This window comes from Algibacter pectinivorans, assembly GCF_900112595.1.
GTDB lineage: Bacteria > Bacteroidota > Bacteroidia > Flavobacteriales > Flavobacteriaceae > Algibacter_B > Algibacter_B pectinivorans.
In genome coordinates this window covers 346,027-403,697 of the sequence record NZ_FOMI01000003.1, presented here as the reverse complement: position 1 = coordinate 403,697, position 57,671 = coordinate 346,027, and the positions used below count along the sequence as shown (strand labels likewise).

Annotated in this window: 51 protein-coding genes (2 of these 51 only partly in view); 20 read left to right on the top strand and 31 right to left on the bottom strand. The window is 32.9% G+C overall.

Going from position 1 to position 57,671, the window contains the following annotated elements; genetic code table 11:
- Positions 1-430, top strand: partial view of a nucleotidyl transferase family protein gene (locus tag BMY96_RS06750; RefSeq protein WP_092850725.1) — the 3' portion only. The gene continues 1,046 nt to the left of window position 1, outside the view; only the last 430 of its 1,476 coding nucleotides appear in the window; its start codon lies off the left edge, out of view; it ends in the stop codon at positions 428-430.
- 66 nt (positions 431-496) lie between these two features.
- Here the strand turns inward: BMY96_RS06750 and bcp are convergent, their stop codons facing one another.
- Entirely contained in the window at positions 497-952 is a 456-nt protein-coding gene (gene bcp / locus BMY96_RS06745; protein ID WP_092850722.1) for a thioredoxin-dependent thiol peroxidase, read from the bottom strand.
- A 35-nt stretch (positions 953-987) separates the two neighbouring features.
- On the opposite strand from bcp, the gene BMY96_RS06740 reads away from it, so the two are divergent.
- Complete coding sequence (locus tag BMY96_RS06740) at positions 988-1,647, top strand: endonuclease III domain-containing protein (RefSeq protein ID WP_092850719.1); 660 nt, start codon at positions 988-990, stop codon at positions 1,645-1,647.
- A gap of 37 nt (positions 1,648-1,684) precedes the next feature.
- Here BMY96_RS06740 and BMY96_RS15975 read toward each other — a convergent pair whose 3' ends face one another.
- Positions 1,685-1,831: a hypothetical protein gene (locus BMY96_RS15975; protein WP_175473530.1), complete on the bottom strand. Its 147-nt coding sequence runs from the start codon at positions 1,829-1,831 to the stop codon at positions 1,685-1,687.
- A gap of 58 nt (positions 1,832-1,889) precedes the next feature.
- On the bottom strand, positions 1,890-2,474 hold the full coding sequence (locus tag BMY96_RS06735; protein ID WP_092850716.1) for an RNA polymerase sigma factor: 585 nt from the start codon (positions 2,472-2,474) through the stop codon (positions 1,890-1,892).
- A gap of 233 nt (positions 2,475-2,707) precedes the next feature.
- Here BMY96_RS06735 and uvrA point away from each other — a divergent pair, with 233 nt between their 5' ends.
- The 3 genes from uvrA to BMY96_RS06720 all read left to right on the top strand — a co-directional run bounded on the left by uvrA (position 2,708) and on the right by BMY96_RS06720 (position 8,135).
- The gene (gene uvrA / locus BMY96_RS06730; RefSeq protein WP_092850713.1) at positions 2,708-5,491 is read left to right on the top strand and encodes an excinuclease ABC subunit UvrA; all 2,784 of its coding nucleotides are present in this window, start codon (positions 2,708-2,710) and stop codon (positions 5,489-5,491) included.
- Positions 5,492-5,870: 379 nt separating this feature from the next.
- A complete protein-coding gene (locus tag BMY96_RS06725) occupies positions 5,871-6,434 on the top strand; it encodes a hypothetical protein (protein WP_139205225.1) in 564 nt (187 codons plus the stop codon).
- Between the two features lie 492 nt (positions 6,435-6,926).
- Positions 6,927-8,135 (top strand): hypothetical protein, encoded by a 1,209-nt coding sequence (locus tag BMY96_RS06720; protein ID WP_092850706.1) that lies wholly within the window; start codon positions 6,927-6,929, stop codon positions 8,133-8,135.
- A 173-nt stretch (positions 8,136-8,308) separates the two neighbouring features.
- On the opposite strand, the gene BMY96_RS06715 is transcribed toward BMY96_RS06720, so the two are convergent.
- From BMY96_RS06715 to BMY96_RS06700, 4 genes are all read right to left on the bottom strand, one after another.
- A complete protein-coding gene (locus tag BMY96_RS06715; RefSeq protein WP_092850703.1) occupies positions 8,309-9,769 on the bottom strand; it encodes an MATE family efflux transporter in 1,461 nt (486 codons plus the stop codon).
- Entirely contained in the window at positions 9,769-11,067 is a 1,299-nt protein-coding gene (locus BMY96_RS06710; protein WP_092850701.1) for a glycosyltransferase family 4 protein, read from the bottom strand. The genes BMY96_RS06715 and BMY96_RS06710 overlap by 1 nt, the downstream gene beginning before the upstream one ends.
- Complete coding sequence (locus BMY96_RS06705) at positions 11,039-13,465, bottom strand: YfhO family protein (RefSeq protein WP_092850699.1); 2,427 nt, start codon at positions 13,463-13,465, stop codon at positions 11,039-11,041. Before BMY96_RS06705 ends, BMY96_RS06710 begins: the two co-directional genes overlap by 29 nt.
- A 119-nt stretch (positions 13,466-13,584) precedes the next feature.
- Positions 13,585-13,848 (bottom strand): DUF4834 family protein, encoded by a 264-nt coding sequence (locus BMY96_RS06700; RefSeq protein WP_092850696.1) that lies wholly within the window; start codon positions 13,846-13,848, stop codon positions 13,585-13,587.
- A gap of 143 nt (positions 13,849-13,991) precedes the next feature.
- Here BMY96_RS06700 and BMY96_RS06695 point away from each other — a divergent pair, with 143 nt between their 5' ends.
- Positions 13,992-15,011 (top strand): transporter, encoded by a 1,020-nt coding sequence (locus BMY96_RS06695; RefSeq protein ID WP_092850694.1) that lies wholly within the window; start codon positions 13,992-13,994, stop codon positions 15,009-15,011.
- A 26-nt stretch (positions 15,012-15,037) separates the two neighbouring features.
- Positions 15,038-16,159 carry a GTP cyclohydrolase gene (locus BMY96_RS06690; protein ID WP_092850692.1) on the top strand — a complete coding sequence of 374 codons (1,122 nt, stop codon included), beginning with the start codon at positions 15,038-15,040 and terminating at the stop codon, positions 16,157-16,159.
- A 54-nt stretch (positions 16,160-16,213) separates the two neighbouring features.
- Here BMY96_RS06690 and capB read toward each other — a convergent pair whose 3' ends face one another.
- The 3 genes from capB to BMY96_RS06675 form a co-directional block, all read right to left on the bottom strand.
- A complete protein-coding gene (gene capB, locus BMY96_RS06685) occupies positions 16,214-17,473 on the bottom strand; it encodes a cysteate-C-fatty acyltransferase (protein ID WP_092850689.1) in 1,260 nt (419 codons plus the stop codon).
- Positions 17,474-17,717: 244 nt separating this feature from the next.
- Positions 17,718-18,758 carry a cysteate synthase gene (gene capA, locus BMY96_RS06680; RefSeq protein WP_092850687.1) on the bottom strand — a complete coding sequence of 347 codons (1,041 nt, stop codon included), beginning with the start codon at positions 18,756-18,758 and terminating at the stop codon, positions 17,718-17,720.
- A 73-nt stretch (positions 18,759-18,831) separates the two neighbouring features.
- The gene (locus tag BMY96_RS06675; protein WP_092850684.1) at positions 18,832-20,892 is read right to left on the bottom strand and encodes a S9 family peptidase; all 2,061 of its coding nucleotides are present in this window, start codon (positions 20,890-20,892) and stop codon (positions 18,832-18,834) included.
- 86 nt (positions 20,893-20,978) lie between these two features.
- Between BMY96_RS06675 and BMY96_RS06670 the strand changes: the two genes are divergently transcribed.
- Together BMY96_RS06670 and BMY96_RS06665 are read left to right on the top strand one after the other, a co-directional pair.
- Complete coding sequence (locus BMY96_RS06670) at positions 20,979-21,302, top strand: YbaB/EbfC family nucleoid-associated protein (RefSeq protein WP_092850681.1); 324 nt, start codon at positions 20,979-20,981, stop codon at positions 21,300-21,302.
- 246 nt (positions 21,303-21,548) lie between these two features.
- A complete protein-coding gene (locus BMY96_RS06665) occupies positions 21,549-22,799 on the top strand; it encodes a hypothetical protein (RefSeq protein ID WP_092850678.1) in 1,251 nt (416 codons plus the stop codon).
- 231 nt (positions 22,800-23,030) lie between these two features.
- On the opposite strand, the gene BMY96_RS06660 is transcribed toward BMY96_RS06665, so the two are convergent.
- The 4 genes from BMY96_RS06660 to BMY96_RS06645 form a co-directional block, all read right to left on the bottom strand.
- On the bottom strand, positions 23,031-24,047 hold the full coding sequence (locus tag BMY96_RS06660) for a threonine aldolase family protein (RefSeq protein ID WP_092850675.1): 1,017 nt from the start codon (positions 24,045-24,047) through the stop codon (positions 23,031-23,033).
- Positions 24,048-24,131: 84 nt separating this feature from the next.
- On the bottom strand, positions 24,132-25,286 hold the full coding sequence (locus BMY96_RS06655) for a GNAT family N-acetyltransferase (RefSeq protein WP_217639588.1): 1,155 nt from the start codon (positions 25,284-25,286) through the stop codon (positions 24,132-24,134).
- Between the two features lie 83 nt (positions 25,287-25,369).
- Entirely contained in the window at positions 25,370-26,278 is a 909-nt protein-coding gene (locus BMY96_RS06650; protein WP_092850669.1) for a GNAT family N-acetyltransferase, read from the bottom strand.
- Between the two features lie 15 nt (positions 26,279-26,293).
- Positions 26,294-27,457, bottom strand: a complete 1,164-nt coding sequence (locus tag BMY96_RS06645) for a GNAT family N-acetyltransferase (RefSeq protein ID WP_092850667.1) — start codon at positions 27,455-27,457, stop codon at positions 26,294-26,296.
- Between the two features lie 269 nt (positions 27,458-27,726).
- Between BMY96_RS06645 and prfB the strand changes: the two genes are divergently transcribed.
- From prfB to BMY96_RS06625, 4 genes are all read left to right on the top strand, one after another.
- Positions 27,727-28,837 (top strand): peptide chain release factor 2 gene (gene prfB, locus BMY96_RS06640; protein ID WP_139205224.1). Its coding sequence is split into 2 segments (ribosomal slippage): positions 27,727-27,789 and positions 27,791-28,837, totalling 1,110 coding nucleotides; the frame shifts between segments, so codons are not numbered across the junction.
- Positions 28,834-29,451: an HAD family hydrolase gene (locus BMY96_RS06635; RefSeq protein ID WP_092850662.1), complete on the top strand. Its 618-nt coding sequence runs from the start codon at positions 28,834-28,836 to the stop codon at positions 29,449-29,451. The genes prfB and BMY96_RS06635 overlap by 4 nt, the downstream gene beginning before the upstream one ends.
- Positions 29,451-29,792 carry an arsenate reductase (glutaredoxin) gene (gene arsC / locus BMY96_RS06630; protein WP_092850660.1) on the top strand — a complete coding sequence of 114 codons (342 nt, stop codon included), beginning with the start codon at positions 29,451-29,453 and terminating at the stop codon, positions 29,790-29,792. Before BMY96_RS06635 ends, arsC begins: the two co-directional genes overlap by 1 nt.
- Positions 29,793-29,881: 89 nt before the next feature.
- On the top strand, positions 29,882-32,404 hold the full coding sequence (locus tag BMY96_RS06625) for a TonB-dependent receptor (protein ID WP_092850657.1): 2,523 nt from the start codon (positions 29,882-29,884) through the stop codon (positions 32,402-32,404).
- A gap of 72 nt (positions 32,405-32,476) precedes the next feature.
- On the opposite strand, the gene BMY96_RS15970 is transcribed toward BMY96_RS06625, so the two are convergent.
- Positions 32,477-32,650 (bottom strand): hypothetical protein, encoded by a 174-nt coding sequence (locus BMY96_RS15970; RefSeq protein ID WP_175473529.1) that lies wholly within the window; start codon positions 32,648-32,650, stop codon positions 32,477-32,479.
- A 93-nt stretch (positions 32,651-32,743) separates the two neighbouring features.
- Positions 32,744-33,385, bottom strand: coding sequence for a peroxiredoxin (locus tag BMY96_RS06620; RefSeq protein WP_092850655.1), 642 nt, complete (start codon positions 33,383-33,385; stop codon positions 32,744-32,746).
- Between the two features lie 170 nt (positions 33,386-33,555).
- Here BMY96_RS06620 and fumC point away from each other — a divergent pair, with 170 nt between their 5' ends.
- Entirely contained in the window at positions 33,556-34,953 is a 1,398-nt protein-coding gene (gene fumC / locus BMY96_RS06615; RefSeq protein WP_092850653.1) for a class II fumarate hydratase, read from the top strand.
- 182 nt (positions 34,954-35,135) lie between these two features.
- On the opposite strand, the gene BMY96_RS06610 is transcribed toward fumC, so the two are convergent.
- Positions 35,136-36,014 carry a DUF8428 domain-containing protein gene (locus tag BMY96_RS06610; RefSeq protein ID WP_092850650.1) on the bottom strand — a complete coding sequence of 293 codons (879 nt, stop codon included), beginning with the start codon at positions 36,012-36,014 and terminating at the stop codon, positions 35,136-35,138.
- Between the two features lie 515 nt (positions 36,015-36,529).
- On the opposite strand from BMY96_RS06610, the gene BMY96_RS06605 reads away from it, so the two are divergent.
- Positions 36,530-36,991, top strand: coding sequence for a GNAT family N-acetyltransferase (locus tag BMY96_RS06605; RefSeq protein WP_092850648.1), 462 nt, complete (start codon positions 36,530-36,532; stop codon positions 36,989-36,991).
- Here the strand turns inward: BMY96_RS06605 and BMY96_RS06600 are convergent, their stop codons facing one another.
- The 10 genes from BMY96_RS06600 to BMY96_RS06555 form a co-directional block, all read right to left on the bottom strand.
- Entirely contained in the window at positions 36,992-39,154 is a 2,163-nt protein-coding gene (locus BMY96_RS06600) for a S9 family peptidase (RefSeq protein WP_092850645.1), read from the bottom strand.
- Positions 39,155-39,228: 74 nt separating this feature from the next.
- Positions 39,229-40,017: a hypothetical protein gene (locus BMY96_RS06595; protein WP_092850643.1), complete on the bottom strand. Its 789-nt coding sequence runs from the start codon at positions 40,015-40,017 to the stop codon at positions 39,229-39,231.
- A 1-nt stretch (position 40,018) separates the two neighbouring features.
- Positions 40,019-41,710, bottom strand: coding sequence for an energy-coupling factor transporter transmembrane component T family protein (locus tag BMY96_RS06590; protein WP_092850640.1), 1,692 nt, complete (start codon positions 41,708-41,710; stop codon positions 40,019-40,021).
- Between the two features lie 134 nt (positions 41,711-41,844).
- Complete coding sequence (locus tag BMY96_RS06585) at positions 41,845-42,369, bottom strand: hypothetical protein (protein WP_092850638.1); 525 nt, start codon at positions 42,367-42,369, stop codon at positions 41,845-41,847.
- Positions 42,370-42,548: 179 nt separating this feature from the next.
- Positions 42,549-43,784, bottom strand: coding sequence for a DUF6638 family protein (locus tag BMY96_RS06580; RefSeq protein ID WP_092850635.1), 1,236 nt, complete (start codon positions 43,782-43,784; stop codon positions 42,549-42,551).
- Positions 43,785-44,369: an NUDIX domain-containing protein gene (locus BMY96_RS06575; protein WP_092850633.1), complete on the bottom strand. Its 585-nt coding sequence runs from the start codon at positions 44,367-44,369 to the stop codon at positions 43,785-43,787.
- Entirely contained in the window at positions 44,359-46,320 is a 1,962-nt protein-coding gene (locus tag BMY96_RS06570; protein WP_092850631.1) for an AAA family ATPase, read from the bottom strand. The genes BMY96_RS06575 and BMY96_RS06570 overlap by 11 nt, the downstream gene beginning before the upstream one ends.
- Positions 46,321-46,448: 128 nt before the next feature.
- The gene (locus BMY96_RS06565) at positions 46,449-46,811 is read right to left on the bottom strand and encodes a four helix bundle protein (RefSeq protein WP_092850629.1); all 363 of its coding nucleotides are present in this window, start codon (positions 46,809-46,811) and stop codon (positions 46,449-46,451) included.
- Positions 46,812-46,822: 11 nt separating this feature from the next.
- Positions 46,823-47,896, bottom strand: coding sequence for a hypothetical protein (locus BMY96_RS06560; RefSeq protein WP_092850627.1), 1,074 nt, complete (start codon positions 47,894-47,896; stop codon positions 46,823-46,825).
- A gap of 192 nt (positions 47,897-48,088) precedes the next feature.
- On the bottom strand, positions 48,089-49,441 hold the full coding sequence (locus tag BMY96_RS06555) for a coiled-coil domain-containing protein (RefSeq protein WP_092850625.1): 1,353 nt from the start codon (positions 49,439-49,441) through the stop codon (positions 48,089-48,091).
- A gap of 232 nt (positions 49,442-49,673) precedes the next feature.
- On the opposite strand from BMY96_RS06555, the gene BMY96_RS06550 reads away from it, so the two are divergent.
- The 4 genes from BMY96_RS06550 (at position 49,674) to BMY96_RS06540 (ending at position 53,309) form a co-directional block, all read left to right on the top strand.
- Positions 49,674-49,913 carry a hypothetical protein gene (locus tag BMY96_RS06550; protein ID WP_092850622.1) on the top strand — a complete coding sequence of 80 codons (240 nt, stop codon included), beginning with the start codon at positions 49,674-49,676 and terminating at the stop codon, positions 49,911-49,913.
- Positions 49,914-49,926: 13 nt separating this feature from the next.
- Entirely contained in the window at positions 49,927-50,133 is a 207-nt protein-coding gene (locus BMY96_RS15855; protein ID WP_139205223.1) for a hypothetical protein, read from the top strand.
- 153 nt (positions 50,134-50,286) lie between these two features.
- A complete protein-coding gene (locus tag BMY96_RS06545) occupies positions 50,287-51,942 on the top strand; it encodes an acetolactate synthase large subunit (protein WP_092850620.1) in 1,656 nt (551 codons plus the stop codon).
- Positions 51,942-53,309 carry an NAD-dependent succinate-semialdehyde dehydrogenase gene (locus BMY96_RS06540; RefSeq protein WP_092850618.1) on the top strand — a complete coding sequence of 456 codons (1,368 nt, stop codon included), beginning with the start codon at positions 51,942-51,944 and terminating at the stop codon, positions 53,307-53,309. The genes BMY96_RS06545 and BMY96_RS06540 overlap by 1 nt, the downstream gene beginning before the upstream one ends.
- Positions 53,310-53,376: 67 nt before the next feature.
- On the opposite strand, the gene ettA is transcribed toward BMY96_RS06540, so the two are convergent.
- Entirely contained in the window at positions 53,377-55,068 is a 1,692-nt protein-coding gene (ettA, locus tag BMY96_RS06535; RefSeq protein ID WP_092850615.1) for an energy-dependent translational throttle protein EttA, read from the bottom strand.
- A 36-nt stretch (positions 55,069-55,104) separates the two neighbouring features.
- Complete coding sequence (locus tag BMY96_RS06530) at positions 55,105-55,281, bottom strand: CAL67264 family membrane protein (protein ID WP_241678341.1); 177 nt, start codon at positions 55,279-55,281, stop codon at positions 55,105-55,107.
- A gap of 272 nt (positions 55,282-55,553) precedes the next feature.
- Between BMY96_RS06530 and BMY96_RS06525 the strand changes: the two genes are divergently transcribed.
- Positions 55,554-56,726: an MFS transporter gene (locus tag BMY96_RS06525; RefSeq protein ID WP_092850610.1), complete on the top strand. Its 1,173-nt coding sequence runs from the start codon at positions 55,554-55,556 to the stop codon at positions 56,724-56,726.
- Between the two features lie 64 nt (positions 56,727-56,790).
- On the opposite strand, the gene BMY96_RS06520 is transcribed toward BMY96_RS06525, so the two are convergent.
- Both BMY96_RS06520 and BMY96_RS06515 read right to left on the bottom strand, forming a co-directional pair.
- The gene (locus BMY96_RS06520) at positions 56,791-57,510 is read right to left on the bottom strand and encodes a pirin family protein (RefSeq protein WP_092850608.1); all 720 of its coding nucleotides are present in this window, start codon (positions 57,508-57,510) and stop codon (positions 56,791-56,793) included.
- Positions 57,511-57,526: 16 nt separating this feature from the next.
- Positions 57,527-57,671: the 3' end of a MarR family winged helix-turn-helix transcriptional regulator gene (locus BMY96_RS06515; RefSeq protein ID WP_092850605.1), read on the bottom strand. 293 nt of this gene lie beyond the right edge of the window; 145 of the gene's 438 nt are visible here — the last part of the coding sequence; its start codon lies beyond the right edge, outside the window — the gene reads right to left on this strand; it ends in the stop codon at positions 57,527-57,529.

The following is a 57,671-nucleotide window of genomic DNA, read 5'->3' as shown; positions in this document are numbered from 1 at the left end:
GGGATTAGCTATGGGCGTTAGTAATTTAGTAGATATTTTCGACGAAAAATATTATCGTCATATGAGTGGTGGTATTCTAGAAGCCTTTGGAAAATTATTCTTTAAAGATTTAAAAGTTTACCTATACCCAATGAAGGACTCTGAAACTGGAGAGCTTATTACTAGCGAAAATTTAAAGGTATATCCACGAATGAAGGAATTATACAAATTCTTTAAATACAACGGAAAAGTTGTAGATATTGAGGATTATGATGAAAGTATTATGAATATATTCTCAAGGGAAATACTAAGAAAAATTTCGCGTGGGGAAAAAGGTTGGGAAGAAATGGTACCAGAAGGAACTGCAGAGTTAATTAAGGACTACAGGTTATTTGGATATACCCGAAGACCACTAACCTTAAGCAGAAACATTACTAGAAAGAAAAAGTAAAACAAAAAAAAATAAAAAACGGCTATTTTGAATGAATAGCCGTTTTTTTTTATACACACTGGTAAATTAATTTTCTAAAATTTGCGCCGCATGATCTTTGGTTTTTACTTTTTGAATAACACGATCTACAACACCTTGCTCGTTTATTAAAAAAGTCATTCTATGAATACCGTCATACTCTCTACCCATAAACTTTTTAGGCCCCCAAACACCAAAGGCATTAATAACCGTTTTATCCTCATCGGCTAATAACGGAAAAGGAAACTCATGTTTATTTTTAAAATTTGATTGTCTCTTTGCAGAATCTGCACTAACACCTAACAACTCATAACCTTGCGCTTTAAGTTCGGTGTAATTATCTCTTAAATTACACGCCTCCACAGTGCAGCCTGGTGTACTTGCCTTAGGATAAAAAAACACAACTAGTTTTTTGCCTTTATAATCGCTTAATGAAATATCATTTCCTTGCTCATCTTTAGCTGTAAAATTAGGAACAGCATCGCCTTGTTTTAGTGTATTCATAGTCTTAACTTTGATTTTTATCAAAAATACAACTTATGACTAAACAAGAAAAGGTAAACTTTGTTATAAATACGCTTTATAAGCTTTACCCAGAAATACCAATTCCGTTAGACCATAAAGACCCATACACCCTATTAATAGCTGTTTTACTCTCTGCACAATGTACAGATGTTCGCGTAAACCAAATAACCCCTTTACTATTTGAACGTGCCGACAATCCTTTTGATATGATTAAAATGTCGGTAGAAGAAATTAAAGACATTATTAGACCTTGTGGCCTATCGCCAATGAAAAGTAAAGGCATTTACGGCTTATCAAAAATATTAATTGAAAAACATAATGGCGAAGTGCCACAAAGTTTTGAATATTTAGAAGAACTACCTGCCGTTGGCCACAAAACAGCAAGTGTTGTTATGTCTCAAGCCTTTGGTGTTCCTGCATTTCCTGTTGATACTCACATACACAGATTAATGTACCGATGGAATTTAACCAACGGGAAAAGTGTAGCTCAAACCGAAAAAGATGCAAAACGTTTATTTCCTGAGGAATTGTGGAATGACTTACATCTTCAAATTATTTGGTATGGTCGTGAATATTCGCCCGCTCGAGGTTGGGATTTAGAGAAGGATATTATTACTAAAACTATTGGAAGACAATCGGTTTTGAATGATTATTATAAATCAAAAAAGCCCTAATTCTTAGAATCAGGGCTTTTATTTTATTTATTTCTATTTAATTCAGAAGTGTTTCAAACCTCATGTTATTATAATCTTTAACATTTAAAGCTTTTGAGTAATTAAGAAGAAAATTAACCGTTTCCTCCTTTGGCTCGCGCTTTTCAATGTTTTTTAAAGAATTTTCAGAGTAAATTTTTTCCATTATATCTATTTAAAAGGTTAATTCAAATAGAAAACGAAACAAGATTTACTTTATTGCATTAATTCGTTAAAACTATATTGTGCTTATCAATTATTTTGCGCAAATTAATAAGCGCATAACGCATCCTTCCTAAAGCAGTATTAATACTAACACCTGTTCTTTCAGAAATTTCTTTAAAACTCATATCGTTATAAATACGCATCATTAACACCTCTTTTTGGTCGTCTGGAAGCTCATCTACCAAACGTCTTACATCATGTTCTACTTGCTCTTTAATAATTGTTTTTTCAGCATTCAAGCTACTATCGCTTAAAACAGAAAAAATATTAAAATCGCCCGCATTATCAAATTTAGGCATTCTATTATTTTTTCTAAAAAAGTCAATTACCAAATTATGCGAAATACGCATTACCCAAGGTAAAAACTTACCTTCCTCGTTATACGAACCACGTTTTAACGTGCGTATAACTTTAATAAAAGTATCCTGAAAAATATCTTCAGCAACATCTCTATCGTATACTTTAGAGTAAATAAAACTGTAAATTCTTTGTTTGTGCCGTTTAATTAAAATTTCTAGCGCGCTTTCATCTCCTTTAATGTAGTTGCTTACTAGAATCGCGTCCGTAATAAGTTCTTGTTGCATAATGTTTACTTTTAATGCACGAAGTAAAACCTCGTTGCTTGGGGGTTATTAAGTTTAAAAGTAATTTTATGCTATAGACACGTGTTTATTAAGTTATTATGAGTCAAATATAACAACAATCGTTCCTAAAAAACAATAAATCATAATTTTTTTTAACTATTTATTCGATAAACGGTTATTTTTTATGCTCGCCCACTTGTATTATCTTTACAAATTATTTCGATAAACATCCTATGAACACTAATATTTCCGAAGTTAACCCAAAAGAAAACATCATTATAAAAGGTGCAAAACTGCACAACCTTAAAAATATCGATGTTGTTATTCCAAGAAACAAATTAGTGGTTATAACGGGCTTATCGGGCTCCGGAAAATCAAGTTTAGCTTTCGATACGCTATATGCCGAAGGTCAACGACGCTATGTAGAAAGCTTATCGAGTTATGCGCGTCAGTTTTTAGGGCGATTAAACAAACCAAAAGTAGATTATATAAAAGGTATTGCTCCTGCTATTGCTATAGAGCAAAAAGTAAATTCTACAAACCCACGATCTACAGTAGGTACAACAACCGAAATTTACGATTACCTAAAGCTGCTATTTGCTAGAATCGGAAAAACCTACTCGCCCATTTCTGGTTTAGAAGTAAAAAAAGACACGGTCACAGATGTTCTTGATTATATAAAAACATTTCCCGAGCGAGAAAAACTACTGCTCCTTGCTCCTATTTATTTGGAAGAAGGACGAACCATTGAGGACAAATTAAAAACATTAAATCAGCAAGGTTACGCACGTATAAAAGTTAACAACGATGTTTTAAGAATAGACGAAGCTCAGTCTATAACCAAAAAAGACACTATATTATTAGTTGTAGATAGAGTGATCACCAAAAACGAAGAAGACTTTTACAACCGATTAGCAGACGCCGTACAAACTGCTTTTTTTGAAGGTAAAGGCGAATGTATCATCGAAACCTTAAGCGATAACAAACAACGCCCTTTTAGTAATAAATTTGAATTAGATGGTATTAATTTTTTAGAACCTAATGTGCATTTGTTCAGTTTCAACAATCCTTATGGCGCCTGCCCAAAATGCGAAGGCTATGGCGACATTATTGGTATTGACGAAGATTTAGTGATCCCTAACACAGGGCTCTCTGTTTACGAAAGCGCCATTTTCCCGTGGCGAGGAGAAAGCATGAGTTGGTATAAAGACCAATTGGTAAACAACTCGCATAAATTCGATTTTCCTATCCATAAACCTTATTTTGAGCTAACCGATGCCCAAAAACAATTAATCTGGACAGGAAACAAATATTTCGAAGGTTTAAATTCCTTTTTTGCCGAGTTAGAATCTAAAGCTTATAAAATTCAAAACCGGGTAATGTTATCGCGTTACCGCGGTAAAACCAAATGTAAAACCTGTAATGGTAAGCGTTTGCGTATTGAAGCCAACTATGTAAAAATTGCCGGTGCCACACTTACCGATTTGGTAGAAATGCCATTAAATAAGCTAACCACCTTCTTTAAAGCGCTAGAACTTACCGATCACGACGCTCATATAGCCAATAGATTATTAAAAGAAATAAACAACAGACTATCCTTTTTAGCTAATGTAGGTTTAGATTATTTAACGCTAAACAGAAAATCGAACACCCTTTCCGGTGGCGAAAGTCAGCGTATAAACCTAGCAACATCGTTAGGAAGTAGTTTAGTGGGCTCTATGTATATTTTAGACGAACCCAGTATTGGCCTGCACCCTAAAGATACCGAACGCCTTATTTCTGTTTTAAAATCCTTACGCGATTTAGGCAACACAGTAATTGTGGTCGAGCATGATGAAGATATCATGAAAGCTGCAGAATACATTATCGATATTGGTCCCGAAGCAGGAACCTTTGGCGGCCATGTAGTTGCCGATGGCACTTATACCGATATTTTAGCATCACAATCCTTAACAGCCAAATACTTAAACGAAAAGCTAAAAATAGAAGTTCCAAAAACACGCAGAACATCAAAATACCATGTCGATATTATTGGAGCTCGCGAAAACAACCTCAAAAATATCAATGTTAGCTTTCCTTTAGGCATACTAACCGTAATTACAGGAGTTTCAGGTAGCGGCAAAAGTACCTTAGTTAAAAAAATATTGTTCCCAGCGCTTCAAAAGAAACTTACCGATTTTGGAGACAAACCAGGACAATTTACCGAGCTAAAAGGAAATTTTAGCAATATAAATCACATTGAATTTGTAGATCAAAATCCAATTGGGCGCTCATCAAGATCCAATCCGGTAACCTATATAAAAGCATACGATGATATTCGTGCGCTGTTTTCAAAACAGAAATTAAGCACCATACGAAACTACCAAGCAAAGCACTTTTCGTTTAACGTAGATGGCGGACGTTGTGAGACTTGCAAGGGTGAAGGTCAAGTAACCATTGAAATGCAATTCATGGCCGATGTGCATCTAGAATGCGAAACCTGCAAAGGCAAACGCTTTAAAAAAGAAGTCCTAGAAGTTACATTTGCCGATAAAAACATAGACGATATATTAAACGCAACAATCGACGATGCCATTGCTTTTTTCGAAGCTACCGAACAAACCAAAATTAAAAACAAACTCCAACCACTACAAGATGTTGGCTTGGGTTATGTTACTTTAGGACAAAGCTCGTCTACCCTATCAGGTGGCGAAGCACAACGTATTAAATTGGCATCATTTTTAGGTAAAGGAAACAATAAAGAAAAAGCACTATTTATATTCGACGAACCCACAACCGGACTTCATTTTCACGACATTCAAAAGCTACTAAAATCTTTTAATGCTTTAATAGCCAAAGGCCACTCTATTATTGTTGTCGAGCATAATATCGATTTAATTAAATGTGCCGATCATATTATCGACCTTGGTCCAACGGGCGGCGAAAAAGGCGGAAATCTAGTGGCAACAGGCACTCCAGAGGAGATATCTAACATAAAAGCATCTCAAATTGGTAAATATTTAAAAGAAAAACTTTAATTCACTTTTAATTATTTGGGCGTTACCACAAGGGTCGGGCTTTCACAAGTCGCTCTCTTCGAGGAGCTCCAACAATTGCTCAATCCCTAACGCACCTATTTGCAACATTTTGGTTTAACACCACAAACTAGTCCATTTTACTTATTTCTTTTTTTTAAAGAGGTGTTTCAATAAAATAACTCCCTCTTAAAAAAGAAACGTCTCTTTTTTAGCACAAATAACAACTCTCTAAAAACCAATAAAATAACAACAACAAGACTGTTAAAACCAAGTTAATTCAACAATCTAACCATTTTTTTGGCACGCAAATTGAAAACCACTAAACAACAAAGCGAAAGCCGAAAAGCTAAAGAGTAGGCACAATGAAATCCTTATGATTATGAAAAGAGTAATACTAGTATTTGCAAGTTTGTTGATAGGATTAACAACTGCATCAGCAACCGAAAGTAACACACACAAACCAAACATAAAGCTAGAAAAAAGAAAAAGCAAGCACCTATCTCAACCTATTACGTTTAAAGAAAACGGTGTGGAGTTTTTAATTTTCTCAGATGGTAGTTTCGATTTTAATGCAAAACACACAAAACACTTTAACCCATTACCATATAACAGTAACACCTATAGAAACACAAGTTATAGAGGCCCAAATGCCAATGTACTATATACACGTTTCTCTAATAAAGGTCTAACAATTACCCACGACAGATTTGGAAAAATTAAACGCATTGGCCATGTAAACATAAATTACGATTGTTACGGACGTATTACCCGCGCTGGAACCGTTAACATGAGCTACAGCCCAAATAAGCATGCTGTTTTAACCAAAGTTGGCGGTTTAAAAGTTGTCTATAATCGCAAAGGACAAATTGTTAAAACCCGAGGACAAGTAAAATATTACGTAAAAACAAGGCATAATAAAAAGTATAAAAGATATTTTTTTTGAGATTAGTTAGTTTAGTTAAAGGTGAAAACCTCGAAGTTGTATAGCTTCGAGGTTTTTTATTTATAATATTTAACCTATACACACTTACCTACCACAAAAAGATTCAGCTGGTAACTAATTACAGTCTTTTTAAATATTATTAATGCATTTACTCTTGGTTTTAACAGCAAACCTAACAATCAACCCATAGCTTCCTCAAAATAAAGCTGCATGTATTAAATCAAATTTCTTCTTGTTTAAAAAACTCTTTAAATATCCTTATTCTTTTCAAGTTTCAGAATTGATAATAAATAAAGTCTTTTGCAATCTAACCAACACACAATACAAATAGTAAATACTCTATATTTTTTAGTCAACAGCAATCTAAAACACTTCCAAATCAACATATAATTAAATTATTTATTCAATGTTTACAAGGCCTAAATCCCTATGTTCGTTTTTTGGCACGATGGTTGTAATTACTAAAACAGTAACCCATAAAAAATTATAGTAATGAAAAAGTTTATATTCTTATTAGCAGGTTTAGTCCTTACAGGATTTACTGTTAACGCAACCACAACCAACACCGAAACAAACGCAAATGAAGCCGCAACATATTATGGAGGTTATGGAAACTCTTTTATATTTAATGTAGATGGCGTAGAGTTTTCTGTTTTTAGAGATGGACAATTCGATTTCAATTTACTTAGAAACACCTCTAATTTTGGAGTAAGTATTAACACAAGAAACGTAAACGTTAGTTTTAATACTGGTTACGATTACAACGCTTACGTGCAATATGATGAATACGGAGCAATAATTCAAATAGAAAATATTCCTATTTACTATGATTACTATGGCCGTATTAGTCAAGCAGGAAATGTAAACATCTATTATAACAACTTTGGTTATATAAACCGTATTGGTGGCTTAAATGTATATTACAGAAACAATGTGTTTTCTCACTACTCTGGGTTTATCAATATTTACAACAGAGGCTATGTTTTTAGACCATGGCACAGGTATTACAGCATCCCAGCTAGAGACTACTGTGTAGTATACAACAGACCTTACAGACAATTTTACAACCCTGTACGTTACACGTATCATAGAGCGTTTCAAAACAATTACAGACCAAGAACGGCTATTGCAACTAGAAGAGGAAATACAATTTCTAGAAACAGAAGTTACGCAACCGTAAATAGAAGCAAAAGAAATGTTACACAAGTTAATAGACATGCAAACTATAAAAGAACTGTAGCTAACAACAACTCAAACACAAGACGCGCAAATAGCACAGTAAATAGAAGCACTAGAACTAATGGTAAAGCAAATAAGCAAGTTACTAGACGCGATAATAGAACTGATAATAACATTTCAAGAACAACAACTAATAGAAATAACACGAAAATAGTTAACAGAAGAACTACCGGAAACACTAATAATATTGGTAATAGAACAAGTACTAGAAACAATACGGTAACACGTAATAAAAAAACTACTACAGTTCAAAAACCAAAAGCAACAAATACACGTACATATAATAGAAACAATAATAAAACTAGAAGTACGCAAGTAGCTCAACGTACTGTAAGTAAACCAAGAACAACTCAAAAACGCACAGTTTCGAAGTCTACGCAAAACAGAACACAAAGAGCAACACAAAGCAGAAATAGCTCTAGCAACAATACAAGATCGACATCGACAAGACGAAGATCATAACAATTTTGGTTGGTTAGTACGAAAATCCCTACGCAAGGTTTGCCTCAAAGCAGCATCGTAGGGTTTTTCTTTTTAAGAATAGTTTAATTTATTATACAAAATAGAATAAGAATATTTTATTTTAAGCGCAGCGCATTACAACTGTTTTTCGTTGCCTCCAAAATAACAATCTATTATTTCAACTTTATAAGCTTTTTAATAACCCTTGAAATATCATCTGACAAGTTAAACCGATAAATTACAATAGTATAAAGCACTGTTATTAAAATCGATTTTAAACCAATATTAACTATTGGATGAAAAGAAAACTCCCAGAAATAAAATAACAAAGCAGAGGTCAATAAAAGCAGTCCTATCTTAAAGGTTGCCATCGTAAACGGAAACAGTTTAAATTTTCTATACACAAAATACAACTTTATGGTATTGTATAAAAAAACAGCGATAAACGTAGCTATAGCCGCTCCATTTATACCACACATTGGAATTAACACTATGTTTAATAAAACCATTATTGCTATTATAACAACACCAATAATTAAAACAAACCTATAATAATCACTATTAAAAAGAATAGCATTATTACTACCTAGTAGGGAATCATAAAGCTTGGAAACACTAATTAAAAGCACGACATACAAGCCTACACTATACTCTGTATCTATTAGAAGATATAGTTGATTTATGTTTAATATAATTAGTAAAAAAATTAAACCTCCCACTACAAACAGACTTAAAGAACTACGTTTGTACAAATCCTCCAAGGAGTTAAAATCTCTATCATTTAAATACTTTGCCGACATTGGAGACAGTAACTGATGCATTGCACGCTGCGGAACCGCAATAACTGTCGAAATAAAAATTGCTACATTATAATAAGCAATATTGCGCATAGGGTTTAGGTACTGACCCATCATAACTTTATCGATATCTAAAAGTTGAGTAGCTATTAGGCCTGCAACAATAATTAAAGCAGAATACTTTAAAATACTGTTTAACCCACTTACTTTACCAAACGTAATTACAGGGAGTTTTATACTAAAAGCATAAACGCTCATAACCAACATGCGCAAAACATAAATTACTACGAGGCCAGCCATAAATTGCTCTAAACTAATAATTTTGAAATGCAAAGCAAAAAGCAACAACATACTACAAACTCTATGAAAAACCTCTTTCATGAAATTTCCAAAAACGGTTTGCATTTGCACTTTTGCCCAGGCAAAAAACACTTCAAAGTAAGCCAAAGCAATGGCTATAATAAACGTATGCCATAAATAACCTTTTATTATTTCGTTTTTACTCGACAAAAAAGCGGCAATCGTATCATAACTAAAATAAACAATGCAAATTAAAGGCAGTATAATACAAAATGGCAAAACAAGCATAAGAGTTAAAAAGCTATTAAGCGCCACTCTTGTTTTAAATGTTGAATAAAATTTAACCAAAGTATTGTGCATACCAAAGGACATTAACGGCATAATAACATAGGCTAGCGAAAGCATATAGCCTACCATTCCATAATAATCGTCTGTTAAAAATTCTGTATAAAGAAATAATGTGTTTATAGCGCCTATAAAAAAACCCAAATAGGTTGAAACAATATTTTTAAAAGACTGTATAGCAACGACACCCATTATATTAGTTTAGCTAGTGATTTAGTAAGTGCTTTTCTATGGTACTTTTGCAAACCAACAGGACTAACTTGTAAGTTTTCATTTAAAAAAGCTTTATAATACTCTAAGATAATTCTTTTTAACGAGTCGTAATCATAATAAGTAAAGTAGTGTCCTGTATTGGTTTCTTTAATGATTTTCTTAACATCGGAATTTTTTGGACCTATAGCAACTATGGGTCTATTTGAAACCATATACTCAAATAACTTACCAGGAACAATGCATTTTGTATCCTCTGAATCTATTTCTATAAGCAACAAAACCTGAGACTGCTTTTGATACTTAACAGCTTCTTGATGCGATACATAACCCACAACATTAACATAATCACTTAAACTATGTTTTTTAATAGAAGCTAAGACTTCTTCACTTACAAATCCAACAAAATTAAGCTGAAGACTTTTGGCAAAGTTTAAATTTTCAGTAACTAAATCGTGTAGTACTTGCCAAAATATTTCTGGATTTCGCTTAGATAACAAAGAGCCTATATGAGCTAATGTAAATTTAGTATCCATGCTAAAATTTACATGAGCCTCGTTATCATACCCATTGGTAATAACTTCAATAGGCTTATTGGTTAAGGCTTGAAATTCTTTTTTAGTAGTAAAACTTGTAACTATAATTTGATCGGTTGTATTTAACACTTGTTTCTCCAAAGCTTTATGTTTAACTGCAGAACCAGTCATTAACTTTAATTGCTTATGGTAACCAATAGTAGTCCATGGATCTCTAAAATCTGCTAACCACTTTACCCCCAACTTTTCTTTTAATTTTAAACCAATAAGATGGACACTGTGTGGTGGCCCTGTAGTAATAATAGTTTCAATCCTTTCTTTTTTAATATAACCTTCAAGAAAGGACACCGAAGGCTTTACCCAGCCTACTCTAGCATCTGGTATAAAAAAGTTACCACGCACAAAAAGCATCATCTTTTCGATTAAAGATTGCTCTTTCTCGTTTGAGATAATCCCTTTACTAATGGTTCTAGAAGACTTTTTAGAAAAAATCCCCGCCCATTTATAAGGTTCTTTTATTGGATGTTTAATGATTGTTAGAGTATCTGATACTTCTAGCTCTAAACTTTTATCAAGTATAGGGTAATTAGGGTTTTCTGGAATAAAAAGAATAGGATTTACATCGCAATCTGGTAAATACTTAACAAATTTTAACCAGCGCTGTACACCCGGACCACCCGCAGGAGGCCAATAATAGGTTATTATTAGCGCTTTTTTAGACACTTCTATTCTTTTTGAACTCATAGTACAAACCTCCAAGCAGCAATAAACCAAGCAATATTGAACTTGCTAACGTTATTTTACTTCCTGTTTTCACCACATCTGGATCAAACTTAAACTCAATAGTATGTGTTCCTTTTGGTATTTGCATACCACGTAAAATATAGTTTACCCGAATATGATTCGTTTCTTTTCCGTCGATATACGTTTTCCATCCTTCGGGATAATAAATCTCTGAAAAGACTGCAAATCCATCGTTTGAGTTATTGGTTTCGTATTTTAAGTAGTTAGACTTAACATCTGTTAAATCTATACCTACTAAAGAATCTACAACATAGTTGTTTTTTATATTGCCTTCAAATAAATCCGGCTTCATATAAACTGCCTTGTTTTTAGAATCTAAACTATCTAAGGCCTTAATTTCGCTGTTAGCAGAATTTACTTCTTTTAAAGCACTTACAAACCAAGCGTTACCATTAGCGCTTTCGTTCTTATAAGGGAACGCTGCGCCTTCTTCATCTTGCGCTACAATATACTTTGCATTTAGCATATTAAGCACATTCATATTGTTTCTAGAAATATAAAAGTCGAATACTTCGCGATAACGTCTTAATTCGGCTGCATTATAGCCATTTAGAGAATTATGAAAATAGGATGGCTTTGAAGGTCCTGAAACCAAATCGTATACCCTAAAGTGCGATGTATCTTTTAAAATATACTGATCCACTTCTGTAGCTTGAAATGGTTTATTCATTTGAACACCCGAAACAAAATCATCGTTATTAACATAGCGTCTATCCACACCAACCAAATCAAAAAGGATTAATACCCCAAAAGCTACGACTACCCATTTTTCCTTTAACTTATCCTTTAAAAATAAAAATATAGCAGCTGCCGATAGTAACACCAAAACTAAAGTTCTAAAAGTATCTGCTGTAAACATCGATTTTCTATCTGTTTTTAAAGCATCAACAAAATCTTGCCCGTAATTTTGACGATAAAAACCATCGTTAGTTCCAACAAAATCAAACAAAGACGATTTAAACAACAAAAACACCAAAGCCAAACCTGCGGTAATACCTATCGAATATTTTAGAGCTTTAAGCTTAACGTCTTTACTTTCATAATCATTAAAAAGCCTCACTAACCCAAAAATGGCTAATGCAGGTATACACAACTCTAAAATAACTTGAATAGAACTAACCGCACGGAATTTATTATATAGCGGTACAAAATCAATAAATAAGTCTGTTAAAAAACCTAAATTCTTTCCGTAGGACAATAATAAAGACAGTAATGTACCACCAACGAGCCACCATTTTAATCTGCCTTTCACCAAAAACAAGGCAAAAACAAATAAAAATAAAACGACTGCACCTATGTATGCAGGCGCTTCAACAATAGGTTGGTCTCCCCAATACGTTGGTGCACGACTCGCTTCTTGCGCTGCTTGAGTTGTCGTTGCTCCTAATTTTCTAAAAGCCTCGTAGGTTGCAGAATCTTTTCCCACATCTTCGGAGTTTCCTCCACCTGTAAAACGCGGAATAAATAAATTAAAAGTCTCTACAATGCCATAACTAAACTGAGTTATATAGTCTCGATCTAAACCATTTGTAATGTCTTTAGGTGAACCATCTGGATTAATTGTTAGTTCACTTTTACCACGTTTACTCTCTTTAACATATTCGTTAGTAGCTAAAAAGTTAGTAGCATTTAAAGCAACAGACAAAATAACAGCTGCAACTAAAACACCAATGGATTTAAAGTAATGCGGCAACATTTGTTTTTTATAAGCGTCTACCAAATATGCAATACCTAATATGATAACTAGAAACATAAGATAGTACGTCATTTGAAAATGATTAGACACTAACTCTAGCCCCATAGCTATGGTTGTTAGTAAAAAACCAAGAATGTATCGTTTTTGAAACACCAACAGAATGCCGCTTAAAACCAAGGGCATGTAAGCAATAGCATGCGCCTTACTATTATGGCCTACTCCTAAAATTATAATTAAATACGTAGAAAAACCAAAGGCTAGTGCACCTAAAGCAGCCAATTTAAAATCTACTTTTAACACTAGTAAAAACACATAAAAACTTAACAAATACAGAAATAAATAATCTGCTGGACGAGGTAAAAACCGTAAGGCTAAATCTAACTTTTTAATGTAGTTATGCGGATATTTTGCACCCAGTTGATATGTTGGCATACCTCCAAACGCACTATTGGTCCAATACGTCTCTTCACCAGTTTCAGCTTTAAAGTCTTTTTGCTGCTTGCTCATGCCAATATATTGCACAATATCATTTTGATAAATAGCTTTCCCTTGTAAAACAGGACTAAAATAGGCTAATGAAATTACTATAAAACCTAATAAAACTAATACGTGGGGTAATAATTTTTTAATTGATAATGGCATGAATTGTATTTAAGAAAATGATTCTGAAAAATAGTTATAATTTTTCAGAATTAAGTATAATAAGATTACTAAACTTTAAGAACATAATTCCTAATAAAGGAAACAATAAAAAGAGAGCACTACTCTATTTCCTCATAATCCACATATTCTCCAACATTTTTGTTAGATGTTTTTGTTTCTGGTATTTTATCGATAGTAATTTCGCCTTCCTTTTTTTCAGTCTGTTGACTTTGTCTTTTTTGAAATTGACCAAACTGGCCTCCAAAACGTTCTTCGGCTTTTTTAGCTGCGAATTTAAGCAGTAAAGGCGCGAAAATCCTAGAAATAATTTTAATTCCGTAATATACTAAGGCTATTATAAGAATGGTTTTTAATAAACCCATTTTTTTACTTTTATGATTTAATTTAACAAAAATACAATTCTATCCGTTTAAAAAAGGCTCAAGAATGATAAAAAAAGCATAAAATATCTATATTTGAAAACCTTTAATACATTTTATTAAAGAAACAATTAAACCTTAGTATTATGACCCCAATAAAATCTAAATTGTTTTTTCTACTATGCCTAATAACCACTCAGGCATTTTGCCAATATACCGATGTAATAAACTCCAATAGACCAGGAGTATCCAGAAGTGCTTTTTCTGTAGGAACCAACGTAGCTCAACTAGAAATAGGACCTTATAGTATAAAAGAAGAAAGAACACCAGCAGCAGCCTATGAAGTTTCTGGTTTTGGAGTAGATTTTGCCGCTAGGTATGGGTTGTTATTTGAAGAATTAGAATTAAATATTGAAGGCACCTACCAAAATGACACAAAAACTTTTGCCTCTAATTTTAGCACCGATGAAGATCGAGGAAATTTTAAGTTTTTAGCCATAGGTGCTAAATATCTTTTATATGATCCTTACAAAAACACTGAAGAAGACAAACCAAACCTTTACAGCTGGAGAGCCAACAGACAATTTAAATGGAAATCTTTAATTCCTGCTGTATCTGTTTATTTAGGAGCAAATTACGACACCAACCCCAATCCATATACCTACGCTGGCATTGAAGGTTTTAGCCCTAAAATAATGATTGCAACTCAAAATAATTTTTCTGGAGGATGGGTATTTGTAATGAATTTAATAAAAGACAGGATAGGAACAGAACAATCTGATTTTCAATACATATTAACATTAACGCACTCCTTTAGCCCAAAATGGGTTATTTTTGGAGAAACCCAAGGCATACATAGTGATTTTTATGCCGATAACCTTTTTAGATTTGGTGGCGCCTACTTACTGTCTAAAAACTTTCAATTAGACACGGCAGTAACTTTTAATACTAAAGATACACCATCGGTATTTGGCGTTAATTTTGGAGCGTCGTACCGCTTAGATTTCCATAAGGATAAAGAGATTGACAATGTTAATTCTGCAGATGAGCAAGACGGGTTCCAATTACCAAAAGCAAAAGGGAAAAACAAGAACAAAAATAAAGACGTAGAAAATCCAGAAAACAATAACAAACGCAAAAAGAAAGACGTAGATTTTGATGATTAAACCTCATTAATAGCTAACCAACAAATATGATAACACTTAAAGAAGTAAAAAGCAAAAAGGACTTAAAAGCTTTTGTAAAGTTCCCTTTTAAGCTTTATAAAGACTCTAAATACTGGGTTCCTCCAATTATTAGCCAAGAAATAAAAACCTTTGACAAAAAAGAAAACCCTGTTTTTAACGATGCCGAAGCGCAATTATTTTTAGCCTACAAAAACGGAGAAATAGTAGGTCGAATTGCAGCAATAGTTAATTGGCTAGAAATTAAAGAGCAAAACATAAAAAAAATGCGCTTTGGGTGGTTTGATTTTATTGACGATCCAGAAGTTTCAAAAGCACTTTTAAGTGAAGTAGAAAAAATAGGAAAAAGCTATAACCTAGAGTTTACCGAAGGACCAGTAGGTTTTTCTAATTTAGATAAAGTTGGAGTAATGACAGAAGGTTTTGATTCTATAGCTCCAATGGTAACCTGGTACAACCATGCCTATTACGCAAAGCATTATCGCGATGCCGGTTACGAGATTGAAAAATCATACTCCGAAAGCAAATTCCCTTTTACTAATGTAAAGCCTGAGTTTTTTAAAAAAGCCCAAGATTTAATTAAACGACGCTACCAGCTAAAAGCTTTAAATTTAACAACCACAGAAGAGGTTATGCCTTATGCTGATAAAATGTTCGATTTATTTAATGAAAGCTACGCATCCTTATCTTCTTTTGTTGCAATTAACGAGGTGCAAAAAGCCTATTTCAAAAAGAAATTTATAAGTTTTATAAATCCTGAATACATCAAATTTATTGTAGATAAAGATGATAAAATGATTGGTTTTGCTATTGTTATGCCCGCTTTTGCAAAGGCTTTACAGAAAATGAAGGGTAAATTATTCCCTTTTGGATTCAGGCATATTTTGAAAGCTAAAAAACATAGTAAAGATGTTATTTTTTACTTAATAGGCATCCATCCAGATTACCAAAACAAAGGAGTTCATGCCGTGATATTTAATGAATATTATGACACCTTTAAAGCGAAAGGTATTGAAACCTGTTACAGAACTCCAGAATTAGAAGATAATGAAGCCATCCATAAAATATGGAAACACTTTTCGCCGGAAGTTTATAAACGACGAAAAACATTTAGAAAAAATCTAACGTAAAAAAAACGCCGATTCAAATTTGAATCGGCGTTTTTTTTAATATTTGTAAATAACCTATTCGCCCATTGCAGCAATTAAGGCTGCAGATAAACGCTTATATGTTCCGTTTTCTAAACGATCTCTAATCGCATCAAAAGCATCTAAAGTCTCAGAAACATCCTCTAAGGTATGTGTTGCAGTAGGTATTAATCTAAGTAAAATTAAACCTTTAGGTATAACTGGGTAAACCACTATAGAACAAAATATTCCATAATTTTCACGCAAATCTCTTACTAAAGCCATAGCTTCAGGAATACTTCCTTTTAAGTATACTGGTGTAACACAACTTTGAGTAGTACCAATATCGAAACCACGCTCTTTTAATCCAGATTGTAATGCGTTAACATTCTCCCATAATTTGTTTTTCAATTCTGGCATGGTTTTAAGCATTTCTAAACGCTTAAGTGCACCAACCACTAATTGCATTTGCAAAGATTTTGCAAACATTTGAGAACGCAAATTATATTTTAGGTAGTCAATTATTTCTTGATCTCCTGCTATAAAAGCTCCTGTACTTGCCAAAGATTTAGCAAAAGTTGCGAAATAAACATCAATATCATCTTGAACACCTTGCTCTTCTCCTGCACCAGCGCCAGTTGCCCCTAAGGTTCCGAAACCATGCGCATCATCAACAAATAATCTGAAATTAAATTTCTTTTTAAGTGCTACTATTTCTTTTAAACGCCCTTGCTCACCTCGCATTCCAAAAACACCTTCAGAGATTACAAGAATTCCTCCACCTGTTTGTTCTGCCATTTTAGTAGCACGCTCTAAGTTTTTTTCTAAACTTTCAACATCATTGTGCTTATAGGTAAAACGTTTTCCCATGTGTAAACGAACACCATCAATAATACATGCATGTGCATCAACATCGTAAACAATAATATCATCCTTTGCCACCAATGCGTCTATAGTAGACACCATACCTTGGTAACCAAAATTTAAAAGATAAGCTGCTTCCTTACTAACAAATGATGCTAATTCATTTTGAAGTTTTTCATGTAAATCGGTGTGCCCAGACATCATTCTAGCTCCCATTGGGTATGCAGACCCATATTCGGCAGCTGCTTCAGCATCCACCTTACGTACTTCAGGGTGGTTCGCTAGACCTAGGTAATCATTTATACTCCAGGTAATAACATCTTTTCCTTGAAATTTCATACGGTTAGAAATTTCTCCTTCTAACTTAGGAAACACAAAGTAACCTTCTGCTTGTGATGCCCATTTACCCAATGGTCCTTTGTCTTTGTAAATTTTTTCGAATAAATCTTTCATTTATTATTATGATATTGCTATTAAAATTGAGACGTAACCGCAACTAGTTAATACTTTTTAAACCGAGTTAAACAAGAAATGCTCAAAATTAAAGAAGCTTTTAGTATTTAGTTAGTGACTGCAAAATTAAATATTTATATGGTTTGAACATAATTTTTAACGCTCAATTATTAACAAAACAAAAAAAAGGTAACATTTTACCACTTTAGTAAAATATCACCTCTTTTTTTAACTTAAAATTTTGTTATTTAATGTATTGTATATTTTCTGCTGCGGCTTCATTTACACTATCAAAGAAACCTTGATCGCTCATCCATTTATCACTGTACACTTTGCTCATATAGCGCGCACCATGATCTGGATAAACTACAACTACATAATCGTCTTTTTTAAATATGCCTTCATCTCCTAGTTGCATAAGTGCCTGAGTAGCTGCTCCAGAAGTATAACCTACAAACATACCTTCCCTTTTTGCAATTAATCTGGCTGTGTGTGCACTATCTTCGTCTGTTACTTTTATAAACTCATCTATAATATCAAAATCTGTTGCAGAAGGAATTAAATTTTTCCCCAATCCTTCTATTCTATATGGATAAATTTCTTTTTGGTCGAACTCTCTAGTCTCATGATACTTTTTTAAAACCGAACCATAAGCGTCTACACCTATAATTTTAATATCTGGGTTTTGCTCTTTTAAATACCTACCTGTGCCAGAAATAGTACCACCTGTACCACTACAAGCTATTAAATGCGTTATTTTACCTTCGGTTTGATTCCAAATTTCTGGACCTGTAGATCTATAATGCGCATCAATATTTAATTGATTAAAATATTGGTTAATATAAACCGACCCTTTAATCTCGCTATGTAATCGTTTTGCAACTTCGTAATACGATCTAGGATCGTCTGCACTTACATGAGCAGGGCAAACATATACCTTTGCTCCCATTGTTTTTAGCATATCTATTTTGTCTGGCGACGATTTAGAACTTACTGCTAAAACACAATCGTACCCTTTAATGATACTTACCATGGCTATACTAAACCCTGTATTACCTGAGGTAGTTTCTATAATGGTATCGCCAGGAGATAAAATGCCTTTTCTTTCGGCTTCTTCTATAATATAAAGTGCTATTCTGTCTTTAGATGAGTGTCCTGGGTTAAAAGATTCTACTTTCGCATAAAAGTTACCTTTAAACTTGGAAGCTATTCTATTAAGTTTAACAAGCGGCGTATTGCCTATTAAATCTAATACATTATCAAATACTTGATTTCTGTTTTTCATATAAGCTTTTTATAAATCATAATTATGTCTTAATCATAATTTAAACCGGACAAAAATAAAACTTTTTTTTTTATTATCCATAAATACCTTCTAAATCTAGTAAAAACGCATACTCTAGGGCTAATTCTTTTAGGCTTTCAAAACGACCAGATGCACCTCCATGACCAGAGTCCATATCGATATGAAATAACAATTTGTTAGAGTCTGTTTTTAGCTCTCTTAATTTAGCTACCCATTTTGCGGGCTCCCAATATTGCACTTGAGAATCGTGTAAACCAGTTGTAACAAGCATATTAGGATATGCTTTAGCTTCAACATTATCATAAGGCGAATACGACTTCATATAGCTATAGTACTCAGGATGATTAGGGTTACCCCATTCATCATACTCACCTGTTGTTAAAGGAATAGAATCATCTAGCATTGTAGTTACCACATCTACAAATGGTACAGCGGCCAATACACCATTATACAGTTCTGGATTCATATTAATAATACTTCCCATTAACAAACCACCCGCCGAACCTCCGTAAGCATATAAATGTTTGTTTGATGTGTAGTTTTGCTCAATTAGAAACTTAGAACAGTCTATAAAATCTGTAAATGTATTTTTTTTGTTGAGCAGTTTTCCGTTTTCATACCATTCGCGCCCCAAATACTCACCTCCTCTAATATGCGAAATGGCATAGATAAAACCGCGATCTAACAAACTTAATCGAACACTTGAAAATGAGGGATCAATTGTTGAGCCATAAGACCCGTATGCGTATTGTAAAACAGGGTTAGTACCATCTAGCTCTATTCCTTTTTTATATACCAATGATATAGGTATTTTTACACCATCGGACGCGGTTGCCCAAATCCGCTTAGACTCATAGTTTTCTTTTTTAAATGTGCCGCCAAGTATTTCCTGCTCTTTTTTAACTTCGCTTTGTTTTGTTTTTAAGTTATAATCTATAACCGACCCTGGAGTATCCAAAGCGTTATACCCATAGCGTAATAACTCGTTATCAAAATCGGGATTATTACCAATATATGTAGTATAGGTTTCTGAATTAAAAGGTAAATAATAGTCTTCCTTTTTATCCCAACTCATTATTCTTATTTTGTTAAGTCCGTTTTCACGTTCATTAACAACTAAATAATCTTTAAAAATTTCAATATCTTCAATTAAAACAGATTTTCTATGCGGAATAACATCTTTCCAGAACGCCTTACCCGTATTGGTTTCGTTACAAATAGAAACCTTGAAATTTGTGGCATTATCTATGTTAGAAATAATATAAAAACTATCCTTGTAGTGCGCTATATTATATTCTAAATCTTTTGTACGTTTTTGAAAAATTTTAAAATCGCCATCTGGATTATCTGCATTTAAAAAACGATACTCTGAAGATAATGTACTTGAAGACCCTATAATTAAATAATTTTTTGATTTTGTTTTATATATAAAGGTGTTAAACGTTTCGTCTTTCTCATGAAAAACAACTTCGTCTGACTGGTTTTTAGCGTGTAACTTATGTTTATAAATTTTATGGGATCGCAAAGTTACTTCATCTTTCATGGCATAAAACAAGGTTTTATTATCATTTGCCCAAGTAGCACTGCCTGTCGTGTTTACTATTTTATCCGAATAAATCTCACCTGTAATTAAATTTTTTATCTGAATAGTATATTGGCGTCGGCTAACAGTATCGGTAGAAAAAGCTGCTAATTTATTGTCTGGACTAATTGAAATACCACCTAAATTAAAATAAGAAAAGTCCTTTGCCATAACATTACAATCAAACAACAACTCCTCCTCTGCCTCTAAAGTTTCTTTTTTACGTACGTAAATAGGATAATCTTTACCTGTTTCATATTTGGTTAAATACCAATACCCATTTAGCTTATAAGGTACAGACGTATCATCCTCTTTAATTCGAGCTTTCATTTCTTCAAACAAACTCTTCTGAAAATCTTCCGTATGCTTTAGTACAGCTTTTGTATATGCATTTTCTGCATTAAGATATTCAATAACCTCAGGGTTCTCTCTATCGTTAAGCCAATAATAATTATCAATTCGAGTATCTTTGTGAATTGTTAATTCTTTTGCTATTTTTTTTGCAATTGGAAATTGATGTGTATTTTTCAATTAAATGGTATTAATTCATAAATTTTAAGCTTCCAAAAATAGAAAATTTAAATAGCTTTGTATTAAAATAATTAATATATAAAATTATGTTTGGAGATATGATGAATATGATGGGTAAACTAAAAGAAACCCAGGCAAAAGTAGAAGCTACTAAAAAACGTTTAGATACGGTTTTAGTTGATGAATCTAGTAGTGATAATAAGCTTAAAGTAACTTTAACGGCGAATAGAACAATAAAATCTATTGAAATTGATAATGAATTACTTGAAGATAAGGAGCAATTAGAAGACTACCTTATATTAACTTTAAATAAAGCTATAACAAAAGCAACTCAAATTAATGAGAGCGAATTAGCCGCTGTGGCTAAAGAAGGCATGCCTAATATACCAGGTATGGACATTTATAAATAAATTAACTAGCATCTTATTTATTAAATAAAAGTAATTTTACCGGCTTAGAAACTTTAAATTCATAATAAAATCACACTTAATTTCATAATTTTAAGTTAAAACATCTTATGAAAGGCTAATAAAACCGATTACATGTAAATAAAAATTCATAAAACTAATAGTTTGGTACTTAATCTAAAAAAGCGGATAACAATATATACTTCTAATATCTTTGTAGGTGTAAATTGTAAAAACTAATATTATATTATGAAAAATCTTACTAAATTATTTTTATTAGCAATGCTTGTAGTATTTGCTTCCTGTCAAAATGAGACAGTAACCGAAGATACTTCTGCTCTTTCTGAAGAAGAAGTTATGGAAAATGAATTAGCTCAAGAAGATGAAATTTTAGTATCTGATGGCGAGGAAGACGAAACTTTTGTTTTAAACAATGATCTTTCTACTGACATGCCTGCTCAAGATCTTTCTTTTTCTTTAGCTAGTAATTCTTATTCTGAAGGTTCATCTAAATGTGAGGCTGATTTAGATGCACTTAAATTGAGTTTACCTGAAACGGTAACCGTTACAACTAAAGATCCTGAATGTAGTCCTACAGGAGGAGCTTTTATTGGATTGGATATTACAGAAGGTCCTTTAGCTGGACTAGATTACGATGCTTATTGTATCGACTTAGAAGGTTTTATAGACATATCTACTTACACTTTTGATGTTTATTCTAGTTACGATGAAACTTTAAGTGGGTTAGAACAAAGCCCTGGTGTTCCTTTATTTGAAAACGCTGATGTTTTTGGAAAAATTAATTATATCTTAAATCAAGATATAATTGGTACTGAAAGTCCATTAGGAGGAACGTACACCTTTGGTCACGTACAGTGGGCTATTTGGGAACTAATTGAAGGTACAGGAAATAACTGTACAAACGACTGTGATTATCTATCTTGTAACCCAATTAACCAATGGGATAACGACAAAACTTATAACGAAAGTTTAGGTTTAGAAATAGTTGCTCTTGCAGAAGGACAAGAAAATTTTGTGCCTGAGTGTGGACAAAAAGTTGCTGTAGTATTAGCTTCTACGGTTCAACAATCTCTTATTATTTCTGTAGACGTTCCTGAAAAAGAAGAAGTTTGTAGCGACTGTGAAGGTGAGGTAACACAATTAGAATTAGAATTTGATTGGCACAGAGCCAAAAAAGTAGATATCGTTCAAAGATATGAAGGTACGCGTTACGGAAAAAGAGTATATTGTAATAGAAGTGTTCAACCAGGTGAAGTTATAAATATTTCTGGTACTAACCGTGATGGAACATTTGGTAAATACATTTACATTTATATTAACAACTGTTACTACACTAAAATTAGAACTAATTGCGATACTAAAATTGGTCCTGGTTATTATAGAGGTGTATTTAATGTTGTTAGTGGAAAAAGTAGTAAAGGTGGAGAACTTTGTGAATTTGTGGAATCTACTCACTACAAATGTGTAAGATATTGGTAATCGATGTTTGTTAACGTTATACAACGTTTATAAATACAACTACTATAACAAAGTAAAAAGAGGGGTTTAATATACCCCTCTTTTTTTTGTATTATATAAATATAGTATTAATCAAAAACACATCAAATTTTTAGATGTTTATAAGCATCAAAAGCGCTACTCTTTTCCTTTTCATTTTTACTAGATGCCTAAAATGCAATAAGGCTCTGTATTGCATAGTGGCTAAATAGATTAAATATTCTTAAAGCAACCAAGAACGTAATCATGCATAATATCAGTATAATCCAAATGTGTTACTATTCTAAGCTTATTACTTCCCATATTAATAATATAAATATTTTTATCTATAAGTTTTTTAATAAATAGGTTTTCATCTACATCTTTGTTAAGTTCAAAAATTACTATGTTAGTTTCAACAGGTTCTACACCTTTTACAATACTCATTTTTTGTAGACTCTCCCCTATTTCTTTCGCCTTTATATGATCTTCCTCCAGCCTGTTAATATTATTTTCTATAGCATATAAACCTGCTGCTGCCAAATAACCCGATTGCCTCATATTACCACCAAAGATTTTTCTAACCCTAAGCGCATTGGACATGATATTTGAATTACCCACTAACACAGAACCTATTGGTGCACCCAAACCTTTACTTAAACAAACCGATATGGTATCAAATACTTCACCATATTGCCTAGTTGTTTCATTCTTAGAAATTAAGGCGTGCCATAATCGCGCACCGTCTAAATGAAAACCTAATTTATTTTCACTACACACTTTTTTTATCCTTAGGATCTCCGTAAAGTCCCAACATGCTCCGCCTCCTTTATTTGTGGTGTTTTCAATTTCAACTAAAGCAGTTTTACTATAATAATACGCATCTGGATTTATAGCTTCCTTTACTTGTTGGGCAGTAAACAAACCTCTATTACCATTTATCAAATTACAAGACACACCACTATTAAATGCAGCACCACCAGATTCGTAATTAAAAATATGAGCGTATTTATCGCAAATTACTTGATCACCAGGTGTGGTATGCAATTTAATTGCTGTTTGATTTGACATAGTGCCACTAGGAAAAAACAAGGCTTGTTCTTTGCCAAACATTTCAGAAATATGCTTTTCTAATTTATTAATTGTTGGATCCTCTCTAAACACATCGTCTCCTACCTGAGCATCCATCATCGCCTCTAGCATTTCTTTCGATGGTTGGGTTACTGTATCACTTCTTAAATCTATTATCATAAATTAAATATATTTGTGTAATTATAAAATTTAAGGACCTAAACAACATTAAAAATATGGTCAGAATACAGTTAACGGGCATATTTAATGAAATACCACTTTTTGATAAGCATTTTTCCCCTTAATAATAAAGATTTCACTTTCTGAATTGTGTTGAAGTACTACTACATCATTAAAGTGTTCGAATTTATAGTACAAAAAATCACAAATATTTTTAACTAAAAACTGATACTCTAAAGCTTTCCAGTTTATTGATGTAAACGTATTAATTTCATCCGTTATAGTTTCTAATTCTATAATCTCAAAGCTTTTAACAAAGGGCGTTTTGTCTTGTGATTCTCTTGAAAATTTACTTTTAATTGTTTTTAAAGTTTCAACAGCTTTTTTCTTTCTTAAAAATGCTTTTGTGGTAACTTTTAAAACTTCAATATTTGCTTTAAACTTAGATTTTAAATCACTTTTAGAATACACAATATGATGCTTAAAATTATAAATTAAATTACTCCATCTACGCTTATATTCCAAATCGCCATGACCTTGATCATATATAGAATAGTTATTTTCAATACACCACTCTATCTGCTTATAAACTCCAGTATTCCCTAGACCAAAAACCTGATAATCTATATTATAAGAAGCTATAGACCCTATTAGAATATCTTTAAAATGGTACTGAACATTGATTTGAATAGGCTCATTATTATTATATATTACAAAAAGAGATGCTTTTTTTAATTTTATAAGTTTATATACACTGTCAACTAATTTTCCCCATTCACTTAAACGATAATTAGCATCATTTCTTTGTTGAAATCTTTTGATTAACATGTCTCGTAGAGCTTTCATCAATATGCTATATTGTGCTTTTGAAATTTCTCCGTGATAAAAAACATACTTCACGTTAAAACACATTTCTAAACGTTTAATGTTTTTAAATATAGGTTTTGAATTTTTACCATATTGACTACGTACATAGCTAATAATATCTTTAAACCCTTTTAGTTTTGAGGCATAACCCAACCGATATTCATTAATAACCTTACTAGTTAAATGGTCTTGATAGCTAATATTTAAATATTCTGGCACAATTTGAATTGATATATTTTTTTGTTCGATAGCCTTCTTAAAATTACTGTAAAGTATAATATCATTATCCTTATAACCAATTTTTAAAATACAATCTGGAACAACTTGCTTTTCAAAAAGATCATCGTATAAATTAATTCTATTAGTGTTCAAGTTTGACATAAATTTTAAATTAACCGTAGTGCTTTTGTTTGCATAATTAAAAAAACAGAGTGCTATTGCTTATTATATAATACCTATTTAGATTTTTTTAAACTTTTAAAAAAAACAACAACACCTTTATGCTTTAAAAATTCCTTTATATAAACTTTGCAATATTCTATTTTACCTAATATTATAGCTTTAAAAGACTTTTTTTTACTTAAAACATGATGCTCAAAATTATAAATAATATTACTCCATTTTTTTTTGTAATCATGATCGCCATACCCTAGTTCTAAAAGCTTATAGCTATTTTCAAAACACCACTCTATATGTTTACAAAGGTCTACATGGCCCAAACTAAACTTTGCATAATTAATATTATAGCAAGAAATCCAGCAAAAAATCATGTTATTAGACAAATAATTTAATGAAATATTTATTGGTGTATCGGCATTATAAATTACAAAAATATTTGCCTGCTTATTTTTTAAGCTCTCGTAAAAATTATTTTTTATTTGCAACCATTGGCTTAATTTTTCGTCCTTCTCATTTTTCTGCTCAAATCTTTTGTCAAGCATTGCCCTTAACTGGTCTAATAAAGATATATACTCAGATTCTAAAATATCATGTCCTAACATTCTATAGGTTATTTTAAAGCCATCCTCCAAACGCCTAACAGATTGTCTAATTGTTTTTCTAAAACTACGACTCATATGCCTCTCCATATAATCTTGTAGATTATTTATTTTCGAAATATCAATAGCGTAACCTATATTAGCCTGCGTAACTTTACTTAACTTGTACTCCTCTTCATTAACTACATATTCTAGATAATTTGGACACAGACTATGAGAATGAACTAAGCTATTTTTCTTATAATCTTTAATATTATTTTTTAAGATATTCTCTCCCCTATTTTTTATATCCAAATAACAATTAGGAATTTGTCCTTTTTGAAATAATTCTAAAAATAAATTTAATTTACTTAAATTCTTTTTCATAAAAACCGGCTTGATTTATAACAAGTTAACTTTTTGAAACTTATTTTTAATTGCCAATATAAATTCTGATTTATTGGGCGTTTTATACACTTTTAATAGGCTTTTATGAGCCGAATTAGAAAATAAAAAGTCGTTAATAGGTTTCATCAATTTTAAATAATCATTTTGCTCATAATTTATTATTTTCATATTTTCTAAGGCTTTCTCGTCATTATAAGGATTGTAAACATATTCTGTTTCTACATTTTTTGTATTTAAAAAATGTAGTTTGTTTTTTATATTATTATAAATCAGATTTAACTTTTTAGAACGCAAAAACTCAAAAAATTGAATTTTAAAACCTTCTATTCTAAAGGCTTGAGTTGATTTAAAATTTGAACGCTTCGGAATTGCCAAAAAATGATCTAAGGTATAAATTTGGTTGCTCCATCGTCTCTTATAATCATAATCTCCCCTACCCATTTCGTAATGCTTAAAACTATTGTGTATACACCAATCTAGTTGTTTATAAATAATCACATTACCCAATCCAAATTTAGAATAATCAAGGTTATAAGACGCTATAGCATTAAAATAAAACTTACCAAAAATATAATTTAAGGAAATAGATATAGGTTTACCTGACTCATAAACCACAAAAATAGATGCTTTATTTTCATTTATAAGGGCAAAAAATATCTTATAAAGTCTATCCCACTCCAATAACCTATCATTTATCTCTTTTTTCTGTATAAATCGCTCTTGGAGCATTAGACGAAGTGCTTCAAATAATTGATCATATTCCTTTTTCGAAATCGTACCAATATGCATCTTATAATTAATATCAAAACACATTTCTAAGCGTTTAACATAGCGCCTAATTTCTCTAGCTTTTTTCTTAAACTGAGCGGTTACATAGTCGTCTACAGAAGTATAATCGTCATTAATTTTTATAGAATAACCTTGATGAAATTGAGCTATTCGTTTCGTTTTAAAATTAACATTAAATGACGGAACTAAATACCTAGGAATAGATTTTAAAGAATAATACCCCTTTCGCTTCATTAAATCATTCGAATCAATATTACTTAAAAGCACTATTTCTGGCTGCTCAACATGTACAATATTGTCTATAGGTTCCGAAATTACCTGCCTTTCAAAAAGATCAAAAAAGAAATCTCTATTTTCTTTAAAACTCATAGTAATAAAACAATTATAAGATATTTAGGTTAAGTTATTACGAAAGAAAACTACCGCATTAATCAATAATTATTGATTTTAATAATATACACCAATAATACGATAAACTAGAGTTATTTGCTCCCACAAACTTGCATCTTTATTTACCCGTTATCAAAAATATTCTTTAAAGCGTTATTAATTTCTTTTATCTGTAACAAGGTAATTCGTTTGGCTTTATTCAATAAATTGTCACCTTATTTTCTATTTTTGTTTAAAATTAAAATTTCATGATAACAACAGATCAAATTAAAGATCTAAATACCCGCCTCGACAAACTTAGGCACTATCTTTGACATAGATGCCAAACTTATAGAAATACAAAACGAAGAAGAGCACACCTTCGATCCTAATTTCTGGAATGATTCAAAAGCAGCAGAGGCTACTATGAAATCACTTCGTGTAAAGAAAAAATGGGTACAAGATTACAAAGATTTAAAAACGTTTATTGAAGACCTCGAAGTCATCTACGAATTTTTCAAAGAAGACGAAGCTACTTTAGAGGATGTTGAGAAGCGATACGGTAAAGCGCTAGAATTACTTGAAGATATCGAGTTTAGAAACATGCTTTCCGAAGAAGGCGATAATTTAAGTGCCGTACTACAAATTACAGCTGGTGCTGGTGGAACAGAGAGTTGCGATTGGGCAAGTATGCTCATGCGCATGTATTTAATGTACGCCGAAAAAAGCGGTTTTAAGGTAAAAGAATTAAACTTTCAAGAAGGTGATGTTGCCGGCATAAAAACGGTTACCTTAGAAATTGAAGGCGATTTTGCCTTTGGTTGGCTAAAAGGAGAAAATGGAGTACATCGTTTAGTGCGCATCTCCCCTTTTGATAGTAATGCTAAACGCCATACAAGTTTTGCATCGGTATATGTTTACCCCTTAGTTGATGATACTATAGAAATTGAAATTAACCCTGCAGATATTGAGATTACCACGGCACGTTCTAGTGGAGCTGGCGGACAAAATGTAAATAAAGTAGAAACTAAAGTACAGTTAACGCATAAACCTTCAGGTATTCAAATTTCATGTTCCGAAACCCGTTCTCAGCACGATAACAGATCTAGAGCCATGCAAATGCTTAAATCGCAATTGTATGAAATTGAGCTACAAAAGCAACTATCGCAGCGTGATGATATTGAGGCTGGTAAAATGAAAATAGAATGGGGAAGCCAAATTAGAAACTACGTAATGCATCCTTATAAATTAGTTAAAGATGTGCGTACAAGCCACGAAACCGGTAATGTTGATGCTGTTATGGATGGTAATATAGACGCCTTTTTAAAGGCTTATTTAATGGCCATGGGGCAACAAACCGAAGACAATAATCAATTATGAGTAAAATAGATACAATAATTTTCGATCTTGGTGGTGTTTTAATTGACTGGAATCCAGAATATGTATTTTTAGATGTCTTTAATAACGATAAAGAAAAAACAAAATGGTTTTTAGATCATATTTGCACTAGCGATTGGAATGAAAACCAAGATGCTGGCTACCCTATTGCACAGGCTACCAAAGACAGAATTGCTCTTTTTCCTGAATACGAGAAGGAAATAAAACTATTTTACGGGCGTTGGCCAGACATGTTAGGTGGTGCCATTGAAGGCACAGTAGATATTCTAAAAAAATGTATAGCGTCTAATGATTATAAAGTAGTTGCTTTAACCAATTGGAGTACCGAGACCTTCCCTATTGCCTTAAAGCGTTTTGAGTTTTTACAATGGTTTGAAGGTATTTTGGTTTCAGGCGAAGAAAAAACTAGAAAACCTTTTAAGGATATTTACACGCTAACTTTAAAACGTTTTAATATTAATGCTCAAAACGCAGTGTTTATAGATGATAATCTAAGAAATATTGAAGCCGCCAAAGCATTAGGAATTCATGGCATTCATTTTGAAACACCAGAAAAACTCCGTCAACAATTAAAAACCTTTAACATCCATTTATAATGATAAAAATATATCACAATAACCGTTGCAGCAAGTCGCGTAACGGCTTAGCACTTTTAGAAGAATCTGGAAAACCTTTTGAGGTGGTTAAATATCTAGATAATGTTCCTTCGGCGTCAGAATTAAAAAGCATCATTAATTTACTAAATATCAAACCCATAGAATTGGTGCGAAAAAACGAAGCTATATGGAAAGAAAAATTTAAAAACAAAACCCTAAGTGATGCCGAAATAATTGCTGCTATGGTAGAATACCCTAAGCTTATAGAGCGCCCAATAGTAATTAATGGAAATAAGGCGACTATTGGCAGACCAACCGAATTAATTTCAAGCATTTTATAGTTTAATCCTTTAATTGTATTAACATAATTTTAACCTATTACCGTTAAACCTTAAGCTAAGTTTGTAGTCAAACTTTCTAAAGACTACTAATGCATAAAAACTATTTACTACTATTAGCTTTAATATTTGTAAACCTATTTTCATTTGCACAAAAATTAAAAGGAAAAGAAGTAAACATCTCTGGAGTTGTTCTAGATAAAGAAACCAACCTCCCTCTAGAATATGCTACAATAGCCTTTTTTAGTAAAGCTGAAAATAAAATAGTTACTGGAGGAATTACAGATGCTAAAGGAACTTTTAAAATACCTGTACCAACAGGTGTGTATAACATCTCTATTGAATATATTTCTTTTAAAACAATTACGTTAACCGATAGGGAAATAAAAAAACCTGAAAATATTGGTAGCTTTTTACTTGAAATTGATGCCGAATCCTTAGGCGAAGTAGAAATTATTGCAGAACGTACAACCGTAGAAATTAAACTCGACAAAAAAATATACAATATAGGTAAAGATCTTACCACTGCTGGTGGAACAGTTAGCGATGCTTTAAATAATGTACCTTCGGTTGCCGTAGATATTGAAGGCTCAATAAGTTTAAGAGGAAACGAAAATGTAAGAATATTAATTAACGGTAAACCATCGGCCATGGCAGGTTTTGGAGACACTAACGTTTTAAGCCAATTACCAGCCGAAGCCATAGAACGCGTTGAAGTAATAACGTCGCCTTCTGCAAGATACGATGCCGAAGGTACAGCTGGAATATTAAATATTATTCTACGGCAAAAAGAAACTCTAGGTTTTAATGGTTCCTTAAATATAACAGTAGGAAGCCCTGAAACAGCAGGAGTTTCCACAAATATTAACTATCGTACCGAAAAATTCAACTTATTTTCTAACCTAGGTTTTAGATATTACGATTCGCCTAGAAATAGCTTTAATGATACCGAGTATTTTGACAAAGTAATCGATGGCGTTACCGAAGCTCCAGAATTTGAAAGAATTATAGAAGATCAAGATGTTACTCGAATAAACCGTTATTACAATGCCAGTTTAGGTATGGAATATTTTTTATCGAAGAAAACATCTTTAACCGGAAGTGTTTTTTATCGCTATGGTGAAGATGCCGACTTATCTGAAAACTTTAGCGACCGGTATAATAATGATAATCTTGTAGAGCAAACCCTAAGAAAAGAAAAGCAAGATGAAGCGGGCGATAACTACCAATTGGCCCTAAACTACATTACTAAATTTAACGATGCTGGCCACGAATTAACAGCCGATTTACAATTTGAAAAAGGTTCAGAAGAACAATTAACAAGTATTAGTGAAGACTACCTTTTAACCAACCAAACCAATCCAGACGCTATACAAGAAGAAATTGTTAATGAAATTGAAGACGAAAAAGAATATCTATTACAATTAGATTACGTGCTTCCAATTGGAGAAAATGCAAGGTTTGAAGCTGGCTATAGAGGTAATTTTAAAAACGAAATTAAAGATTATGTATTACGGCAAGAAGACATTAGCGATGGTAGTTTTTTTATAAACGATACCATTACCAATATTTTTGACTATTCCGAAAATATTAATGCCCTATATACCCAATATGGCACTAAATATGGCAAGTTTTCTTTTTTACTTGGCTTACGTTTAGAAAACACTCAACTTAAGGGCGATATCAATTCTAGATTAAGTGATAGCGAGCTACAAGAAGCATTTGGTTTTCCTATAGATACAGAATTTAACAACAATTATTTAGGCCTTTTCCCTACCTTAAATTTAATATTTAATATTGGAGAAAACGACTCTGAAACTGAAGAAAGTATAACATTGGGTTATAACAGGCGAATTAATAGACCTAGAGGGTATTTTATAAACCCATTTCCATCTCGCTCTAGTAGAACCAGCGTAATTCAAGGTAATCCTAATCTACGTCCTGCTTTTGCAAGTGCATTCGATATTGGTTATTTAAAACGATGGGATAAATTGACATTAACATCGTCTATTTACTATCAATATGAAACCGATTCTTTTGAGCGTGTTGAAGAGAATACAGGACAACAAACAACTGATGGTATTGATATAATAAGAACTATACCTGTAAATTTATCCTCAAACGCTAGAACTGGAGGTGAATTTGGAGTTTTATACAACCCAAATAAGTGGTTAAGATTAAACAGTAGTTTTAATGTTTTTCAGTTTAAAACTATAGGAGAATTTAATGGTGTAGATTATGGTGTAAAAAATACAAGTTGGTTTGCTCGATTTAGCAGTAAGGTTAGCTTACCAGCAAAAATTGATTGGCAAACCAATGCCAACTATCGTGGGTCTAGTCAAGATGCACAATCGTATAATAAAGGTATTTTTAGTTTAGACCTAGCGTTTAGCAAAGAGATACTAAACGATAATGCAACTATAGCTTTAAATGCTAGAGACGTGTTTAACTCTAGAAAAAGAAGAACTCTTACTACTACTGAGTTTTTTAAACGCTATAATGAATCTCAATATAGACAGCGCCAAATAAACGTATCGTTTAGATACAGGTTTAATCAACAAAAAATGCGAAACGAGCGCAGAAACAATGACGGAGATGACGATATGGATTTTTAATTGTAAAAGGACAAGGCATAAAAAAAGGGAAACTAAATTAGTTTCCCTTTTTTTATATATTAATTTAATGTTTTAAGCTTGACGCTTAGCTTTCTTCTCATCTCTAATTTCTTTCAATCTTTCTATTAAAGAACCTCCTATCCAATAAGGAATAACAAACGTTAATAAAAAAATCATTAACCAAAATCCTATTGTAAGTATGGTTAAAAATGCTAAAAAGCCTAAATATTGGTCAAAATCAAACATAATGGTAAGTATCTATTTAAAATCTTACGCAAATATAATGCAAAGTGTTTTCTTATACAATATCAAAATAAGATTTATTAACAGAGTTATTCACTAATCTAAATTAGGTTGAGGTGTCATACGTAAATAAGGCTTAATCTCGTTAACTCCTTTCGTGAAAATACCTTTAGCATCTTCGGTTGAAATGGCAGGACTAATTACCACATCTTCACCATGTTTCCAGTTAGCAGGTGTAGCTACTTTATGGTATGCCGTTAATTGTAAAGAGTCAATAACACGTAAAAGCTCGTCAAAGTTTCTTCCCGTAGATGCCGGATAAGTAATTATTAATTTAACTTTTTTATCATTTCCAATTACAAAAACCGAACGCACTGTTAATTTACTATCGGCATTTGGGTGAATCATGTCGTACAACTCCGAAACCTTACCGTCTTCATCTGCTATAATAGGAAAATTAACCGTTGTATTTTGAGTTTCATTTATATCTTTAATCCAGCCATGGTGCGATTCTAAACCATCAACACTCAACGCCATAACTTTAACGTTTCGCTTATTAAATTCTTCGGTGTATTTTGAAACAGTACCTAATTCCGTTGTACAAACAGGTGTATAATCTGCTGGGTGGGAAAATAAAATACCCCAACTATCCCCTAGCCATTCATGAAAATTAATTTCACCTTCAGAGGTTTGAGCTGTAAAATTTGGAGCTTCATCTCCTAATCTAATTGTTGCCATATTATATACGTTTTAAATTTAAACTTAATTTTTAATCCTACTAAATTAATAGATTTAAACCTTATTAGATAATTAAATTCGTTATTTATATGTTAAAAACTAACAAAAATCATCTTTAAAAATACCATAAATGAGTTACCTTAGCATTTCATAATTTAAGCATTATTAAAATGAGTTACAGAATTGAAAAAGACACTATGGGCGAGGTTAAAGTGCCTGCCGATAAACTTTGGGGAGCACAGACTGAACGCTCTAGAAATAATTTTAAAATAGGCCCTTCTGCATCCATGCCACTAGAAATAGTTTATGGTTTTGCATACCTAAAAAAAGCGGCTGCTTATACCAATTGCGAATTAGGTGCATTGGCTATAGAAAAGCGCGATTTAATTGCACAAGTGTGTAATGAAATTTTAGAAGGTAAACACGACGACCAATTTCCTTTAGTAATTTGGCAAACAGGTTCGGGAACGCAAAGTAATATGAATGTTAACGAGGTTATTGCTAATAGAGCGCATCAAATTGCTGGTAAAGTTATAGGTGAAGGCGAAAAAACAATTCAACCTAATGATGATGTAAATAAATCGCAATCGTCTAACGATACATTTCCAACAGGTATGCACATTGCAGCCTACAAGAAAATTGTTGAAACAACTATTCCTGGTGTAAAGAAATTACGAAATACCTTAAAAAATAAATCTGAAGCTTTTAAAAATGTGGTTAAAATAGGTAGAACTCACCTCATGGATGCCACACCGCTAACATTGGGCCAAGAGTTATCTGGTTATGTAGCACAGTTAGATCATGGCTTAAAAGCTCTAGAAAGCACTTTAGCACATTTAAGTGAATTAGCACTTGGTGGAACTGCTGTAGGTACAGGATTAAATACGCCTAAAGGGTATAGCAAACGTGTAGCAGAATACATTGCAGAATTTACTGGGCTACCTTTTATTACGGCTCCAAATAAGTTTGAAGCTTTAGCGGCGCATGATGCTTTAGTAGAAACTCATGGTGCTTTAAAACAATTGGCGGTTTCATTAAATAAAATAGCAAATGATATTAGAATGATGGCTTCTGGTCCGCGTTCTGGTATTGGTGAAATTATTATTCCTGCCAACGAACCAGGAAGTTCTATTATGCCCGGAAAAGTAAATCCAACGCAATGTGAAGCTTTAACCATGGTTTGTGCTCAAGTAATGGGTAATGATGTGGCTGTTTCGGTTGGTGGCATGCAAGGACATTACGAGCTTAATGTTTTTAAACCTGTTATGGCGGCTAATGTTTTACAATCTGCACAACTAATTGGTGATGCATGTGCTAGCTTTGAAGAACATTGTGCTGTTGGTATAGAGCCTAACCAAGAAGTAATTACCAAACTTTTAAACAACTCTTTAATGCTTGTTACCGCGTTAAATACAAAAATTGGGTACTATAAAGCTGCAGAAATAGCTAATACTGCCCATAAAAACGGAACAACATTAAAAGAAGAAGCTGTTAATTTAGGCTATGTTACAGCCGAAGATTACGATGCTTGGGTAAAACCAGAAGATATGGTTGGAGGACTTAAGTAATAAATATATTTTTAGCCCTATATAGAGATAGGAGGAAATTTTCTTCTGTCTCTTTATAGTTGGCTAGCTAATTCTTCTTTTAATATAATTAAGAATATAAACCGTTTTAATAAAAAAAACCTCAAACAGTAAGTTTGAGGTTTTTTAATTTATAGGGAAGGTACAATGGATTATTTTATAGATTACTTTAAAGTAAACTCAGAGCTAGATACTAAATCCTTTTCATTAAAAACGTTTACTATATATCGTCCTTTTTCAAAATCATTGCTAGAAGTTACAAACTCACAAACATTAAGACTAGCATTTTCATAATTAAACTTACTAACAATACTGTAGTTTAAAGTTTTCTCACCAAAAGTAATTTGTTCGTTTAAACCTAAAATATTGCTATTAGGATCTATTACTTGTACATATAACTCTTCGTCTCCGGCCTGCACTAAAGTATTTTTAGCTACTGTAAAACATACTCTAATTTTATCTGCTCTTCTTGCTCTTTCTGTTGGTATTAATTTTCCAGAAGTTCTTTCAATAACTCCAAACCCTTTTAAACCTACAGTATTTAAAATAGCTGCGTTAGATACCACTTCGGCTAATGCGTTATTCTGTACTAACAATGAATCTGTAAAAATAGTACGCTCTTCTAATCGAACACGTGTACTATCTAACGATGTTGCTAAATATGAATTCTCGACTCTTAACGAATCATTTTGAGCTAATAGCACGTCCATCTCTTTCTGTAATGATGCATATTTACTTTTATATCTCCATAAGCTTTTTACGTTGGTTTCAGAAATCTTTAAAGAATCTATTAAACCTTGTATACGTGCTCTAGCTTCTACTAAATTACTGTTAGATAATTCGTTTTCGCCAATAGCATCATCATATTGCTTAGCCATAGCGTTCAAATCATTCATAACTAACTGCTTTTCTTCAGATAATTCATTTTGAATTTTTTTGCTGCTACTATATAAATTCATAGTATAAAATCCTGTTGCTAGAAATAGAACTAATGCTATTCCTAAACCTACTTTAAGCCCTGTATTGCTTTTGTTATTTTCCATAAATTCTTGTTTTAATGTTTTTAAGTCTATTTAATCTCTCTTTAAAATGCTTAACAAATTATGATGTATATACATAATTCATTATTATAAAGCTAATCGAGTTTTTACTTAACAAAACTAATCTAATTATATTACCAAACAAATCCTGTTTTTAGTCTATAAGAAGCTAACATATTATTCTGCTAACCTGCATTTGTTAGATATACGATTACTTAGTTCTTTTAGATGTTGCTTATAATGCAACGAAAAAAATATAGGCATTATTTTATGTTTTTAAAGAACCCAAATACTTATTTTACAGAACTTTAACATGTAAACTTAAAATTTTGTTAAACCCTTAATAACGCTTATTATATTAATAAAACAGTTTTGGTGATTTTTAAAATCGATTTAAAATTTAATGTGTTTAATTCTTTTATGAAGTAGAAATTACTATGAAGTAATACCAAAAAGATTACTTTTAGCATAACAAAACGTGTATTGCCCAAAACCTAATTTGATAATAACAAAATACAATGCATACCATTATACCTTTTAAAAATAAATATGCTGCAGATTTTTATACTTTAAATATTGAATGGCTACAAACCTTTTTTTATGTTGAACCTTACGATGAAGAGGTATTGGGTAACCCAAAAAAATACATTATTAACAAAGGCGGACATATATTTTTTGCTAAACTTAATAATGCAATTATAGGAACTGTAGCCTTAATGCCCATTGAAAATAGTGATAGCTTCGAATTAACAAAAATGGCCGTATCTCCAAATTATCGTGGGCAAAAAATTGGACAGCAACTCATGCAACATTGTATTGATTTTTCAAAGGTAAGCAACATACCTAAACTAATTATATATTCTAGCAGAAAGCTTGAAAACGCTATTTATATTTACAAAAAATATAGTTTTATAGAAATTCCGGTAGAACCTAATTGCCCTTATAAACGTTGCGACATTAAACTGGAACTTGTGTTGTAACTATTCCGTAACACCCTCTAAATCCAACATAAAGGCATAATATAAGGCTAGCATTTTATACCGCTGAAAACGGCCGGAAGCACCACCATGACCTGTTTCCATGTCGCAATCCATAACTAATAAATTGTTGTCTGTTTTTAAGTCTCGTAACTTAGCAATCCATTTTGCTGGTTCCCAATATTGTACTTGGCTATCCCAATAGCCCGTAGTAATTAAAATATTGGGGTAGTTAATAGGCTTAACATTGTCGTAAGGCGAATAGGAAAGCATATAATCATAATATTCTTTTTCCTTTGGGTTTCCCCATTCATCAAATTCAAAAGTAGTTAACGGAATACTTTCATCTAGCATCGTAGAAACAACATCAACAAAAGGAACTGCTGCTATTACGCCATTCCATAAACTAGGTTCCATATTTAAAACAGCTCCCATTAACAATCCTCCTGCCGACCCACCTAAAGCATATAAATGTTTACTTTCAGTGTATTGTTCTTTAATTAAATATTTTCCAACATCAATAAAATCTGTAAATGTGTTTTTCTTTTTTAATAATTTACCGTTTTCATACCAGTCTCTACCCATTTCTTGCCCGCCTCTAACATGAGCAATAGCATAAATAAAACCTCTATCTAACAAACTTAAACGCGATGAATTAAATGATGCTTCTGTACTACTACCATAAGATCCATAAGCATAAAGCAATAGCGGGTTTTGTCCATTCTTTTTTATGCCCTTTTTATACACTAGAGATACCGGTATTTTGGTTCCATCTTTTGCGGTAGCTTCTAAACGCTCGGAGATATAATTTTCAGTAGAAAACGAATCATCTAAAACTTCTTCTTGTTTTAGTAACACCTGTTCTTTCGTTTTCATATTATATTCATAGGTGCTATTGGGTGTCGTTAATGAGCTGTAATTATAACGCAATAAATTGGTGTCGAAATCGAGGTTAGAAGTTGTATAGGTTAAATAAGCAGGATCATTAAATGCCAAGTAATGCTCGTTACCATTCCATTCTTTTACTCCAATATGCCTTAAACCACCTTTAAGCTCTTCAATAACCAAAAAGTCTTTAAAAATTTCCACCCCTTGAAGAAACACGTCTTCCTTATGCGGTATTACATCCACCCAATGTTCCTTTTCTGTTTTATTTACTGGTGTTTTAACTAATTTAAAGTTTTTTGCATCCTTATTTGTCCTAATGTAAAAATGATCTCCGTAATGTTCTAAATTATACTCTAAATTTTTTTCTCTTGGCTGAACAACCTTCCACTTACCATTAGGCGAATTGGCATCCAATACTCTAAACTCTGTAGATAAAGTTTGATAACTTACTATTGCTAAATAGGCTTTAGATTTGGTTTTAGAAACAGCGCAGGCAAATGTATCGTCTTTTTCTTCAAAAACCACTTCGTCTTCTGATTGATTAGTACCAATAACATGCTTTACAATTTTGTTTTGACGCAACGTTTTAGGATCTTTAGTAGTATAAAAAATGGTTTTATTATCATTCGCCCAAACCGCACTACCTCCAGTATTATCAAGCTTATCTTTTAAAAGCGCTCCTGTTTCTAAATTTTTAAAATGAAGTGTGTATTGTCGTCTTGAAACCGTATCAATACCAAATACAAGCATTTTATTGTTTGGACTTACGGACTGCGAACCAAACCCAAAATACGAATGCCCTTTAGCAAGTTCTGGACCATTAAGCATAATTTCTTCATTAGCACCATCTTCTAGTTTTTTTCTGCAAAACAAGGGGTAATCACCACCTTCCTGAAACCTTCTGTAATAGGAATAACCATTATCCTTTACAGGAACCGATTCGTCATCCTTCTTAATTCTACCAACAATTTCATCGTATAACTTTTCCTGTAAGCCATTAGTATGTGCCATGGCTTTATTAAGGTAATTATTCTCTGCATTTAAATAATCTAAAACATCTTGTGTTTGAGCGTCTGGTGTTTCTGCATTTTTTTGGTCATCACTTAAACGCATCCAAAAATAATTATCAATACGTGTGTGATCATGCACCGTTAATTCCTCGGGAACTTTTTTAGCTATGGGAGCTTCAAGTGAAACATGTGGTTTTAGAGGTTCGTTATCTTTACATGAATACATTAAAATAAAGAGAAACAAAAAAGTAAAAAGAGTGCTTTTCATAATACCTAAATTTAGAGCTATGAAGGTACGAAAAATAACACCACAAAATATGTAATTTTTTGGCGCTTAACATTTTAATAGTTTGTAGGAATAACAAAATTAAATCCATTATTATATCTAGTATCTCCTTCACTATATAAGCTATATCTAATGGTACTATTAAACGCTATAACATCCCTTAATCTTCGTCTTAATTGAGCATATGGTGCGTTACCTTTTAAGGATGTATTTCTAAAGGTCCTCACATCATCAAATTGCATTTTTAATTTCGGAATATATATCGTTTCAATTTCTATTTTATATTTAGACAAAGGACCAAACATATTAAAGTCTTCTTTAAATCTTAACCATTCATATTTTTTAGTATAAAGATTTAAAATTTGAAGCAACATGTTTTTATCTGGTTTTAAATATCTTTCATATTGCCCAATAATATCATTAAAAATTTCGGTTATAAGTTCATGAAAAAGCACTTCTTCTTGAATTCTTTTTAATAGTTTAGTTAATGCATTTAAAATTAATTTAGAAAAGAAATCGGCTTCTTTAATATCAACTCCTTTTTTAACTAAAAACTTTCGTTTTTTATGCTTGTAAATGCCTGACCAGAATATCTCATTATAATTAACAACTTCTACAATAATTTCTCTTTTGGAAAGTAAAGTTAATAGGGTTACATCCAATGTTTCATAGAGTAACTCTTCCCAAGACACTTTATTTGTAAGCGATACATGATTATATTCAAAATCATGATATTTAGTAAATGTATACAGTCCAATATCCTCACAATGAAAATTCATAGGGTCTATTTCTATAAACGCCCTAGAAGTTATATGCTTTGAATAGAAAAACGAATAGATTGACATGCTAATTATTAGACGCCCTCAAAGAATCAAGTTGTCTTTGTAACCTAGCTATTTCTTCGGCTTTTTTATCTACTTGAGGTATAACATTTATAGTATCTTTAGGCTGCTCAACCATATCGATAGTTTTTGCTTCTTCGGCATAATAATACCCAATTTTTTCGCTGGAGCGCCATGCTTCATTTAATTGGTCGTACACTGTTTTATCCCATTGACTTGGGTGCTTAACATCAATCCAAACCACATCGCGATATTCGCTATCCACTAAAGCCAAATCTGGAGTTGCCGAACCATCAAAATTATCTGAGCCTTCGCGAATTGCAGAAATTGTACCTAGAAAAAACAAACGTTTTCTGCCTGCAATATCTTTTATATAGGGCCTAAATTCTACCGGTTTGTTAACCGACCAATCAAATTCTTTACGAGATTCTATAACTTTTAATGGCATAGCAGAAACACCTGCATAGCCTTCTTTTTTTGATGCATGATCATAATAGTAAAAATTATTACTTCCGTCGGCTGGCACAAAAACACTATAAGTTAAACTTGTTCTTTCGTTTCCAACAGGCTCTAAACCAAACCAGTGATACAATCCGCTATAGGCGTTTGTATTGGTATCTGTAAAATTAAAATCGGTTACAAAAGGTTGTTGGTTTTGGTCATCTGCCAAGTTTGGAATTTTAACGGCGGTTTCCATATTCCATGGTAATGGATCGCTAAATCCACCTAAGAACTTTAAGGATTCGGCTTGTAATCTTGATACTTTTTCGGCTAGTGTATTTTGTCCAATTAAAAATGGATATTTATTCATGTCTTCTGGACTAACATAGTTTCCTTTTCCAATTAAAATACGCTCTATATAGTCGTTAAAATCGTGCTCGCCACTATCAATTACCATAACACCTCCAAAGGTTGGATAAGGAAAAAGGAAGCCTTTCCATTTTATTAAACTCACTACTTGCACCCATTTACCAGAATCGTTTTTCATGTAATAGGTATCGCTAGGTTCCATGCTAAACAGTTGAAAAAAGTTGAAACGTTGCACTACGGCGTTATATGTATTTCGACTAAATTTTAAAGATTCGCCAATTGAAAATGTTACAGGAATGCGATTCTCGCTAGAAAATCTAGGAAAAGGTGTTGTGCTCGATACCGCAAAAACTTCTTCGGTATTATCGGTCATTCCTTGCCACATATATTTTTCTGTAGGCTGAATGGCCATGGTCCATTTATTCTCGTTACCAATTCTAACTAAATGTGGTAAGGAAACATCTTTAGTTTCTCCTACACTTTCGTTAGCCATAGAAAACACATTACGAAGCGGTTGGATGCGCTCGTTTTGCGTTAATGGTAACTCGTGAATTTCTGTTTTATTTAGGTTATTAAATACATTGTAAGTTTTCATGTAATCGTACATTTTAAAATGCCAACCTACAACGTACAAAATTCCAAAAAATACAAGTAACACGACTAAAATACCTAATCGACCTCCTGTTGTTGGTGAATTTCTGAATTTTCGTAACCCTAAAAACAAAACAATACCACTAAGTAGAATGATAAAAATAAATTTTCTAACAAATAATAAAGCAGGTTGATAGTCGTCTCTTAAAACAAACAACGCTATTAATAAAACTAATGCTCCAATAATGGTTATTGTTTTTTGTTTCTTTCCTTTATTCCAGTAGTTTTTAATCATAATGAGACCCTCCTTAATCCTCCCAAAGGGAGGAAACAAACAGTTAGGGCAACTGTATTTTATTAATTAAACTTATTTTTTATTCTTAACTCTTATTACTTGAAACTATAAACTGATTACTAAAAACTGCCAACTTAAAGCAGTCCTTTATCCTTTAAGCGCTCTCTTGCACTCTTCTCCTCTACTTTAGGCTCGTTAGCAATTTCTTTTTTAGCCTCTTTAATTACTTTTGGTTTTTCGTTTTTTAAATCTTCAATAAAGTCTTTTCCCTTTTCGAATGTCTCTTGAACCATATCTTCAATCGAGTCACTTTTTTCATCGATAACCGCGCTAGATTTAAAAATAAAATTTGCTAAATAAGTTCCTATTAAAGTACCAACAATCATGGATGCAAAAATGGATATTGTAGCTATATCGATAGGAATTAAAAACCGAACAATTACAATGCCTATTAAAAACAGGAATCCAACAAAAACGAGTCGTAATAAAAACGTTTGCTGATATACAAAACCCGTTTTATCATAAGGTTTCATTTGAAGTTCTTTCGAGTTTATTATTTTATTAAAAAACCGATACAGCCCATTACCTTTAGATTCTCTCCAATATAAAAAGATTCCGAATAGTATAGCGCCAATAAATACGATGAGTTCTAGTGTCATAATTAAATAGTTTGAAGTAAGGAGTTGGAAGCTTGAAGTTGCTTACTCATCCCTAGATTTGATTTTTTAAAGTTTTATTCTGTTTCTAAAGGCTATAGTCATATTCATAATTAATTTTTTAGTCAAATTTTATTCATAAAGATAGGAAACTCCCAACTTCTTACTTCATGCTTCAAGCTTTAAATATTGTTACTAATCGTTTCAACTGCCCAATCCTTAAGGGAATCATCCCAAGTTTTAAAATTGCTATAAAATGCCTCTTTATCATACCAATACCAAAATAAAATATCTTTTGATGAAATATTTACCAATAATTTCCAGATTAAATCTTGGTGTTTCGCATCTAATGAAGAATGCGGTTTATGCAGCGCTTCAAATAGTTTTTCGTCAACAATATCGGCTATTTTGTATTGGTTACTGGTTTCTAATTTCTCCAAATAGCGTTCTACGCTCATTACTTTTTTCCTTGCCTTTATATCAAGTTTATTTAGGTAACTTTTAAATAATATAGGGTCGTTTAGAATATCTTTTACCGGATGATTTACATTTTTTAAATGCTGAGCCATTTCAAATTTCTTGATACGTTCGTAACGTTTTGTGGTAATTGCTTTTTCTAAATCGTATTCTATAATAACATGATCGCGCAGTTTATCCATAAGTTCTGGCTGCTCAATATGATAGATTAAAACATCGTAGTTGGTGTCCTTTATAGCTTCTTTATGCCATGTTTCATCTTCGAAAACTACAATAGGTTTTATAAAATCTCTTAAAACATATACGCCTCCAAAGGCTCTGGTGTAAAATGAATCGGTTGTAAATTGTAATTCGTGTAAATCTAAATTTCTGGTTCTTAAATCGCCAAAGGTTTTAGCAGAATCTAGAATTTGCTGATGCAAGCTTTCATCTATAAAATTATTAGCCCGTTTAAAGGTTTCAACAAGTTGTAATTGTTCTTTTTGAACATGCTTCAAGTTATCGATAAGATGAAAATTGATGGCGACTTTATTATATTTTAAAACGTCTAAAGGTTCGTAAAATGCGTCTATGCCTTGATCGAAATCTAAACAAACGGCACAATCTCTTGTAATATCTTTTATCTTTTGGTCGTGAATTTTAAACACAAACTTCATCATATCCCTATCGAACGAATGAAATGGTAAATACACCGGTTTGCCTTTTTGAAGCGGAGAAATAATAATGCCATGCGGATTTGCTTCACCATTATTTAAATAATTTAACGCTCCTTTTTCTTCAGCCACTTCCGGACTCCACCCTATACCATCAATGTGAAAGGTTTTTAGCTTTGTTTTAGAAAAACCAAGTTTTACTAAGCATTTGTTGTAACGCTCAACCAGTTTTCCGCTTACGGGAATGAGTTCGCTTCTGTATAAGTTTGCTTGTTTTAGTCTATCCATTTATTCTAATAACTTATGAATAATAGCATACTGTAACAACACAATGGTTCGCGTATCAACAATTTCGCCATTATTCAACATTTTTACGGCATTTTTAAAAGGCATTTCTAGCACTTCAATATCTTCATGTTCTGTATCAACACCACCGCCTTCATTTACCTTCATATCATCGGTATATTCTCCAATAAAAAAGTGCATTTTCTCGGTCATTACCCCAGGCGATGAATACGCTTCATATATCTTTTTAACGGATTTTAAACGATAACCAACTTCTTCTTCGGTTTCTCTAATAATACAAGCTTCCGGGTTATCTTTATCCAGCATACCAGCTGCAACCTCCACTAAAAAGCCATCCTTATTATCATTTAAATACGTTGGCATTCTAAATTGTTTGGTTAGGATTACGGTTTGTTTCGCTTTGTTATACAAAAGTATTCCTGCACCGTCGCCTCTATCGTAAACCTCGCGCATTTGGTTTACCCATTCGCCGTTGGACATTAAATAATCGAAAGTGACTCTATTTAAAATGTAATAGTTATCTGAAAGTAACTTGGTCTCAATATTTTTTATATGCTTATCGCTCATTTTCAAAAGTACTTCTTGCTTTAGTTTCTATATTTAATTGGTTCACTCGGGCATCGACTTTTCGTTTAAAATCGGTATCTGCAATGGTTGCCACATTATCTAAATAACGCACCACTTCTTGTCGTCTAATTTCAGAAAAATCTAAGCCTTTCATATTGCCACGCATCAATTCTTGAAGCATATTAAACTTGGTGTCGTATTCTTGTTTGAAATAGATTTCTGGGTTCTCAAACCAATCTTCTTCCAAGTCGAAATCGGTTAATCGTAATGAAATTGCCGATTGAATATTACGTACATCTCGCGAAGAAAAGAACGGAAACACAGCCTGCATTTCCTTATACAAATTAGCATAAAATAAATGCTGATTGGTTTTAAACTGCTTTTCTACTTTACTATAAACGTCGTGAACGCGTGCTTCTGTTGGCTTATCGACGTTACTTAAAATATCGCCCATGTTTTTAGCTAAACCTTGATCTTGTAAATAGGCATAGTTTTCGGGACCTTGCATGTTCACAAAATCTGGCATCGTATCGTCTAATTTACGCCACCAAATGTGATCTTGATCTAAAAAATCGTGTTCTGTTCTTGCCCCATCAATTTTGAATCGTCCTTGTACACGAGAAATTACCGCTTTATCCAACATTTCTGGCAGGTTAGTAAATAAGCCTATGGAACTGTTACCGTAATTAACGGCATAAGCACCTTCGGTATATCTTAAAAACACACCAATAACTTCCTTAACACCCGCCGAAACACCTTGAGCAGTACGTTCTTGCAAGTTATTTTCGGCATCGTCAATAGGTGCGAAAATTAATTTTGTTGGATCTTGCATGGGTTTCATCCATTCTACCATTTTTTCGGCAGATCCACCTTGAAATGTCGAAATTAACGTATCTGGCATAGGATGAAATAAAAACGGAATATCTAAAGTATCGCAATGCTCTTTAAGTCTAGTAGCAATAGCAGCAATTAACATACTTTTTCCTGTTCCTGGAATTCCATACCCCATAAACACTGGCATAAAACCACCAAGCTCTTGAAACGGATTCTTTTTGGCAGTAAAATCGTAACTCAACATACGCTCTGTTAAACGACGCGCAAAATGCTTTGCATCTCGATTACCTACAATTTGCTCGAACTTAATTTTATTAAACTCGATACTTTTTACGGTACCTTGAAACACATTATTCCAACCAGAAATTGCAAATTCAGATTTTTCAAGTTTATAGGTTCTATCTTCAATGGTTTCAGTATACTCTAAACTGCTTTTTCTTAACTGAATTTCGTCAATTAAAGCTTCAAAATAAACCACTGTAAAATCAATAACATCTTTATCGGACTTTATAATTTCAGGATGGTCTAGGTATTTATCAAAGTAAAATAAACTACACGATATTCCTTTTAACGGCGACATTAAAGACAATTCTGGTATTCCAGCAAATTTCTGTTTCATGACGCTTAAATCGTCGGAAGCATGTGGTTTTAAATCGTTTAATATTTTATAAGCCGTTGCAAATAGCATAAACGCGGTAGCGGTATGCATTTTGCTCTCATACTCACGTTTTCCGTTATTATCTAGAGCCGATTTGTTTTCGTTTAAACTAGATAATCCTGATGCATCGTAATAACTATCTTTAATCCAAATGCCTAAGGTTATACCTTCTTGAACAGCATATAACGTTTGGTTTAAATATATTGGAAGCGCCACAGAATCGGGCAACAAACGCTTTTTTAAAGCCAAAATGGTTTTTGAAACCGAGGTTATACTCGCAGAACTGCCATTATTAGCTCTAGATAAATACAGTAAAATAGATTCATCTTTTGCATCTTTATCTCTGTTTTTTGCACGCGACCCTTGCTCCCATTGTATACTTTTTAAGTAGGATGAAGCTTCATCGCGAAGCATATCGAGTTCGGTTAATTTTATTGGAAATGTTGAATTGTGCTCCATGTTCTTAGTCTTCAGTCCTCAGTTGGCAGTATTCAGTGCTTACTGTTATGGACATTTATTTAGTATTTGGTTGGTAGTATTCAGTCTTTAGTTCCTACTGTTGCGGATTTTCCCCGCTATAATTTTATTTATAATCCGAATTTATCTGGATTATTCATCATATAATTTAATAGTTTACCAATTTCTTCGCTTTTATTTTGTAATTCTAATCTTTTTTCTTCTCGAATATACTCGCAAGCTAAAGCAAAATCTAACCAAAGTTGTGTTTCCGAATTTTCTCCATCAGCATCTGATAATTTACTTTTAAAATGTTTTTCATATTGACGTTTTCTATAGCCTTCAGCTACATTTGAACAAACGGACCTACTTGAGCGCACCATTTGAGATGTGAGTCCAAACATTTCAGATTTTGGAAAATCTTTTGTTATATTAAAAATTTCCATTGCTAAATCAAAACCTTTTTGATACGCTAATAATGTTTTAAACGACATATATTCTAGTTTTACTTATACTTACTGGCCACTGAAGACTGCAAACTGCTTACTTCTATAGGTGCTTTAGCCAAATTATTCATCATTTCTGGTGTTTTATTATACAGCATTTGAATAATACGATGTGGCGCTAAAATGTACTTTTGTTTAAAAACCTCGTCCCAGCGCTGTAAGGTTTGTTTGCTAAAAAAACTACCTTCTTTAAATTCACTTTTTGAGGCCACTTCATTAACGCGTAACGAAAAAGCATACGACTCTAAAGGGATTTCTTTTTTACCAATACTCTCTAAAATGGCGTGTGTCACTTTGTGCTCGTCTTTAGCAAATACGTTATGCAATGGCCCTAAATCTATACGTTTAATTAGCTTTGGTGATACTTTAGGTAATTTTCTATCTATGGTATATGCCATGGTATCTAAAGACATATCTCTATCGGCAACTGTTTTTAAAACCTCATAAATATCATCGCGATAATCGTTAACCTTTTTACCATCGTAATTAAAATACATGAAACAAATAAAAGGTCGGTTATGCGACACATCGTAAAAACTCCAGCTTACTAAAAAGCTAGCGTCCTCTTGATCTTGAATTTCTAAAATTTTACCTTGTACAAACTTGTTAAATATATACTGTTTGTTAACCGAAGTATAGTAAACTATAGATGATGCTTGAAAGAGTTTACTTTTACTAATGGGTTCTTTTTTACGCATTAGGGTATCTAAAAATTCCTCTTTAAGCGTTTCTACTGGTGTTAATTTGCCTAAATACTCGTCGCGTAACTCTAAATCGTTAAACAGGTAACGGAATTCCAAATAGTTAGGTAGTCCAGAATCTGTTAAATCTACCTTCATATTATCCTCGTCGTCGTACATGTATTTAACACGCATAGCCTCAATGGAATATAACAGCAAATCGCAGTATTGCTTAAAAAGCTGAACTTCTATTTTGCTACATATTTGTTCTCTTTGAACGGCCACTATTAATTCTTTAAAAGCGAAATCTACCATTTTATGGTAAAAAACGTATTGCTCTTTAGAATCTAAAATAGCCGAATCTAATGGTGTTACTATTTGGTTAATGGACATGTTTTAATTAAAAAATTAACGATGCTTGCTGCAAACCTAAAGCTAGTCGGGTATGCGTTAAGGATTGAACGGTATGTTTGAGCTCCTCGCAGAGAGTGAGTAGTGAAAGCCTGACCCCGCTTTTTCGCGGGGTAACGCCCTTATATTTTTGATACCATGTGGAAAACAACTGTAATGATTTTAAGTTATAAATTAACTTAATAAATCGTCGTCGGTAGCTTCTGGCTTTGGTGTTGGTTTCCCTGCTGGTTCTCCACCATCGTCGCCTTTTGGTGTTGTGTTTTCGGCATTGTAATAGTCTTCGAAAATTTCTTTCATATCGATGCCGTAACGCTCTGCAAAATTCTTTTGGATTTCGCCATCTTTAGCACGAATTTCTTGCAAAGCCTCGGCATAACTGCTGTAAACGCCTTGCATAACTTTTTCGTGTACCGGAATGTTATCCATCATGTCTTGACGTGCTTTAGCACTTGCTGTATGCATTGATGCTAGGGTTTCGCCAATATGCTCGTCTGTTTTTACACCTAAATGCTCCAAAATTGCAGCAAATTCTTGATCGGTACGTGCTTTTAAAGCCACCACGTAACCATCGTAATACTTAAGACGCTCCTCGGTATCGGACTTTAATTTTGCACGATGGGTTTGTAAATTACTGCGTAAAGAGGTAAGTACTTTTATGGTTAAATTGTGTTTGTGCACAAAACTATCTTTACTTGCCGCTAAGGTGGTATAGGCGTTTTTAAGACCTTCGAGTTCTTCTACTTTTTGCTCTAGGGCCGTCATTTTACCAATAGCCTCGGAATACTCAGTAGATTGTTTATCGGCAATATCCTCTAGTGCTTGACGCGCCTGTTTTAATAAGGCATAGTTTTCCTCTAGCTTTGCTTCTACTTCTTTCTTTTTGGCTAAGGCTTTTGTGTGATTTTTTGAAGCCTCGACTATGGCATCTTTAAGTTTTTCTTCTACCTCTTTAATTTCTACCTCGCGGTTTTTTAAACGGGTAACTGCTGCTTGCGATTTATATGATAACTCGCTTAATAGCGTTTGTACATCGGCACTTTCTATACGTTCTTGAAACATGGCTTTTGCCTTATTATCGGCTCCTGCTCTTGTTTTTTCGGCTATGGCAAACTCTGCTTCTTCTTTTTTAATTTTGCTTTTTCGGCCCCAAAGGTTATTCCACCACGTATCTGGTTTGTTTTTAGCATCTTCTAATTCTATTCGTGCACGCTCTAAGGCTTTTTGCGCATCGTCGATAACCTTTTGCTCGGTGGCATTAAGTGCCGAAAATTTTTCGAACATTATACCAACTTCATCTTGGTAGTCGGTTAAATCTTTTATAGCATCTAAAAGTGTTGTTCTGTCTTTCTCGGCCATATGCACCACATCGTCCAAAGTGGCATTTAATATTTTCTGCCTGGATTCTGGATCGTCCTCTTGAGACAATTTAGATTTCATTGTGTCAATGGCTTTCCCCCAATTAACATCTACTTTTTCGGTTTTTTCGTTTGAATTGGTTTCTAATAAATCAAAATCATCAGACATATTAAATTTTGTGTTTTAGGTTGAACATTAGTATTAAGTAAGCAATTTCGTTAAAAATTCTGAATTTAAAAGCGTAAATAGCCATTTATAATGCCTTAAATTAATTTTTTTATTCTTGCTCTATATATAAGTATACCAAGTTATGAAAATGTTACAGTTAATAAAAAATATCGTACATTTTAATAGAATAGAGTATATTTGTTAATACCCTAACGCTTTGGATGCTTAAAAAATGCTACTAAAATTTAACCTTTACTTCTCTACCTTTCCTTTAATAAGTGAGTCTAGTATAGTCATGCTACTTACTGTTGTTACAGTGTTTTTTGGAATACTCTTGCTATTAGGTGTTAGAAAATCTTATAAATTAAAAAAGGAAAATGAGCGCTTGGAAGCTATGAACACCAAAGCTTCTGAGAATACGGATAACAAGTACAAAGATTTTACCGGTGGCCATATGTATGGAGGTAACTAAACCCTAGTTTATTATGTTTTTTTATATCTTATCTGCTCTTTTTGTAATTCTTTTTATTTTGATAGTGTTGTTGGCTAAACGACACTTATATGTAAACGAGCACGAAGCCGCAATTAAAAAAGAATTAAAGACTTTTAATGATAATTTTGAAAACATTAAAAATATTGAGGTTAATTTGGATTATAAAATGGGTACAGACCATATTTATAAACAAAAATAAGCGCCTTCTTATTCATTTTTCCTTCTATTACCTTATACTGTATTACTTAATTTAATGTTATAATTTCTGAATGCATTAAAGTTTCTATTTATTAAGTCAACTTTAAAACTTCTTTTGGTTTAGTTTTGATTGAACGCAAAAAAAGAAAGATTTATGAAAGCATCAGATTTGTTTATTAAAGCACTAGAAAACGAAGGTGTAGAATATATTTTTGGACTTCCTGGTGAAGAAAATCTAGATATATTAGAATCTATTAGAACCTCTGATAAAATAAAGTTTGTATTAACTAGGCACGAACAAGGAGCCGGTTTTATGGCAGCCACTTATGGCCGATTAACAGGAAAACCTGGGGTGTGTTTATCAACCTTAGGCCCTGGGGCCACTAATTTAGTAACCACAGCCGCTTACGGGCAATTAGGCGCAATGCCTATGGTAATGATTACTGGACAAAAACCTATTAAAAGTAGTAAACAAGGTAAGTTTCAAATTATTGATGTTGTAGAAATGTTGCAACCATTAACCAAATTCACGAAACAGGTTACTTATGGCGAGCATATTCCTGCCATAGTAAGAGAGGCGTTTAGAATGTCTGGTGAAGAACGCCCTGGAGCCGTACATATTGAGTTGCCCGAAGATGTTGCCCAAGAGGATGTTACGGACCCTAAAATATTTGATGTTGTTGATTATAAAATACCTTATGCCGGAAAATCCGTTATAAATCATGCCGCTAACATGGTAAGAAATGCCAAAATGCCCTTATTACTTATTGGCGCTGGTGCCAACAGAAAACGCGCAAGTAAAGCATTAACTCATTTTGTTGATAGCTTACAAATTCCGTTTTTTAATACACAAATGGGAAAAGGTATTATTGATGAGCGTAATCCGCTTTACCTAGGCACAGCAGCACTTTCTGATGATGATTTTCTGCACGAAGCCATCCATAAAGCCGATTTAATTATTAATGTGGGTCATGATACAATAGAAAAACCACCATTTATAATGGAAACTGCAAGCAACCAAAACGTTATTCATGTTAATTATTTTGCAGCAGAAATAGATCAACTTTATTTTCCGCATTATAATGTTATTGGTGATATTGCTGGTAGCGTTAAAAATCTTGCCGAAGCTTTAAAACCAGATGCCAATTCGTGGGATAACGAAGCCTTTTTTAAGGTTAGAGATAATGTATCTGCGCATTTAATGAAATACGAACAGGACGAACGCTTCCCTATTTTACCGCAACGCTTGGTAAAATTGGTTAGACATGCGTTACCAGACGATGGCATTGTAACACTAGATAATGGTATTTATAAAATTTGGTTTGCTAGAAATTATCCGGCATATGTTCAAAATAGTCTTATTTTAGATAATGCTTTAGCAACTATGGGCGCAGGATTACCTTCTGCTATAATGGCAAAAGAATTGTATCCCGATAAAAAAGTAATTTCTATTAATGGCGATGGCGGTTTTATGATGAACTCGCAAGAACTTGAAACTGCTGTACGATTACAATTGGATTTGGTTGTTATTATTTTAAATGACAATGCTTACGGCATGATACAATGGAAACAAGAAGGTGAAGGATTTCCTAAATACGGATTAGACTATAAAAACCCAGATTTTGTTAAATATGCCGAAAGTTTTGGAGCCACAGGTTATCAGCCAAAATCGGTTAAAGAATTTAATACTAACTTAGAAGAAGCATTAACAGCCAAGGGCGTTCAAGTTATTGATTTAGCTGTAGATTATTCTCTAAACCATGAAATACTAAATGTAATACTTAAAGAATTTTCAAAAAATATAAAATAATGAGCACAATAACCACAATAAATCCAGCTACAGAAGCCTCTATAAAAACATATAATCGTTTAACAGAATCTGAAGTTGAAGAGCACTTAGACAAAGCCGGTAACGCATTTAAATCATGGAAAAAAACCTCGTTTACAGAGCGTAGTAACCTCATGACTAAACTTGCCGAGGTATTTGATAAACGCCATGAAGAATATGCGCAGTTGGCCACCCAAGAAATGGGAAAACCTATAGAACAAGCCAGAAAAGAAATAGAAAAATGCGCTAAAATTTGTCGTTACTATGCAGAACATACCGAAGCATTATTAGCCAATGAACCCGTTAAAACTGAAGCTAGCAAAAGCTACGTTACATTTCAACCTATAGGTGTTATTTTGGCTATTATGCCCTGGAATTTTCCGTTTTATCAAGTTATACGGTTCTTAGCTCCTGCATTAATGGCAGGAAACACGGCTGTTTTAAAACACGCCTCGAATGTGCAAGGTTGCGCCTTTGCTCTAGAAGAGGCATTAAAAGAAGCCGGATTTCCAAAAGCCATTTTTAGTAATTTAAATGTAAGTTCAGATCATGTGGAGTCTATTATAGAAAACAAGCACATTGTTGCAGTAACATTAACAGGAAGTGCACCTGCAGGACAATCGGTAGCAGCAATTGCAGGTAAAAACTTAAAGAAATCTGTATTAGAATTAGGTGGTAGCGATGCTTATATTATATTAGATGATGCCGATTTAGAAGAGGCTACAGATTTAGCTACTTATGGCCGATTACAAAACAATGGCCAAACTTGTATTGCAGCCAAACGATTTATTGTTTTAGACGCTATTTACAACGATTTTCTAGAATTATTTAAAGAAAAAATGAGTGCAGCCAAAATGGGCGACCCTACGGACGAAGATACTTATTACGGTCCGTTAGCACGAGTAGATTTAAGAGACGAATTGCACGAACAAGTAGAAAAAACAATTAGCCAAGGCGGAAAATTAATACTTGGAGGAACCATACCAGACAGAACCGGTGCCTATTACCCTGCCACCATTTTAGCCGATCTAGAACCAGGCATGGAAGCTTTTGATGAAGAATTATTTGGTCCTGTGGCATCTGTAATAAAAGCAAAAGACGAAAAGCATGCCATAGAACTAGCAAATAATTCTAAATTCGGGTTAGGTTCTGGTGTTATAACCAAAAATAATATTAGAGGCGAAAAAGTAGCTTTACAATTAGAAGCCGGAAACAGTTTTGTAAATAAACTAGTGGTTTCGGATCCTAGAATGCCATTTGGAGGTATAAAAACTAGTGGTTATGGTAGAGAACTTTCTGGTTATGGAATTCGAGAATTTACCAATACTAAATCTATTTGGATCGATTAAAATAGTTGGTTTTATAAAACAAAAAAGGCTCACGTTTACGTGAGCCTTTTTTATATTTCTAATACAATTATCTTACTAATTTTCTGTATTTAATACGCTTTGGCATTAAATCGCCACCAAGACGTTTCTTCTTGTTTTCTTCATAATCAGAAAAACTACCTTCGAAGAAATATACCTGACTATCGCCTTCAAAAGCTAAAATATGAGTACATATTCTATCTAAAAACCAACGGTCGTGACTAATAACAACTGCACAACCTGCAAAGTTTTCTAAACCTTCCTCTAAGGCTCTTAACGTATTAACATCAAGATCGTTTGTTGGCTCATCTAATAACAATACGTTTCCTTCTTCTTTAAGCGTCATAGCTAAATGCAAACGGTTACGTTCTCCACCAGAAAGTAATTTTACTTTTTTGTTTTGCTCGCCGCCAGAAAAGTTAAATCTGCTTAAATAGGCTCTAGAATTTACTTCTTTGCCTCCCATCATAACCAACTCTTGCTCATCACTAAAGTTTTGCCAAATGGTTTTCTCTGGATCTATGTTAGCATGTTTTTGATCTACATAGGCTAGTTTTGCAGTTTCACCAACGGTAAACTCACCTTTATCTGGTGTTTCCTCACCCATAATCATTCTAAAAATTGTCGTTTTACCAGCACCATTTGGTCCAATAACACCAACAATTCCTGCTTGTGGCAAATTAAAGTTTAAATCGTCGTATAATAATTTATCATCATACCCTTTGGCAACCCCTTTGGCCTCAATTACATTGGTTCCTAAACGTGGTCCGTTTGGTATGTATATTTCAAGTTTTTCATCAAGTTGTTTTTGATCTTGACTCATTAACTTATCGTAATTTTTTAAACGTGCTTTTTGTTTGGTTTGACGTCCTTTGGCTCCTTGACGTACCCAATCTAGCTCACGTTCTAACGTTTTTTGACGTTTAGAAGCTGTTTTACTTTCTTGTGCCATACGTTTAGATTTTTGATCTAACCAAGACGAGTAATTCCCTTTCCATGGGATACCTTCACCTCTATCTAACTCTAAAATCCATCCAGCAACATTATCTAAAAAGTATCTATCGTGCGTTACAGCAATAACGGTTCCTTTATACTGAGCTAAATGATGCTCTAACCAATGTACCGATTCGGCATCTAAGTGGTTGGTAGGCTCATCTAAAAGTAATACATCTGGTTCTTTTAAAAGTAAACGACATAAAGCCACACGGCGCTTTTCACCTCCAGAAAGTACTCCTATTTTTTTATCGCCATCTGGGGTACGTAACGCATCCATAGCAATTTCTAATTTGGTATCTAACTCCCACGCGCCTGCAGCATCAATTTGATCTTGCAATTCGGCTTGTCTAGCCATTAACTTTTCCATTTTATCTGGGTTAGAATATACTTCTTCCAAACCAAATTGGTCGTTAATTTTATTGTATTCATCAAGAATAGCAACGGTTTCGGCTGCACCTTCACGAACCACTTCCATAACCGTTTTATCGTCGTCCAATTGTGGTTCTTGTTCCAAATAGCCAACCGAGTAATCTTGTAAAAAGGTTACATCGCCTTGAAAATTTTTATCTACACCAGCAATAATTTTAAGCAAGGTTGATTTACCAGAACCATTAAGACCTAAAATTCCAATTTTAGCTCCATAAAAAAAGCTTAAATAAATATTTTTTAAAACTGGTGTATTGGCACCAGGGAATGTCTTGGTTAAACCAGACATTGAAAAAATTACTTTCTTATCGTCACTCATTGTAATTTGTAATAATTAATTAATTTAATAACATCGTTATACACGACCTTTTAGTGCATTAAACACCCATGCCACAGCAAAAAAGCCTAAACCTACAGCACCAAAGCCCCATCCTGCAACGTCGTCGTATCTAAATGCGCCTAGTCCCATTAGCAAAAGCCCCATTGAAATCATTATCCATGTAGCCCAAGCTAAAACTGTGTTTTTATTCATCGCCATAATCTTTTCGTATTTATAATTGGTTAGTTGAAAAGCAAATATCGCATATTTGAAAGTAAATTTAAAGTTTATAAATAATTATGTTTAATTATTTTATTATTGAAACACCAAGTACTTATCGTTCTTTATAAAAATGTGTCAATTTTGGGAGCCTTTTTTTTAAGACTTTTTAATTAACAATTAATTATCATTTTCAAACTGATAATTTAACATTATACTATCTACTTTTATTTATTCTTTTAAAGAGAATAAATTATTTAAAATTGATGAATAAAGCATTATTATCATTAGCCATTGGAGGGTTTGGAATAGGATTAACCGAATTTGTTATAATGGGTATTTTACCAGATGTAGCAACGGCTTTTAACATTACTATACCCGAGGCCGGTCATTTTATATCGGCCTATGCCATTGGAGTGGTTGTTGGCGCGCCTTTATTAACTGGTTTAGGAAGTAAATTTCCAGCCAACAAAGTATTATTAGCGCTTATGTTATGGTTTACTGTTTTTAATACTTTGTCGGCATTTGCTACCGGCTACAACTCCTTTATGGTTTTAAGGTTTTTGTCTGGCTTACCACACGGCGCATTTTTTGGAATTGGAGCTGTAGTGGCCGGAAAACTCTCTAAAGAAGGTAAGGCTGCACAAGGTATAGCTATTATGTTTTCTGGTTTAACCTTTGCTAACCTTTTAGGCGTGCCCCTTGGAACATATTTAGGAAAACATTTTAGTTGGAATGTTTCTTTTTATATGGTTGGTTTAGTTGGTGTATTTGCAGTTTTGGGAGTAAAACTATGGATGCCCGTATTAAAACAATCATCTGAATCGAGCTTTTTTAAAGAGTTTAAAGTTTTTAAACGTTTAGAGCTTTGGTTAATTATTTTATTAACCACAATTGGTACAGGTGGCTTTTTTGCTTGGTATAGCTATATCGCGCCTTTAATTACAGACGTAGCAGGTCACTCTAAAGAAGTGGTCTCGTATGCCATGATTCTTGCAGGATTAGGTATGGTAATTGGTAATTTTTTAGGAGCGAAACTAGCGGAAAAATTCTTACCCATTTACGCGATAATTATAATACTTGTTGCTATGGTAATTAGCTTATCCTTAAACACCTATTTAGCTTCGGATAAGGTTATGGTTTTAGTCATGACTTTTATTATTGGGGTCGTTACTTTTTGCATATCAACACCTATACAAATGGCTATTATTAACGCCTCAAAGGGTTCTGAAACCTTAGGGTCATCTCTTAATCAAAGTGCGTTTAATATAGGAAATGCCTCAGGTGCCTATTTAGCAGGTTTACCAATTGCCATGGGATATGGATATACATCGGCCGATTGGGTTGGAGCTGCAATGGCAGGAGCCGGAATACTAATATCTATTGTAATTATACTATTAAGAAAATATAATCAAAAACAAGCTAGTATGAGTTATTAATAAAACTAAAAAAGCATCCCTAAATAAGGATGCTTTTGTTTTCGCTATTAATCAATTCTACTTATTAGGTTAAAGGCACTTCAATAAATAAAAGTCCTGAGTCTTCTTTTGTTTCAATTTTAAAACTGGAAGTATCAGATATACCCATAGCATCTCTAGTATTAAGCTCATTTTCATTGATTGAATGCTTGCCAAAAATGGTCATTATATAAACACCATGATCTTCACTTTTTAGTTGATACTCGAACGTTTGACCTTTATCTAGGTCTATTCTAGAAATTAAAGCATCTTGATGAATTTTTAAACTTCCTTCATGAGTTCCATCTATAGAACTCACTAAAGTCTGAAGCTTATTTTTTCTTCCTTCGGCATCGAAACTTTTTTGGTCGTATCGCGGCGTAACATCCTCTTTATTTGGAATAACCCATATTTGAAACAAACTTAAATGCTCGGTGTTAGACCCGTTAATTTCGGAGTGTTCAACGCCAGTTCCTGCCGACATAATTTGAACTTCTCCTGGTAAAACAGATTGCCATTCATTATGCATAGAATCTCTATGTCTAAGCACGCCAGATAAAGGAATAGTAATAATTTCCATATTGTTATGTGGATGCGTACCAAACCCCATTTTAGGCGCAATAACATCATCATTAAGCACACGCAAAGCACCAAATTGCACTTTTTCCTTATCAAAATAACCGGCAAAACTAAATGAATGATTGGCTTGTAACCAACCATGATTTGCAAATCCTCTACTTTCTGCTTTATGAATTATTGTTTTCATTATAAACTGTTTTTAATTATCTCATTTTATCTAATAAATTACTTAGCTGTTCTGCTTCTTCTTCGCTTAAGTTTTTTAAAAATTCACTATGAGAATGTATAGGAATGGTTTCTAAAAAATCTAATCCAGCCTTAGTAATTGTAATTTTAACCACACGCCTA

Excerpts from the sequence above, each read along its gene's own strand:
- uvrA (WP_092850713.1), top strand. The coding sequence starts at position 2,708 with ATGAACACTAATATTTCCGAAGTTAACCCAAAAGAAAACATCATTATA.
- ettA (WP_092850615.1), bottom strand. The coding sequence starts at position 55,068 with ATGAGTGACGATAAGAAAGTAATTTTTTCAATGTCTGGTTTAACCAAG.
- BMY96_RS15970 (WP_175473529.1), bottom strand. The coding sequence starts at position 32,650 with ATGTTTGATTTTGACCAATATTTAGGCTTTTTAGCATTTTTAACCATA.
- BMY96_RS06590 (WP_092850640.1), bottom strand. The coding sequence starts at position 41,710 with ATGATTAAAAACTACTGGAATAAAGGAAAGAAACAAAAAACAATAACC.
- BMY96_RS06600 (WP_092850645.1), bottom strand. The coding sequence starts at position 39,154 with ATGAAAAGCACTCTTTTTACTTTTTTGTTTCTCTTTATTTTAATGTAT.
- BMY96_RS06550 (WP_092850622.1), top strand. The coding sequence starts at position 49,674 with ATGCTACTAAAATTTAACCTTTACTTCTCTACCTTTCCTTTAATAAGT.
- BMY96_RS06665 (WP_092850678.1), top strand. The coding sequence starts at position 21,549 with ATGAAAAATCTTACTAAATTATTTTTATTAGCAATGCTTGTAGTATTT.
- BMY96_RS06695 (WP_092850694.1), top strand. The coding sequence starts at position 13,992 with ATGACCCCAATAAAATCTAAATTGTTTTTTCTACTATGCCTAATAACC.
- BMY96_RS06545 (WP_092850620.1), top strand. The coding sequence starts at position 50,287 with ATGAAAGCATCAGATTTGTTTATTAAAGCACTAGAAAACGAAGGTGTA.
- BMY96_RS06650 (WP_092850669.1), bottom strand. The coding sequence starts at position 26,278 with ATGAAAAAGAATTTAAGTAAATTAAATTTATTTTTAGAATTATTTCAA.
- BMY96_RS06725 (WP_139205225.1), top strand. The coding sequence starts at position 5,871 with ATGAAAAGAGTAATACTAGTATTTGCAAGTTTGTTGATAGGATTAACA.
- BMY96_RS06635 (WP_092850662.1), top strand. The coding sequence starts at position 28,834 with ATGAGTAAAATAGATACAATAATTTTCGATCTTGGTGGTGTTTTAATT.
- BMY96_RS06570 (WP_092850631.1), bottom strand. The coding sequence starts at position 46,320 with ATGGAGCACAATTCAACATTTCCAATAAAATTAACCGAACTCGATATG.
- BMY96_RS06705 (WP_092850699.1), bottom strand. The coding sequence starts at position 13,465 with ATGCCATTATCAATTAAAAAATTATTACCCCACGTATTAGTTTTATTA.
- BMY96_RS06740 (WP_092850719.1), top strand. The coding sequence starts at position 988 with ATGACTAAACAAGAAAAGGTAAACTTTGTTATAAATACGCTTTATAAG.
- BMY96_RS06595 (WP_092850643.1), bottom strand. The coding sequence starts at position 40,017 with ATGTCAATCTATTCGTTTTTCTATTCAAAGCATATAACTTCTAGGGCG.
- BMY96_RS06645 (WP_092850667.1), bottom strand. The coding sequence starts at position 27,457 with ATGAGTTTTAAAGAAAATAGAGATTTCTTTTTTGATCTTTTTGAAAGG.
- bcp (WP_092850722.1), bottom strand. The coding sequence starts at position 952 with ATGAATACACTAAAACAAGGCGATGCTGTTCCTAATTTTACAGCTAAA.
- BMY96_RS06700 (WP_092850696.1), bottom strand. The coding sequence starts at position 13,848 with ATGGGTTTATTAAAAACCATTCTTATAATAGCCTTAGTATATTACGGA.
- BMY96_RS06660 (WP_092850675.1), bottom strand. The coding sequence starts at position 24,047 with ATGATAATAGATTTAAGAAGTGATACAGTAACCCAACCATCGAAAGAA.
- BMY96_RS06530 (WP_241678341.1), bottom strand. The coding sequence starts at position 55,281 with ATGAATAAAAACACAGTTTTAGCTTGGGCTACATGGATAATGATTTCA.
- BMY96_RS06610 (WP_092850650.1), bottom strand. The coding sequence starts at position 36,014 with ATGGAAAATAACAAAAGCAATACAGGGCTTAAAGTAGGTTTAGGAATA.
- capA (WP_092850687.1), bottom strand. The coding sequence starts at position 18,758 with ATGAAAAACAGAAATCAAGTATTTGATAATGTATTAGATTTAATAGGC.
- BMY96_RS06715 (WP_092850703.1), bottom strand. The coding sequence starts at position 9,769 with ATGGGTGTCGTTGCTATACAGTCTTTTAAAAATATTGTTTCAACCTAT.
- BMY96_RS15855 (WP_139205223.1), top strand. The coding sequence starts at position 49,927 with ATGTTTTTTTATATCTTATCTGCTCTTTTTGTAATTCTTTTTATTTTG.
- capB (WP_092850689.1), bottom strand. The coding sequence starts at position 17,473 with ATGAAAGATTTATTCGAAAAAATTTACAAAGACAAAGGACCATTGGGT.
- BMY96_RS06605 (WP_092850648.1), top strand. The coding sequence starts at position 36,530 with ATGCATACCATTATACCTTTTAAAAATAAATATGCTGCAGATTTTTAT.
- arsC (WP_092850660.1), top strand. The coding sequence starts at position 29,451 with ATGATAAAAATATATCACAATAACCGTTGCAGCAAGTCGCGTAACGGC.
- BMY96_RS06575 (WP_092850633.1), bottom strand. The coding sequence starts at position 44,369 with ATGAGCGATAAGCATATAAAAAATATTGAGACCAAGTTACTTTCAGAT.
- BMY96_RS06585 (WP_092850638.1), bottom strand. The coding sequence starts at position 42,369 with ATGACACTAGAACTCATCGTATTTATTGGCGCTATACTATTCGGAATC.
- BMY96_RS06540 (WP_092850618.1), top strand. The coding sequence starts at position 51,942 with ATGAGCACAATAACCACAATAAATCCAGCTACAGAAGCCTCTATAAAA.
- BMY96_RS06670 (WP_092850681.1), top strand. The coding sequence starts at position 20,979 with ATGTTTGGAGATATGATGAATATGATGGGTAAACTAAAAGAAACCCAG.
- BMY96_RS06620 (WP_092850655.1), bottom strand. The coding sequence starts at position 33,385 with ATGGCAACAATTAGATTAGGAGATGAAGCTCCAAATTTTACAGCTCAA.
- BMY96_RS06580 (WP_092850635.1), bottom strand. The coding sequence starts at position 43,784 with ATGGATAGACTAAAACAAGCAAACTTATACAGAAGCGAACTCATTCCC.
- BMY96_RS06735 (WP_092850716.1), bottom strand. The coding sequence starts at position 2,474 with ATGCAACAAGAACTTATTACGGACGCGATTCTAGTAAGCAACTACATT.
- fumC (WP_092850653.1), top strand. The coding sequence starts at position 33,556 with ATGAGTTACAGAATTGAAAAAGACACTATGGGCGAGGTTAAAGTGCCT.
- BMY96_RS06710 (WP_092850701.1), bottom strand. The coding sequence starts at position 11,067 with ATGAGTTCAAAAAGAATAGAAGTGTCTAAAAAAGCGCTAATAATAACC.
- BMY96_RS06565 (WP_092850629.1), bottom strand. The coding sequence starts at position 46,811 with ATGTCGTTTAAAACATTATTAGCGTATCAAAAAGGTTTTGATTTAGCA.
- BMY96_RS06690 (WP_092850692.1), top strand. The coding sequence starts at position 15,038 with ATGATAACACTTAAAGAAGTAAAAAGCAAAAAGGACTTAAAAGCTTTT.
- BMY96_RS06720 (WP_092850706.1), top strand. The coding sequence starts at position 6,927 with ATGAAAAAGTTTATATTCTTATTAGCAGGTTTAGTCCTTACAGGATTT.
- BMY96_RS06560 (WP_092850627.1), bottom strand. The coding sequence starts at position 47,896 with ATGTCCATTAACCAAATAGTAACACCATTAGATTCGGCTATTTTAGAT.
- BMY96_RS06555 (WP_092850625.1), bottom strand. The coding sequence starts at position 49,441 with ATGTCTGATGATTTTGATTTATTAGAAACCAATTCAAACGAAAAAACC.
- BMY96_RS06525 (WP_092850610.1), top strand. The coding sequence starts at position 55,554 with ATGAATAAAGCATTATTATCATTAGCCATTGGAGGGTTTGGAATAGGA.
- BMY96_RS06520 (WP_092850608.1), bottom strand. The coding sequence starts at position 57,510 with ATGAAAACAATAATTCATAAAGCAGAAAGTAGAGGATTTGCAAATCAT.
- BMY96_RS06625 (WP_092850657.1), top strand. The coding sequence starts at position 29,882 with ATGCATAAAAACTATTTACTACTATTAGCTTTAATATTTGTAAACCTA.
- BMY96_RS15975 (WP_175473530.1), bottom strand. The coding sequence starts at position 1,831 with ATGGAAAAAATTTACTCTGAAAATTCTTTAAAAAACATTGAAAAGCGC.